The sequence below is a fragment of the Streptomyces sp. CAI-85 genome (assembly GCF_013363615.1).
GTDB lineage: Bacteria > Actinomycetota > Actinomycetes > Streptomycetales > Streptomycetaceae > Streptomyces > Streptomyces antibioticus_B.
On sequence record NZ_JAANNX010000001.1, the window covers coordinates 1 to 57,671 of the forward strand.

Sequence of the window (57,671 nt, forward strand, 5' to 3'; positions counted from 1 at the left end):
CGCTACGGCAGCCCCGTCGCCGCCTGGAACTTCTGGCAGACCCACGGCTGGTACTAAACCAACCCAGCCACACACGCTGACCACGGCGACCCCAACCCCCGGGGCCGCCGTTTCGGCGTTTCCGCACGTAGGCTCGCGCCTTGTGAATCATCTGGGTGAGGTTGGCAAGACGCGCCATCTGGTCCTGCACGACTACGGGATGGGGGGCCTGTGGTGGTGGGTGTGGGCCGAGTCCGCGGAAGAGATCGTCCTTGCCTGCGCCGAGGTCGAGGTGGTCACGACCCCGGAGACCGTCGAACGCGCCGAGACCTGGGCCTTGGAAGAGGTCCATCTCGACGCACCGGACCCCAACCCGCTGTCCGGTCTCCGTGCCCAGCGCGAGGCGCAGCGCGGCCAGCCCGGGTTCGGCGTCCTGGCGGGTCGGGACCGTGTGTACTTGCGCTGCCAGGAGGACGGCGACGAAACGGTGTATCTGATGGAGTTCGGTCCGGACGGACGGCGGTTGCGGCAGGTCGAAGTCGGTCCGGACGGCGGTGCCGTGAAGACGACCGAGGAGGACTGGCCGTTCAACCCGCCCTTCGACCTGTATGACCCGCAGTATGCGTCCCTGGAGATCGATTCCACCGACTTCGAGGACGCGTGGCACCGGGCTCGCCCTGAGTCTCAGGGTTGATCAGTGCCCCGAGCGCCGCGCCACGCGAGTAGGTGGAGGGCCGCGCCGATTCCTACCGGGTCGTCGGTCGTGGGGCGTGGGAGGAGTTCGTCGCAGCGGGTGAGGCGGCGTACCACGGTGTTGCGGTGGGTGTGGAGGCGTTCGGCTACGCGGGCGGCGTTGCACTGTTCGTCGAGGTAGGTGCGCAGGGTCAGGGCGAGGTCGGGGTCCGCGTGGACGAGGTCGCCCAGAGTGTCGTAGATGAAACGGTCGGCCTCGGCCACGTCGTGGCTGAGCAGGGCGACCAGTTGGGTGTCGGCGTAGGTGCCCGCGCGGCGGGCGGTGGCGAGCCGGGCCATCATGCGCTGGACGGTGGCGGCTTCGAGGTGTGTCTGCCGGAAGCCGTCGAGGCCGGGCCGGGGGTGTCCGACGGCGACATGGACCGAGGGCACGGAGGCGAAGGCGGCGTTGAGTTCGTCCGAGCGTGGCGCGGTGGGAACCGGGAGCCACAGCCAGAGGGAGGAGCCGGTGGCGAGGACGGTGAGACGGCCCGTCGCGCCGGTCGCCGTGAGGAGGAGTTCGGCCGCGTTCTCCAGCCGGTCCCCCGGCACGTCGTGTCCCCAGACGATCGCTCCGAGATGGTGCCCGGTCAGCCGGTAGCCGAGCCGGGTCTCCGCGGTCTCGCGCGGGACGGGCGCGCCTTCGAGGAGGAGGGAGACCGTCGCGAGGCGTTCGGAGTGGGTGCCGCGGGTGAGGTCGTGGCGTTCGGCGCGGATGATGTCGGCGACGGCGGCGACGGTGTCGTCGATGAAGGCCGAGATCGAACGTGACGTCACGGCCAGGACCTCGTGGAGGACGGCCTGGTCGTCCGTGAGGCCGAAGCAGATCTCCATCCAGCGGCGCCACGCCACGTTCTGGCCGCGGCGCCAGGTCTCCAGAGCGGTCTCGTCGAGGCCCCGGCGGACCATGTCGCGCTTGGCTTCGAGGAGGTCGGGGCTGCGGTTCGCGCTCACCCGCGCGCCGGGGTCGCGCACATTGGCGGCAGCCCAGTGGAGCAGGATGGACAGATTGGCCCGGCGCGCGCCTTCCTGGAGGACGGGGTCGGTGTACGCCGGCTCCGTGCGCTCGCTGTGCACGACCGCGTCGAACAACTCGGTGAGCCATTCCGGACGCGGATTGAGGGCCTGTTCGGCGCCGCGCCGGATCACCTCCCGTGCCGCCTCGGACGGCAGCGGCCAGCCATCGCGGTCGTGCTCCGAGTTTTCGCTCACAGGTCTATTTCACACCATCCGAGACCGCATCACGGTTGATTTTGAACCTCGATCGCCGTGCGTCCGTCTCGGACACTGGTGCCGACAACGGCCCCGAGCAGAACCAGGACCACCATGCCCCGTACGGACGTGTCCTTCCCCTCCGGCGGCGACTCCTGCGCCGCCTGGCTCTACACGCCGACGATCCCCCCGGAGGGCCCGGCACCGGCGACTCGTCCGGTCGTGGTGATGGCGCACGGGCTGGGCGGCGTCAAGGAGGAGCGTCTCGACGCCTTCGCCGACCGGTTCACCGCCGCCGGCTATCTCTGCCTGGTCTTCGACTACCGCCACTTCGGCGCCAGCGGGGGCGAGCCGCGCCGGCTGCTCGACATCGAGCGCCAGCGCGAGGACTGGAGGGCGGCCGTCGCCCACGCCCGCACGATCGAGGGGGCCGACCCCGGACGCGTGGTGGTGTGGGGGACGTCGTTCGGCGGCGGGCACGCGATCGTGACCGCCGCCGGGGACCCCCGGATCGCGGCCGCGATCTCGCAGTGTCCCTTCACCGACGGCCTCGCGTCCTCTCTGGCCGCCCCGCCGCTGACTTCGCTCAGACTCACCGCCCGCGCGATCGCTGACCTGGTCGGCTCACGTCTGGGGCGGCCCCCGGTCATGGTCCCCAGCTACGGCGAGCCCGGCTCGACCGCGTTCATGACGGCTCCCGACGTCGTCCCCGGCATCAGGAAACTCCTGCCTCCCGGCGCGGACATTCCGAAGGACATCGCGGCCCGCTTCGCGCTCCACATCGTCCGCGACTTCCCGGGCCGTCAGGCCAGGAACGTCACCTGCCCGATCTTCTTCGCCGTCTGCGAACGCGACTCCCTGGCGCCACCCGGGCCCACACAGAAGTGGGCGGCCCAGGCTCCCCGGGGCGAGGTCAGGCTTTACGACGCCGGCCACTTCGACATCTACGTGGGCGAGGACTTCGAGCGCAACGTCGCCGACCAACTGGCCTTCCTCACACGGCACGTGCCCATCGCCTGAGCACACGACCGACGCCCCCGCCCCCACCGAAACCGACACAGACACCGACGCCGACACCGACGCCGAACGGACCGGTCATGCCTCGCTACGACCTCGCCGGACGCACCGTGCTGATCACCGGCTCGACCGGCGGCCTCGGCACGGCCCTCGCACGCGCCCTGCGCGACCGCGGCGCCCGTCTCGCCCTGCTCGACCTCGACGGCGACCTCGCGCAGCGACAGGCCACCGACCTCGGACCGGAGACGACCGCTCGGGGCTGGGCCGCCGACGTGCGTGACCTGGCCGGCCTCCGGTCGGCGACCGATGCCGCCGCCGCTCACTTCGGGCGCCTCGACGTCGTCGTCGCGGGTGCCGGCGTCGGATCCATGGCTCCCCTCGAAACCCTCGACCCCGAGGCATGGGAGCGGGTCGTCGACATCAACCTCTCCGGCGTCTGGCGCACGTTCCGCGCCGCGCTCCCGCACGTCAAACGGCACCGGGGCTATCTGCTCGCCGTCTCGTCCATGGCCGCCTTCGTGCATTCGCCGCTCAACGGCCCCTACGTCGCGAGCAAGGCCGGGGTCTGGGCGCTGTGCGACGCCACCCGGCTCGAACTGCGGCACGAGGGCGTGGGCGTGGGCAGCGCGCATCCAACGTTCTTCAAGACCCCGATGCTGGACGACGTCCACGCCGACCCCGCCGGCGCCGCTCTGGGGCGGCAACGAGAGCGGTTTGTGGAGGACGGTTCCCCTCGACAAGGTTGTGGACGTCGTCGTGACCGGATTCGAGCGCCGGTCCCCCATGATCGTCGCCCCGCGCCGCCTGGGCCTGGCCGCCCGAACTCCGGGGCTCGTGCGCCCGCTTGTCGACCGGTCGGGTTCCGCGGCACCACGATCCCGGATGCCATCGCCCGGTCCACCCCGGCCGGTTGGATCAGCCGGGCTCGGTGAGGCGCGGCGGCTCTGCCCCTTCGAGGATTCGTCGGGGCGGTGCCGTCAGTCCTTACCGGCCCCCGTCCTCGTTCTCCAGGCGCATCGACGCCAGGCCCCTGCTCGGGGGACGGCGGCCGGTGCCCGCGCGTTTTCGGCGGCGGTCGATCGCGGACGGTTCGACGTTGTCGGGCGTCCGCAGCGCCTTGATCACCTGGGTCAGATGGTCGTACATCTCCGCCGCCGCGGCCTCGCCATCGCGGCGTGCGATGGCGTCCCGGATGATCTGGTGCGAGCGCCAGCCCTCCGGTTCCGCCACGATCACGATCGACACGAACGCCAGCATGGTGCGGTACTGGAGCGGCTCGAGGAGTTCGGTGAGGACCGAGTGCCCGGCCATCGCCAACAGCGTGCGCAGATAGTGGCCGTGGGCACGGTTGACGGCGCCCCGGTTCCGCTGGTCGAGCGCTTCGAAGCCCTGCCGCAGACACGCGTCCAGCCGGGCGAGCTGCTCGGCGTCGTGGCACTGGGCCGCGCGTTCCGCCGCCCACGGCTCCAGCCGGGCACGGGCCTCGAACACCTCGACGATCTCGTCCAGTTGCTCCACTCCGAGCCGGGGGATGAACGCGCCCCGGTGCGGCTGGAGTTCGACCAGTCCCCGCCCCGCGAGATTGCGCAGCGCCTCCCGGACCGGCAGCCGTGACACCCCGAGAGCTGCGGCGAGGGTGTCGGCCACGATGTGCTCGCCGGGGGCCAGCCGCAGATCCAGCACTTGCGAAGTGAGCAGGTCTGTCACGCGCTGTTCGAGCGTGCTGGCCTTCGGGGCGGGCCGGTCGAGGGTGCTCGCCTTCGGAGTGGGCTGCACGGAGTGGGGCGGGGTGGCTGCTGGGGAGGGAGCGGACGCCGCGGCTGCTCGGGAGGGCATCCGGCCAGTATCGCCGACGGGTTCGGGGATGGGGAGACCGGACGGCCCAGGTACGGCGGGGCCGACCGGCCCTTCTTCGGACGAGCCGGTGCCCGAGCCGGCGTTCGTGCCGGCGTTCGTGCCGGCGTTCGTGCCGGCGTTCGTGCCGGCGTTCGGACCGGCGTTCGGACCGGCGTTCGTGTCTGGCGGCGCGCTCACGGTCCGTCTTCCGCCGCCGAATCCCGCCCCGCAGCAGTGAGTTCACCGGCATCCGCCGACCGCTCTCCCGGCCCCACCGCGATCACCCGCGTCCCCAACCGCCGTATCCGCTCGGGCTGGTGGGCCGTCAGCAGGACGCCGGTGCCGGATTCCGCGGTGTCGGTCAGGAGCCGTTCCACCTCGTCGCTCCACGCCGGGTCGAGGTGGGCGAAGGGCTCGTCGGCCAGCAGGAGATCGGGCGCGGGAACCAAGGCGCGGACGAGCGCGGCCCGTCGCCGCATCCCCCCGGAGACCTCGCCGGGCCGGAGCGCGGCCGCGGCGGTGAGGCCGAGGCGGTCGAGCAGCCGGTCGGCACGCTCCACCTCCGCGTCGGTGGGGCGGCGGCCGAGGCCGTAGAGCACGTTCTGCCGTACGGTCCGCCAGGGCAGCAGCCGCGGGTCCTGGAACAGGGTCGTACAGACGGCGTCGGGGGCGCGGCGCACGCTGCCCGTAGCCGGGGCCAGCAGTCCGGCGGCCGCCCGCAGCACGGTCGTCTTGCCGGCGCCGGACGGGCCGTCGAGCGCGACGATCTCGCCCTGACGGACGGTCAGGGAGACGTTTCCGAACGGTCTCACCGCCCCGAAGCGCACCCCGACCCCCTCCATCACCAGCAGCGGATCCGTGACACACGTCTTCATCGAGATCGCCTTCCTGCCGTCCGTCCTTGACCGCCCTTGACGCCGGGTCGAGAAATCATATCCAATACAACTATGGTAAGCCTAACCTTCTTAGGGCTGCGGAGGCTCGCCCTGTCCTCCGTGCTCGTCGCAGCCGCCGCGACCGGCTGCTCCGCGTCGGCCGCCGACCAGGCCGACGACGGCTCGACGGCTCCCCGCCTCCGGGTCGCGGCGGCGGCCAGCCTCGCCCTGGCGGCACCCCTGTCCGGGCTGAACGACTCCCCCGCCCTCTCCGGCGAGATCTCCGGCGTCACCACGACCCCGGTCGCCACGCCCGACGAGTTCAAGTCCCTGCTGACCTCGTCCCGGGTCGATCTGGCCGCACTGCCGACGATCACCGCGGCCAACCTCCACAACCGGGGCGTCGGCATCTCCCTGGTCGGCGTGGTGGACGCCGATCTGCTCAAGGTGCTCGCACCGAAGGGCAGTTCGGGCTGGAAGGCGCTGCGCGGCCGGACGGTGTACGTGCCCTTCCAGGGCGACGCCGGTGACGTGACGTTCCGGAAACTGGCCGAGGAGAACGGCCTCACGCCGGGCGAGGACTTCCAACTCGCCTACACCCGCAGCATTCCCGAGCTGATGAGCGCCGTGGCCACCGGCAAGGCGCGGTACGCGCTGCTCCCCGAGCACTTCGCCACCCTGGCCCTGCGCCAGGCACCGGCCGAGCAGGCCGGCCTCGCCGTACTGCTCGACCTACAGCGGGAGTGGCGGAAGGCGACCGGGGCCGGGTCGCTGCCGCAGTCGGCGATCGTGGTGCGCTCCGAATTCGCCGAGGACCACCCCGAGTTGGTCGCCAAACTGCGCTCCTACTTCACCTCCAACACCGAGGACATGGCCGCCGGAGACCTCGACCGGACCAGGGCGACGGAACTGGCCAAGGCCACCGGCATCACCGCCGACCTGGTCTCCACGCTCCTGCCGACGCTGCACCTGAGCTTCACCGAGCCCCGCGCGGCCCGCTCCGACATCACCACCCTCCTCACCGAGGCCGCCGACCTCTCGCCCCGATCCGTGGGCGGCAAGCTGCCGGACGGGGCCTTCTACGGTGAGTGAGACGGCGGTTGACGGAGAGGCGGACTGTCCGGCGGGTGAGCCCCCGGACGCACCGGCACCCAAGCCCACGCCCATGCCCGAGTCCACGCCCAAGCCCGAACCCATGCCCAAGCCCGAACCCATGCCCACGCCCGTGCTCGCACGCACTCGCTCCACGCCACGCGAGCAGCGCGGCGATCCGACCCGCCGCCGTCGCACCGCCGCCGCTGCGGCCAGCACCCTCGCCCTGGCCGGCACATGGGCCTGGGCCGCGCGAGGGCTGCCCGAGGTCGTGCTGCCGTCCCCGTGGGACACCCTCCGGGTCATGGGCCAACTCGCCGCCGACGGAACGCTGTTCACCGAACTCGGCACCACCCTGCTGCGCGTGCTGACCGGGGCGGCCCTCGGCGTCCTGGCCGGCGTGACCGCCGGAACGCTCTCGGCCCTGTCCCCGGTCGCGGCCGGTGCACTCGATCCGATACGGGTGCTACTGACCGGCGTACCGCCCGTCGTTGTCGTGATGATGGCGATGATCTGGCTCGGCCCCGGAGGCACGGTGGTCGTCCTCGCCGTGGTCGCTGTCCTGCTTCCACAGGCCCTCGTCGCGACCGAGGACGCCGTACGCCGGGTCGATCCGGAACTGACCGAGATGAGCCGCGCCTTCCGGGTGCCCTGGCACTGGCTGGTACGGCACGTCGGGCTGCCGTCCGTGGCGCCTCCGGTGATCGCCGCGGTGGCGGTGTCGCTCTCGGGAGGGCTGCGGCTCGGCCTGATGGCCGAGGTGCTGGCCGCGCCCGACGGGGTCGGCGCCGCGGTGTCCACCGCGCGCGGCTACCTGGAGACCGCCCGTGTCTTCGCCTGGGCCGGGGTCGCCGTGCTGTTCGCCGTCGTCGTGGACGCCCTCGTGCTGCGCCCGGTGCGCCGCCGCACCTCCGCGTGGCTGGAGTCGGCCTGACCTCGCGCATCTCCCACCGCTCCTCCTCATCCCACCCCGGGCCACGCCAGCCATGCGCACCGACGCCCCTCCGCCCACCGATCCGGCCCCCGACCGTCCCCACGACGCCCTGTCGCGGACGGAAGCCACCGAGGCCGTCGAACGGCTCCTGCGCGCCACGGCACGATTACGCCGCCTCGCCGCCGACCGCTACCCCTTGTACGCCGTCGACGGCAACTGGACCTTCTCCCGGCGCGGTTCCTGGACGCCCGGCTTCTGGGCCGGGCTGCTGCGGCTGACCGCGCGGATCACCGGTGACCGCACGGACCGGCGGCACGCCGCCGAGGTCGGCGCGCGGCTGGCCGAACGGCTCGACGACGACACCGTGACCCGGTCCATGACCTTCTGGTACGGCGCCGGCGCGGACCGTCCCGACCTGGCCCGGGAAGCCGCCCGACGGCTGCTCGCCACCGCTCTGCCGAACGGGGGCCCGATCCCGGTGGGCACCGCCTGGGGCCGGGCCGCGTCCGGACGACGGGAGGTCGAGGTCGACTGCTGGGGGCCGCTGGTCCGCCTACTGGCGTGGTCGGCACCGGAGTTGGGATCGGTGGCGCAGCAGGCGGTCGTCGCGCAGACGCGGTCCTGTCTCGACGAATGCCTCACCGCGACCGGTCCAAGGATCGTGGAACGCCTCATCGTCATCGACGGGACACCGGCGCCCGCGTCCCCGCCCACCTCCGAGGCCCGCCCCGCCGCCTGGGCGCTCCTGGGCCTCGCCGAGTCGGCCGACGCGCTCGCCGGCAGCGCCCCCGGCCTCGCCGCGGACTGCGTCCGGGCCGCCGTACGGCTGAGTCGTCCGCCCCTGCACGACGGCTCCTCCGCCGAGGACACCTCCGCCGACGCCATCACCGCCGTGGCCCTTCACAAACTCCCCCGAGTCCCCCGACTTCCCGCGCACACCGCCACCGCCCGCGCCGTCACCGCCCGGCTGGTGCGTGAACGACTGTGCCCCGACGGGGCGTTCCCCGGCACGCACTACCGCGTGTCCGGCCCGACCGGCGGTCCCGCACCGGAGCCCGCACGCGTCGAATCCGTGTGGGCCCTGTTCTTCCTTCTCCTCGCGCTCGCCATCGACGTCGAGCTGATCACTCCCGACGAGTTCTGACCCATCCCCCCCACAGAGTCCAGTCCAGCTTCGGAGGCACTTCCATGAGCGAGACCCTCCAGCACAGCACCGCACCCCCGCGCCGCCCCGCTCCCCCACCGGCGTCCCTGCCCTTACGCGGACACGTCCTGCGCCTTCCCGCCGGGCCGCCGCCCGGGCTGGCGCCCGCCCTCGCCGTCGTACGCGACCATGTCGCGCGGCTCGGCGCGCGGACGGTGACCGCCGGGTCGGACGGCGACGAGGACTCCGTACGGCTGCGGCTCGGCGGCCGGGGTGAGGGGCTCTCCCTGCGGCTGAGCGGCTGGGGCGGGCTGCTGGCCGGGCACGAGACGTGGGGGTCGTTCCAGGAGACCACCGGGCAGGCGGCGACCGGGCTGATGGCCGTGCACGGCCGGGCGTGCGGCGGTCCGCGGCCGCTCGGCGTCGACTATCTGGGCACGGTGGGCGGGGTGGCCGCCACGACCGCGCTGCTCGCCACGGCGCTCGGTCAGGCACGTGGCATCGATGTCCGGCGGGCCGAACTGGCGCTCGCGCACACCGCGTTGTTCACCCTGGGGCAGTATCTGGCCGCCGCCACCGCCGACGAGGAACCGGAGGACGACGACGAACCCACCCGTCCCTGGACCCCCGGCGAGCAGCCGCCCTTCGTCTCGGCCGACGGCATCCGTTTCGAGGTGGAGGCGCTGGAGGCCGGTCCCTGGCAGGCGTTCTGGCACCAACTCGGTGTCCCCGCACGGCAGATCGCCGAGAGCTGGGGTCCCTATCTGGGCCGGTACGCACGAGCGACCTGTCCCGTCTCCCCCGCCCTGGCCGAGGCCGCCGCCCTCCACCCCTACTGCGAGGTGCTGCGGATCGCGGAGATCACGGGCATGAGTGTCAGCCCGGTCCGCGGTCTGGGGCACCGGTCGGCCGACGAGGACGTCGTCCACGACCACGCGCCCTGGACCGTGACCCACGAGGGCACGACCAGCCCGACCGCCACCGACGCGCCGTCCGGAACCGGCCTCCCGCTGGCGGGACTTCGGGTCGTGGAGTCCACCCGCCGTATTCAAGGCCCCTTGGCCGGGCTGCTGTTGGGTGCGCTGGGCGCCGAGGTGATACGAATCGAGCCGCCGGGCGGCGATCCCCTGCGCGGGGTGCCGCCGATGGCGGGCGACGCCTCGGCCCGGTTCGTCATGCTCAACCGGGGCAAGGAGATCCACGAGATCGACTTCCGCACCTCGAAGGGGCGCCGCCACTTGCTCGATCTCGTCGGCGGCGCGGACGTCTTCCTGCACAACTGGGCGCCGGGCAAGGCCGCCCAACTCGGCCTCGAACGGCCCGACCTGGCCGCCGTGAGCCCCGGGATCGTCTACGCCTGGGCCTCCGCGTGGGGCCGTGACGCGCCCGCCGCCCGGCTGCCGCTCGGCACCGACTTCATGGTGCAGGCATGGTCCGGCGTGGCCGACGCGGTCCGCACCAGCGGCCGGCCGCCCGCGCCGTCCCTGGTCACCCTGCTCGACCTCCTCGGCGGGTACGTCGCGGCCGAGGCCGTCGTCGCCGGTCTGCTGGCCCGGCAGCGCGGGGCCGCCGGAGTCCGCGTGGACAGCTCCCTGCTCGGCGCCTCCCGCGTCCTGCTCGGCCCCCGGCTGCGCTGCGCCGCCCCCGCGCACCCCACCGGCTTCACGGCCGCCACGGCCGACGGACTCCTCGCGGTCGCCGCCGACCATACGACCGTCAAGGCGGCGGGCGTCCCCCTCGACACGAACACGAGCACAAACACCAACACCGACACGGACACGCACGCGGACAGCACGGCCCACCTCCACGCCCGCCTCGCCGCCGCCGGCGTCCCGTCCGCCCCCGTCCGTACCGACCTGCGTTCCCTCCCGGCCGATCCCACGCTCGGCCAGGTGTTCACGCACCGGGGATGTGCCCTGGTGACTCCGCCCTGGAGGTTCTCGTGACCCGGCCCGCCCCCACCGCCGTAGAAGCGCCCGCCCAGCCGCCGACGTACCCCGACCTCGTCCCGGCCGCCCTGCGCGCCGAGTGGCGTGCGCGGGGACTGTACCCGGACGTGCCGGTCTTCGAACTGTTCCGCGGGCAGGCCGCCGCGCAGCCCGACACGGTCGCCGTGTTCGACGACAGCGGGGAGACGACGTACGCCGAACTCCTGGACGCGAGCCTGCGGTTGGCCGCCGGACTGCGCGGGCTCGGCATCCGCGCCGGGCAGACCGTCGCCTGCCAACTCCCCAACTCCTGGCAGGCGGTGGCCGTCGACCTGGCCGTGGCCGCGCTCGGCGCGATCGTGCTGCCGTTCCCGGCCGGGCGCGGCGACCAGGACATCCGGGCGCTGCTGACCCGTTCCCGGGCCGTCGCGCTGATCGTCCCGGCCCGGCACCAGGACGTCGACATGGTGTCCGTGGCGGCCGCGCTCGCCCCCGGCCTGCCCGCCTTCACCCACCTGATCGCGCACGGCGGGGAGGCGGGAGACGGACGGATCGCCGCCCGTCTGGAGGCCCTCCTCGCCCACGAGCCGCTGCCGGTGGCCGAGTTGCCGCAGGTCTCGGCCGACGCCGTCGTACGGCTGCTGGTCTCGTCCGGCACCGAGTCGGACCCGAAGCTGGTGGCGTACTCGCACAACGCGCTGGTCGGCGGCCGCGGGCGCTTCCTGGCCCGGCTCCAGGTCGACGGGCGGCCGATGCGCGCGATGTATCTGATGCCGCTGGGTTCGTCCTTCGGCTCCGGTGCCGTCTTCTGCGTGCTGGCCCACCTCGGGGGATCCCTGGTGCTGCGGCGCCGCTTCGATCCGGGAGAGGCGCTGTCCGCGCTGCACCGATGTCGTCCCACTCATCTGCTGGGCGTGCCGACGATGTTCCAGCACATGGTGGCCCATCCGGCTCTCGCCGCGTCCGACACCTCGTCCGTCGAATGCGTGGTCACCGGTGGCGCGTTGATCGACGCGGCGACCGCCCGGCGCTGCACCGAGCATCTCGGACGGCGGCTGATCAGCCTGTACGGCTCCGCCGACGGCGTGAACTGCCATACGGGAGTGGACGATTCACTCGAAGTGTCGCGGGAGACCCTGGGCCGGCCCGACCCGGACGTGTGCGCCATCCGCATCCTCGACGACAAGGACCGCGAGCTGCCGCCGGGCGAGCCCGGGGAGATCGTGGCGCTCGGTCCGATGACCCCGCTCTGCTATGTCGACGCGCCCGAGCTGAACGAGCGGTACCGCATGCCCGGCGGATGGGTGCGCACCGGCGACCGCGGCTGGATCGGCGCCGACGGGCGGCTGCGGATGGCCGGCCGGAAGAAGGACGTGATCATCCGCGGCGGTGGCAACATCAGCCCCGCACAGCTCGAAGGACTGATCGCCGGCCACCCGGACGTGCTCGGCGTTGCCTGTGTGGCGGTGGCCGACCGGGTCATGGGCCAGCGGGTGTGCGCCTGTCTGGTACCGGCCGGGGGCCGGGCGCCGACGCTGGGTGAGGTGACCGGGTTCCTGCGCGCGGGCGGTCTGGAGCCGCACAAGCTGCCCGAGTACCTGCTGATCCTGGACGAACTCCCCTTGGGCGCCGCGGGAAAGGTCGACAAGCGGCGGCTCGCCGCGCTGGCGGAACGGCACTACGCCCACCTCGGCGGACCGGGACGCCCGCACGGCATCGTGCCGGGCTGTGAGCGGGACCTGCGCGAGAAGGCCGCGCCCCGGCACCGTCCGGTGGCCGAACTCGTCGCACTGGTACGGGACTTCGTGGAGCAGGAGATCATCCCGGCCGAACCCGTCCTCCAGAGCGACGGCCCAGAGGCCCGGCGGCGACTGCTGGAACTGCGCGCCCGCGCCCGGGAGTCCGGGCTGTGGGGGCTCGGCTTCCCCGAGTCCGTCGGCGGACCCGGACTGCCCCTCGCCGACTACCTCTTGATCGCCGAGCAGGAGGGCCGCTCGGAGTTCGGCCCGTCCGTCCTGGGCGGCGAGACCGTCGTCGACGTACGGATGCTCCTCGCCCACGGCGGCCCGCGTCTGCTCGACGCCTACCTCCAGCCGTTGGTGGACGGCGAGTTGTCGGTCAGCTTCGGCATGACCGAGCCCGGCCGCCCCGGATCGCAACCCCAGGCCGTGTCCACGCACGCGGCCCGCGAGGGCGACGGCTGGTCCGTCATCGGCCGCAAGTGGTTCATCTCCAACGCCGGTTTCGCCGACTGCACCGTCACCATGGCCCGGACGGAGTCCGGCCTGTCCGCCCTGCTGATCCCCACCTCCACCCCCGGCTACCGCAAGGTGCGTTCCCTGAAGGTGTACGGCCGCGACACCGGCCAGTGGGAGATCGAGCTGGACCATGTGCACGTACCCGGCCACCTGTTGCTCGGCCGGGAAGGGGACGGGCTCGCGGTCGCCGGGGAGCGGATGACACTCGGCCGTACGCTGCGGTCCATGCACTGGCTGGGCGCGGCCCAGCGCGCCTTCGACCTGATGTGCCGGCGCCTGCGCGAACGTGAGGTGCATGGCGGGCTGCTGAGTGAGCGTCAGCTCATGCGGGAGCATGTCTTCCTCTCCTACAGCGCGATCAGCGCGGCCCGCGAGCTGACCTTGCGCGCGGCCGGCGTCCTGGACCGGGGGCTCGACGGGCGCGTGGAGGTCGCCGCCGCCAAGGTGGCCGCCTCCCGGACCGCGAGCGACGTCGCCGAACGGGCCGTGCAGGTGTTCGGCGCCGAGGGGCTCTCCGACGACCAGCCGCTGTCCGCGATGGCCCGCCGTCTGCGCACCACCCGCATCCTCGACGGGCCCGACGAGGTCCACATCACCAGCGCCGCCGGCCGGTTGCTCCAGACCTTCGCGACCGCCACCACCTTCGACTTCACCCGCTCCGGCACCGACCGCGACCACGCACTGGAGGCGACCGCCCCGTGACCCCCACGCCCGTCCCGACCACCACCCCCATCCCGGTCGCCCCGACCACGCCGGCCGCCTCGATCGCCGCCGCCCGCGCCCTCGTCCCCGCCCTGCTGGAGCGGGCCCCGGCCGCGGACGCCGAGCGGACCGTCGCCGCCGAGACCGTCGCCCTGGTCGAGGAGGCCGGCCTGTTCCACGTCCTCACCCCGGTCGAACTCGGCGGCCAGGGAATGGACTTCGAGACCGCGCTGCTCACCACCGCCGAACTCTCCCGGGGTTGCGCCTCCACCGGCTGGCTGCGAGCCGTCATGGGCGGCAACACCTGGGCCGTGGCCCAGATGGACGAGGCCGCGCAGAAAGAGGTGCTGCGTGAACCCGGGCATCGGATCGCCCTCCAGCTCCGGGCGGGCGGCCCGGCGGCCGAGCGGGTGCCCGGCGGCTACCGGCTGCGCGGGGTGCGCGGACGGTTCTGTAGCGGCATCGACCACGCCCGCTGGATCCTGGCCGGCCTCGACGTCGAGCCCGCCGAGGAGGGCCGGGCGACGATCCCGCACCTGCTGCTGATCCCCGTCGAGGACGTCACCGTCGTCGACGACTGGTACACCCTCGGACTGCGCGGCACCGGCAGCCGCTCCTTCGTGATCGAAGGGGCGTTCGTCCCCGAGCACCGGGCGTTGCCACAGGCCGAGTTGGACCCGCTGACCGCGACCCGGCCCCGCCCGGACGGGCCGGTCTTCCGGATGGCGTTCACCGCGACCGGCACGGTCGCCCTGGCCGGCGTCCTCCTCGGCACGGCCCGCGCCGCCCTCGACCTGTACGCCGGCACCGGCCGCCACGTTCCCGCCGTGGACCTGCCCGCCCTCACCGCCACCGTCGACGCGGCCGAGGCGCTCCTGCGCACCGACCTAGCCCTCCTCACCCACTCGGCCGTCCCCGGCGGCAGCCGCGCCGAACAGGCCCGGATGCGGCGCGACATCGCCTACGCGGGCGTGCGCTGCCGGGACGTCATCGACACCGTCTTCCGGAACGCCGGCTCGGGCGGCGTCTACGACAGCTCCCCGCTGCAACGCCTGTGGCGGGACGCCAACACCGCCGCCCTCCACCCCACCTTCGACCTCACGCGGTGGGGCGGCCACTACGCGGCGGTCACCGCGGCGCCCGCAGCTCCCGTAGCACCCACCGCGGAGCCGACGTCATGACCACCACCGACACCTCCCGAGGAGCAGCAGCGATGACCACGACCCCCGTCGCCCCGCGCACCCTGGACGAACTGAGCGACCTCGTCACGCCGTACGCCGTCCGGATCGCCGCCACCCTGCGCCTCGCCGACCACATGGCGGCCGGTCACACCAAGGTCGAGGCCCTGGCCGAGGCGTCCGGCTGCCGGCTGCGGCCGCTCGCGGCGATCCTGGAGTATCTGAGCCGCCGGGGTGTCTTCACCCGTGTCTCCGCCCAGCAGTACGGCCTGAACGCCGAGGCGGAGCGGCTGCGCGACGACCACCCCGGCGGGCTGAGGTTCCGGCTCGACCTCACCGAGGTCGGCAGCCATGTCGAGACCGCGCACCTCGGCTACGTCGGTTTCGCCCGCCGCGACGCGACGGCCGGCTCCGCCTACGAGGCCCACTACGGCACGGACCTGTGGACCGCCCTCGCCGGCGACCCCGTCCTCGCCGCGTCCTGGGACCGCTTCATGAGCGGGGTCACCCGGATCGCCGCCGACCAGGTGGTGACCCGCTTCGACTGGACGCGCCGCGCGCACCTGCTCGACGTGGGCGGCGGCAGCGGCACCCTGCTGCGGGCCGTCCTCACCGCCCACCCGCATCTGACCGGCACCCTCGTGGAGATCGACCCGGCGGCGACGGCGGCCCGGGACGCCCTGCGCGAGAACGGTCTCGACGCGCGCGGGAACGTGGCCGAGCAGAGCTTCTTCGACGCCCTACCGGACCACGGCGACGTCTGCCTCCTCGCCCAGGTCCTGCACGACTGGGACGACGCCGACGCCGTACGCATCCTGCGCCGCTGCGCGGAGGCCGCGGGCCCCGACGGCCGCGTCCTCGTCGTCGAGCGCCTGCCCCACCTCGACGCCGGCCGTCTCCAGGCCAGTTGGATGGACCTGCGGATGCTGATGCTGTTCGGCGGCGGGGAACGTACGGAGGAGCAGTACCGCGCGCTGATCACCGAGGCCGGTATGGCGCTGCATCTGACCCAGGTGGTGTCGGCGGGGGCGCTGGGCGGGGACATGGTGCTGCTGGAGTGCTCGGTACGCGCGTGACCCGCGCGCCCGGCCCGTTCCCTTCGGCCGGGCCCCGACCCGGGGTCCGGCCGTGTCCCGCAGGTGAGGAGACAGCCGTTCCGATGCACCCGGATCCGCACGTCCTGGTCCTGGTCGCCCACCCCGACCTCGGCCGCTCCCGCGTCAACGCGGCCCTCGCCGACGCCGTACGCGGGCTGCGGCACGTCACCGTGCACGATCTGTACGGCAGTTACCCGGACCACCGCGTCGACGTGCCCCGCGAGCGGGCGCTGCTCCACGCCCACCGCACGGTCGTCCTCCAGTTCCCCTTCTACTGGTACTCGACGCCCCCGCTCCTCAAGCAGTGGCTGGACCAGGTCATGCCGTACGGTCCCGCCCTCACCGGGAAGACGCTGCGCCTGGCCGTCTCCACCGGCAGCGCGGCGCACACCTACACCCCCGAGGGCCGCACCGGTTACACGATGGCGGAACTCCTGCGCCCGCTGGAGGCCACGGCCCGTCTGACCGGCATGGACCTGGCCGAACCGCTCCTCGTGCACGGCGCCCGTAACCTCACCGACGAGGAACTGAAGCGGACGGCGGAGCGATATCAGGAGCTGCTGTGCGCAGCCGGGGCCGTACAACGAACGTCATAGGAGCGGCTGTTGAGAGGGAGGCGACGCGCCCTTGACGGCCCGTCGCCCGGAGATGAAGGATGGGCGGCGCTTCTATGACAACGTTGTCCAAGAGAGGTGGCTGACGCCCATGAGATGGACTCGGCGCATGCGCGGGGCGGTGGTGGCGCTGGCGGTCCTCGGAGCCGCGTTCGTCGCACCCACCCCATCCCCCGCGGCGGCTGCGGCGGACGGTGGCGGTCAACTCACCGATCTGGTCAACCCGTTCATCGGAACCGAGAACGAGGGCAACACCTATCCGGGCGCGGCGGTGCCGTTCGGGATGGTGCAGTTCTCGCCGGACACCGGGCACAACACCGGCTACGACTACTCCCACAACCGTATCCGGGGCTTCTCCCTCGTCCATCTCTCCGGTGTCGGCTGCGGGCTCGGCGGCGATCTGCCGGTGCTGCCCACCACCGGTGACGTCACCGAGACGGACTACGCCCGCTACGCCGCCGAGTTCGGCCATGACACCGAGAAGGCGAGCCCCGGCTACTACAAGGCCGCGCTGAAGACCGGCATCACCACGGAACTGACCGCCACCGAGCGCACCGGCGTGCAGCGGTACACCTTCCCGGCCACCGACAAGGCCAACGTCCTGCTGAACGCGGGCCAGTCGCTGCATCGCACCGTGTCCACGAAGGTCGAGGTGCTGGACAACCGCACCGTGCGCACCGCGATCACCGGCAGCGGCTTCTGCCAGGACACCAAGCCGTACACGGTCTACACGATCACCCGGTTCGACCGCCCGTTCACCGCGTACGGCACCTGGGACGGCTCCACGGTCACCGACGGCTCGCGCAGCGGCCGGGACGGCGCCTATGTCCGCTTCGACACGAGCAAGGACCGTACCGTCGAGGCGACGACGGCACTGTCGTACGTCGACGCGCGCGGCGCGGCCGTCAACCTCCGTGCGGAGGGCGGCCGTTCCTTCGACCGGGTCCGCGACGCGGCGCGGCGTGTCTGGGAGGACCGGCTCGACGACGTGCGGGTGCGAGGGGGCGGTGACACGCTGCGCCGTACCTTCTACTCGTCGCTGTACCGGTCGTTCCTGGCGCCGAACATCGGCAGTGACGCCGACGGCCGGTACACCGGCTGGGACCAGCGCATCCACCGCGCCCGGGGCTTCACGTACTACCAGAACTGGTCCCTGTGGGACACCTACCGCACCCAGTCCCAGCTCCTGTCGCTGCTCGCGCCGCGCGAGGCCCGGGACATGGCGATCTCCGTCATCAGGATCGACGAGGAGAGCGGCTGGCTGCCGAAGTGGGGCTACGGCACGGTCGAGACGAACATCATGACGGGTGACCCGGTCACCCCGTACCTCACCAACGCCTACCAGCAGGGCCTGCTCAAGGGGTACGAGGAACGGGCGTACCGCGCGCTGAGGAAGAACGCCGACGGCGTGCCGCCCGCGGACTCGCCGGCCGTGGGCCGCGAGGCCAACGCGGAGTATCTGGCGGGAGGTTTCGCGCCGTACGTGAAGGGCCGGCCGCATGCGAAGCCCGGTGACTCCGACTACGACCACGGGGCGTCCGCGACACTGGAGTACGCGCTGTCGGACGCGATGCTCGCCGCGATGGCCCGGGACCTCGGACACACCGCCGACGCGGCCCGCTACGCCGCGCGGGCCCAGAACTACCGTAGGATCCACGACCCTTCGACCGGCTTCTTCCGGGCGCGTGACGCCTCCGGTGCGTTCACCGGGCCCGCGGACCCGGCGCGCGGCGAGGGCTTCCACGAGGGCACGTCGTGGCAGTACCAGTGGCTCGTCCCGCAGGACCTGCCCGGGATGGTCGACCTGATCGGTGGCCGGCAGGCGGCCAACGAGCGGCTGGACTCCTTCTTCGCCTACGACGAGTTGGTGCGCGACCCGGCGCGAACGGCGCGCGAGGTGTGGGTGAACGGGCCGTACGACTACTACAACGCGGACAAGTACAACCCGCAGAACGAGCCCGACCTGATCGCCCCGTACACCTATCTCTCGACCGGCCAGCCGTGGAAGACCACCGATGTCGTGCACGCCGCGCTGACCCTGTTCACGGACGCCCCGACCGGTATGACCGGCAACGACGACCTGGGCACGATGTCCGCGTGGAACGTGCTGTCGTCGATCGGCATCTTCCCGGTGCAGCCCGGCTACGACACCTGGGGCCTGTCCACGCCCGTCTTCGAACGGGTCGACCTGCGCCTCGACCGCCGCTACTACCCGCGCGGGAAGCTCACCGTGACGGCGCCCGGCACCTCGGACGACCGCCGCTACATCGGTTCGGCGCGGGTCGACGGCGCGCCGTACGGGCGGACGTATCTGACGACCGACACGCTGCGCCACCTGCGGTCCCTCGATTTCACGGTCGGCACCGCGCCGTCCGCGTGGGGGACCTCTCCCGAGGACGCGCCGCCGCCGCTGAACTGACCCGGGACGCCGTCTGTCGGCCGTCATGGTGAACGGACGGGCCGCGTCGGGCCCGGAGGCGCTCCGCGTCGCGGTCCGGTCGATGGATTCCGACCGACCGGACCGCGACGCGGGGCCGTCCGGGGCCGGTGCGTGGGCCCGGCCGAGTCGCGTCCGGCTGAGTCCTGCGGGTGCCCTGCGTGTTCTCTCCGCCGGGCGCTCGCCGGTGCGCGACGATACGGACACCGAAGGGAAAACCAGACAAAAGCAGCACAGAGGCAGGGAGACGAGGCGGACGTGTCCGGCAGCGAGAGCGAGAACCCAGCAATCCCCTCCCCGACGCCCAGGGCGACCCGGCCCTGGTCGAACCAGGACTGGTGGCCGCAGCAACTGGACCTCCAGGTCCTCCATCAGCACGCGCCCCAGGCCGATCCGATGGACGCGGACTTCGACTACGCGAAGGAGTTCGCGACCCTCGATCTCGACGCCCTGAAGCGGGACGTGTTCGAGGTGATGACGGCGTCCCAGGACTGGTGGCCCGCCGACTACGGCCACTACGGGCCGCTGTTCATCCGGATGAGCTGGCACGCCGCCGGGACGTACCGCATCGCCGACGGGCGGGGCGGCGGCGGTTCCGGCGCGCAGCGCTTCGCGCCCCTCAACAGTTGGCCGGACAACGCGAGCCTCGACAAGGCCCGCCGGCTGCTCTGGCCGGTCAAACAGAAGTACGGCCGGAAGATCTCCTGGGCCGACCTGCTGGTGTTCGCCGGGAACTGCGCCATGGAGTCGATGGGCTTCGAGACGTTCGGGTTCGGCTTCGGACGGCAGGACATCTGGGAGCCCGAGGAGATCTTCTGGGGGCCCGAGGACACCTGGCTCGGGGACGAGCGCTACAGCGGTGACCGGGAACTCTCCGGCGCGCTGGGCGCCGTACAGATGGGTCTGATCTACGTCAACCCGGAGGGGCCGAACGGCAATCCGGATCCGCTGGCGGCCGCGCGGGACATCCGCGAGACGTTCGGGCGGATGGCGATGAACGACGAGGAGACGGTCGCGCTCATCGTCGGCGGTCACACGTTCGGCAAGTGCCACGGCGCGGTCGATCCCTCGTACCTGGGCCCGGAGCCCGAGGCCGCGCCCCTGGAGCAGCAGGGTCTCGGCTGGCGCAACACCCATGGCAGCGGGGCGGGTTCGGACACGCTGACCAGCGGTCTCGAGGGTGCCTGGACGAACGAGCCGACGCGGTGGGACAACGGCTATCTGGACAATCTGTTCCGCTACGACTGGGAGTTGACGACCAGTCCGGCGGGGGCGAAGCAGTGGACTCCGACGGACGCCTCGGCGCAGGGCACCGTGCCGGACGCGCACGATCCGTCGAAGCGGCACGCCCCGATGATGCTGACGACGGACCTGGCGCTGAAGGTGGACCCGGTCTACGGGCCGATCGCCAAGCGCTTCCACGAGAACCCGGACGCCATGGCCCTCGCGTTCGCGAAAGCCTGGTACAAGCTGCTGCACCGTGACATGGGTCCGCTGTCGCGCTATCTCGGCCCGTGGGTCCCCGAGCCGCAGGTGTGGCAGGACCCGGTGCCGGCCGTCGACCACGACCTGCTCACGGACGCGGACGTGGCCGCGCTGAAGGGCGTGATCCTCGCGTCGGGTCTTTCGCTCCCCCAGTTGGTGACCACGGCCTGGGCCGCGGCGGCGAGCTTCCGCGGCACCGACAAGCGGGGCGGCGCCAACGGCGCCCGGATCCGGCTCGCGCCGCAGAGGGACTGGGAGGTCAACGACCTGCCCGAGGTGACCGAGGTCCTGGAGACCCTGGAGCGGATCCAGCGGGACTTCAACGGTTCACAGACCGGCGGCACGAAGGTCTCGCTGGCCGACCTGATCGTGCTGGGCGGCTGCGCGGCCGTCGAACGGGCCGCGAAGAACGCCGGGTTCGACATCACCGTCCCCTTCGCGCCGGGCCGTACGGACGCCTCGCAGGAGCAGACCGACGCGGAGTCGTTCGCCGTGCTCGAACCCCGGGCGGACGGCTTCCGCAACTACGTCCGGGCAGGCGAGAAGCTGTCCCCGGAGACCCTCCTGCTGGACCGCGCCAGCCTGCTGACGCTGACCGCCCCGGAGATGACGGTCCTGGTCGGCGGCATGCGGGTCCTGAACACCGGCTTCGCGGGATCCTCGCACGGCGTGCTCACCCACCGGCCGGAGTCGCTGACCACCGACTTCTTCGTCCATCTCCTCGACATGGGCACCGAGTGGAAGCCGTCGGCCACGGACGAGAACGTCTTCGAGGGCCGCGACCGCGTCACCGGCGAACTCCGGTGGACCGCCACCGCCGCGGACATCGTCTTCGGCGCCCACTCCCAGCTCCGCGCCCTCTCCGAGGTCTACGCCTCCCAGGACGCGGGCGGGAAGTTCGTACGGGACTTCGTGGCGGCCTGGGACAAGGTGATGAACCTGGACCGGTTCGACCTGCGCTGAGTCCACGGCCGCGGGTGGCCGGACCGTGCGGTCCGGCCACCCGCGGTGCGGGCGGTATGGCTACTGCGGCATCTCGTAGGCACCGGACAGGGCCTCGACGCGCTGCCACACCCGCTCGGTGCGGGACGCGTCGATCGCCGGACGCCGTATCGCGCCGAGCGCCCACTCCTGCTGGCGTTCGGTCGCGGAGTCCTTGCCGTGGAGTTCGACGGCGTGCGTGGAGAAGTCCCGGACCAGGACGGCGAAGAGTTCGTCGAGGACGTCCTCGTCGAGTCCGCTGAGCGCGGCCTGCTCCAGGACCAACTGGCCGTGCACGACGAGGGCGAAGAGCTGGCCGACCGCGAGGAGGAGGTCGAGGTCGCGGCTCTGCTCGGCGTCGGGGGCGGCCGTGGTGACGAACTCGCAGAGCGCGTCGGCCTGTTCGCGGAAGCGGGCCACGTTGGGCAGGTGGGCGTAGGCGTCGAAGGCGGGCCGCCAGTCGTGGAAGCGCACCGAGCCCAGACCGCGGGCCGGACCCTGCCGGAACAGGAAGTCGTCGTCGGCCGCGTCGAGTCGCGTGGCTACGGCGGGGTAGTCCGCCGGGTCGAGGAGGTGGCTGCGCATGAACTTGAGGATCAGCGCCAGGTTGACGTGGACCGTGCCTTCGAGCTTGGGCAGACCGCGGATCTCCACGGCCGCCTGGCCGAAGTAGGTGTCCTTCTCGAAGCCCTTGGCCGCGATGACGTCCCACAGCAGGTCGATGACCTTCTCGCCCTCCGTGGTCACCTTCATCTTCGTCATCGGGTTGAACAGCAGATAGCGGCGGTCCTCGGGACCGGCGGTGCGGAAGTAGTCGACGGCGCGGTCGCTGAAGTGCTTCATGCCGACGAGCCGCACGTACGCGTCGGTCAACTCCCGCCGCACATGCGGGAAGGCGGTGACGGGACGGCCGTAGAGGACGCGGTTGTGAGCGTGGGTGACGGCCTCGTACATCGCGTGCTCGCAGATGCCGATGGAGGCGGTGCACAGGTTGAACTTGCCGACGTTGACGGTGTTGAGGGCGGCGTCGAAGGCGGCACGGCCGGTGTGCAGGACGTCCTCGGCGGCCACGGGGTAGTTCTCGAGGCGGAACTCGCTGACGAACTTCGAGGAGTCGACGACGTTCTTGACCAGGTGGTAGTCCGGGTGCCTGCTGTCCGCGGCGAAGAACACATAGCCGTCGGGGCCCTCGACGTCGGTGCGGCGGCCGAAGACGGAGACGAGCCCCGCGGCGTTGCCGTTGCCGATGTAGTACTTGGAGCCGGTGGCGCGGAAGCCGCCGTCGCCGTCGGGCTCCAGCAGCATGTCGGTGGAGTAGATGTCGGCGCCGTGGGTCTTCTCCGACAGTCCGAACGCGAACACCTCGCCCTGCGCGAGGAGTTGTGCGGCGCGGGCGCGGGCGGCGGCGTTGTCGCTCTGCCACACCGGGCCCAGGCCGAGGATGGTGACCTGCCAGGCGTACCAGTAGTCGAGGCCATAGAAGCCCAGGATCTCGTTGAGCGCGGCGATGCGGGCGGTGTCCCACCGCTTGTCCGCCTCCGACTCGCCCGCCTCGGACGCCGGTGTCAGGAAGGTGGCGAAGAGGTTCTCCTTCGCGGCGAAGGCGAGGAAGTCACCGAGCCAGGCGCGGGTGCGGTAGTCCTCCATGAGCTGCCGCTTCCCGCGCGCCTCGAACCAGTCGACGGTGGCGCGCAGCAGACGGCGCGTCTCGGGGTCGAAGTGCGCGGGGTCGTACGTACGCGGGTTGAACAGCAGGCGGTCGGCCATGTCAGGGACACCTTTCGGCAGGGGGATTCGGGTGCGAGGTGGCGACGGTCAGCGGTCCGGCGCGAATCCGGCCAGCGTGGCGAGGACGTCGTCCAGCCAGCCGATCATCATGCGCTCGTAGGCGATGCCGCCGCGCAGGACGACGTGCTGGAGTTCTCGTTCCGGGTCGAGGGGTGCCGCCTTCGGTCCCGGGAAGTCGCGGGTCTCCCCCGCCAGGTAGTGCGCCAGGCGGTCCCGGTGCACCTGGCGGTGCCGCTCCACCTCGCTGATCAGGGCGGCGGGGTCGTCGAAGGCGGCGCCCCTGATCTTCACGGCGAGATCGTGGCGGACGCTCTCCGGTTCGATCGGATCGCCCAGCCAGGAGGACAGCGCGGCCCGGCCCAGGTCGGCGACGCGGTACTCCCGTTTGTCCGGCCGTCCCTGCTGCGGGACGTCCTGGGCGTCGACCCAGCCGTCGACCTCCATGCGCTTGAGCACGCGGTAGATCTGCTGGTGCGTGGCGGTCCAGAAGTAGCCGATCGACCGGTCGAAACGCCGGGCCAGCTCATAGCCGGAGCCCGGCTTCTCCAGGAGCGACACCAGGATCGCGTGTTCGAGCGCCATGCCCGTGATCCTTCTATGCAACTCGTTGCATAGCAAGCGGGGCCGGGCCCGATGCGACGCGTTTCACGCCGCACCGGGCCCTGGGGCGTTGCGTGGCCTGGCCACTACCGGCATCGGACGGTCACCGGCTCACGGACGCTGTGCGCGGGCAGGGTGACCCGGAGGGTGTGGGTGTCGGCGTCCCATTTCCAGGCCGACGCGGACAGTCGGGCGCCCTGCACGGTCATCTGGCGCGGCGCCTGTTCCAGGCCGGTGAAGGACACGGTCCACCGGCGACGGCTCACCTGGCCCTTGAAGGTGCCCTCGGCCGGTCCGATGGCCAGCAGGTGGGAGTCGCCGTGCTCGGCATACCGGATCCGCGTGGTGGCCGCGCGCCGGGAGGGGGCGCTGTGGCCGTCGTCCTCGTAGAGGGAGAAGGTGCCGGAGTCCCCGGCGGCGACCGTGAGGCTGACCTTGTCCAGCGGGCTGTGCGCGTCATGGGGCACGTTGTCGGTCCGCGTCGCGAGGACCGCGCCCGCGCGGACGAAGACCGGCATGGTGTCCAGGGTCGTCGTGACGTCGTACGTCGCTCCGCCCGCGGGCGCGGTGTAGGCGCGGCCGGTGAAGTAGTCCGTCCACCGGCCCGGCGGGAACCACACGGAGGTGGTGGCCGTGGTGCCGGGCGTGGTCACCGGGGCGACCAGGAGATCGGGCCCGTAGAGGTACTCGCCGCCCGCCCTGTCGTAGGCGGCCGCCTCCTCCGGGTAGTGCAGGTAGAGCGGCCGCACGATGGGCACCCCGGTGGCGTTGGCCTCCTGTGCGAGCGTGTACGTGTAGGGGACCAGCGCCTCGCGCAGCCTGAGGAACTTCTCCGACGACGCGCGCGCCTCGGGGCCGTACTGCCAGGGCAGGCGGTCGCTGTGGTTGCTGTGCAGGCGGTCGATCGGCTGGAAGGTGCCGAACTGCACCCAGCGCGCGTACAGGTCGTCGGGCAGCTTGGTGGTCCGGCGGGTCGTGCCGTCCACGACGTAGGTCTCGGCTCCGGGGATGCCGTAACCGTCGTTGTGGCCGCCTATGTCGTGGCTGACGGCGGGCAGGCCCGTGGCGACGGACTCCCCCGGTGTATAGCCGACTTCGGCGCGCAGCGTGCCCCAGTTCGACGTCGTGTCGCCGGAGAAGTGCAGGGTGCTGCGCTTGTCGGCCCAGGGTCCGGTGGGCAGGCCCACACCGCCGCTGTAGCCGCCGGCCTGCAACGACCCGTACGCGCGGGAGACGACGAAGCCGCGGTCGCCGGTCTCGGAGGTCAGGTCGGCGTACTTCTGGTTGATCCAGGCGTCCGGGGTGACTCCGGACTGCGAGGAGCGGGAGGCGTCGCAGCACCAGTCCAGCCACCACACGTCGTGGCCGGCCCGGTCCATCGGCCGGTGCAGATCGAGGTAGGCCGTGAGCTGGTCGGGGTCGCCGAAGTCGAAGACGTAGCAGTCCGACCCGGCGGCGGGCGCGCAACCGCCCTTGCGGAGCTTGCCCTTGGCCGTGGCCTGCGCCTTCGCGAACTGCGGGTCGGATCCGAGGATGCTCGGGTGCACGTTGAGGGAGTTGGCGAGCCCTTGATCCTCCGACCAGTCGAAGAACCCTTCCGGATCGGGGAACTTGACCGGATCGAAGTTCCAACCGCTCCAGGTGTTGGGCCACTTGAAGTCGGTGTCCGTGACGAGTACGTCCAGCGGCACGCCTGCGGCGCGGAACGCGGGGAGGATCGTGTCGCGGTAGTCGGACTCGGTGCGGTCGATGTACTCGGAGTACCAGACACCGTAGGCCCAGCGGGGCAGCAGTTGCGGCGGGCCGGTGAGCGTCGCCAGGTCGCTCAGTCCCTGCCGGTAGTCGTGGCCGAAGCCGAAGAGATAGCCGTCCTGGTAGGGCAGACCGGCGTGCGCGGGACGGGGGGTGGCGGTGCCGGTGCCGGTCCCGGCGGTGCCGGTGCTCGTGCTGGTGCTGGTGCTGGTGCTGGTGCTGGTCGGGGCGTCGTAGACCGCGGAGGACGTGTCGTCGAGCAGATACCAGCCGTCGCGGTGGAGCAGCCCGGGTGTGGTCCAGGGGGTCGGGTCGGCGTCGCCGTCGAGTCCGTCGAGGCTGCGCCGGTATCCGCCGAGAGCGAGGTGCGGGGCGGGGGCAGGGTCCGTGGCGCGGGCGAGCGCGAGCGTATCGACGTTGACGTGACAGCCGTCGGTGTCAGGGCAGTTGAGGGTGACGCTGTCGGTCCCCGCCTTCAACTCGACGGGGATCGAGGCCGACCGCCAGGTGTCCCAGTCGTCCGTGACGGGAAGGGCGGTGCTGTGCGGGGCGCCGGTGGCGGTGACGACCTCGATCTTCCGTGGCTGGTGCAGGCCGTCGCCTCCCCTGCCGTTGGCGTAACGCAGGTGGAGCTGGTAGGTGCCGTCCGCGGGCACGCCCGCGATCGGGACCGAGAGGGCGGCGCCCTTGGTGAGTTCGGCGACGAACCCGTACCCGGCGTGTCCCTCGTGATCGGTGGCGACGCCCGCGGAACCTGCCAGGAGCCCGTCCTCCGCCTCACAACTCGTACCGAACCGGCAGCCCGGTACGGCACTCACGGCCCGGGAGGGATACCCCGCCCCGGACGGAAGCAGGGACACGCTGTCGACATTCACATTCCCCGAGTCGTCCGACGCGCGGTGCAGCCGCACCGAGTGGTGACCGGCGCCGAGCGACAGCGGCAGGCGTGCCACGCCCCAGGTGTTCCAGTCACGCGTCTCCGGAAGGCTGATGGTGCGGTCGGCGCCGCCGTCCACACTGACGCTGAGCGTCCGGTTCTCGTGACGGCCGTCGCCCCCGACGGAGTTGGCGTACCGCACGGCGAACTCGTACGCACCGGCCTCGGGTGCCCGTACGTCGGCTGCGAGGGAGTGACGGTCGACCTCGAAGCCGGCCAGGAATCCCTTGCCGGTGAACTGCGCGTGATTCGAGGCGAGTCCGGGACCGTCGTACACCTGATCCTCCGCCTCGCAGAGGGCGCCCACCACGCACACCCGGTGCTGCCACGGCGCGGCCAGCACGGGGTCCGGTCCCGCCTTGAGCCGTACGGTCAGGTTGTCGGCGGTGAACGGCCCGGAGCCGACTCGATAGCGCAGGGTCAGGGCGCTGGTGGTGATGGTGAGGAGCCCGTCCTTGACGGAGGACGTGTAGCGCGCTGGGGTTGAAAAGGCGTTCCGTCCAACGGCGTTGAAGGTGGCACGGTTCTCGAACTTGTCGTCGCCCGCGTACTCGGTACGGATGAGCGTCGGCGACAGTACCTGGAATCGGGCGTGGGGGACGGTGACGGTCGGGGGTGGGGTGGTGCTGGTAGCTGGCCGGGTTGTGGTGCCCGCGGCGGCGGCATCGACACCGACCAGCCCGAACACGACCGCCAGACAGACGGCGAAGCGGCTGCCGGCCTTGGGCACACGCGAGGAACGGAAGAATCCGGAGTTCGACGGTCGCACGGGCACGCTCCCATTCCCGACGGACAAGCGGCAACGACTCCACAGACGCACGTGTTGCAACGATGTAAAAGCGGCTCTCAGGCATGAGAGCACGTCGCTCGTCTCGGTGTCCACACTCGAATCAGGACATCGCCGAGCGTGGAGGGGGCTGGCGGCTTGGAGTTGGCCGTTACGGTGTCTGGGGCAGGCCCGGTGGGAGGTAGCAGTGGCAGATCATGGCAGGTCCTGCGACGATGCCCGCCTGGCTGCCCACGGCGCCGTATCCACGTCGTTGGCGCTTCAGAGTGACCGCGAGCTGCGTGATCTCGTGGACGCCGGCGCGCCGCTCGGCTCGGGCATCGGCGGGCAGACGGTCCTGCTGGAGGTCGAGGGCACCCCGGTCTTCGTCAAGCAGGTACGGCTGACCGATCTGGAACGGCAGCCGGAGCATGCGCACTCCACCGCGAACCTCTTCGGCCTCCCGACCTTCTGCCACTACGGCGTCGGTGCCATCGGCGGTCCGGGGTTCGGGGCGTGGCGGGAGTTGGCCGTGCACACCATGACGACGGAGTGCGTTCTCGCCGGGGACTATGCGGGCTTCCCGTTGATGTATCACTGGCGGGTGCTACGGGACTCGGGCCGACCGCTCCCCGAGGAACTGGCCGACGTGGACCGAGCCGTCGCCTACTGGGGAGGCGGTGCGGAGGTACGACGCCGGATCGAGGCCCTCCAGCGGTCGACGGCGAGTCTCGTGCTGTTCCTGGAGTACATCCCGCAGAACCTGCACGACTGGCTGGGCGTGCAGGTCGGGGCGGGTGACGAGATGGCGGAGCGGGGCTGCGGCATGGTGGACGACGAGCTGAGAGCCGGGATCTCATTCATGAACGCCCGCGGACTGCTGCACTTCGACGCCCACTTCGAGAACATCCTCACCGACGGCCGCCGGCTCTACTTCACCGACTTCGGCCTCGCGATCTCCTCCCGCTTCGACCTCACCCAGGCCGAGGCGGACTTCTTCGACGAACACCGCGCGTACGACGAGTGCTACGCGGTGACACACCTCGTGAACTGGCTGTCCGTAGCCCTGCACGGCCACAGCCCGGAGGAGCGCCGAGCCTTTGTCCACTCCTGTGCTGAAGGGGTGCCTCCGGAGGGGGTTCCGGAGTCGATCGCAACGCTGCTTGTTCGATACGGGGCGGTCGCTGCGGAGATGGGAAACTTCTATCGCACGTTTCGGGAGGGGAGCCGGACTGCTCCGCATCCGTTGGCGGGGATCCGGCGGGGGCCAGGGCTCGAAAGGGGCTCCGGAAGCCGCTGAACGTGTGGGCGTCGTCCGATCGACCGAGTCGTGGTGTCGTGCCCTGGCTGCCCCTGGGGTGTGGCCGGTGAGTCGGTGTCCTCGCGCAGGCCGTTACTGTCAGGCGTCATGCGAATCCTCGTACTTGGCGGCACCTCGTTCGTGGGCCGAGCCATCGTGGACGATGCTCTCCACACGGGCGCGGAGGTGACCCTGTTCGGTCGGGGCCGAACGGGATCGGAGCTGTTTGTGAGGACGACGTGTCGGCCCGATACGGCTCACGGGCGACGATCGTGCGGCCTGGGAAGGTAGTCGGCCCTTACGACGTGCAGGCCAGGCTTACGTACTGGGTGCGGCGGGCCGCGCGTGGCGGCCGGGTGGCCCTGCCGGGACGTCCCGAGCAGCCGGTTCAGGTCATCGACTCGCGAGACCTGGCCCGCCTCGTGGTGCAGTTGCTCGTGGACGACAGACCTGGTGCGTTCCATGCCGTCGGCCCGGCCGAGCCGACCACAATCGCCGATCTGATCCACACCTGCGCGCGGGCCGCGAGCAGCAAGGTCGACCTCGTTCCGGTGCCCGCCGAACGGGTGCCGCGCTCCCTCCCACTGATCCGCCCCGAATCGACGTGGTCGACTCAGCGGCGCAGCCCGGCTCGCGCCCACGCCGCCGGAATGCCGGCGACTCCGTTGGCGGTGACCGTCGCGGACGTGCTGGCGTGGGACCGCGGTCGGGGCGAGCCACCGCTGGGGCACGGCTTGTCTCCAGAGGAGGAGGCAAGGCTGCTCTCTGGGGCCTGATCGCCGGTGCGGGCAAGGGCATCCAGCGACACCACGGTTTGCGGCTGGCGTTAGAGCCAGCGTTGAACGGGCCTTCGTGCGAAGGTGGTGGCCATGCTGCAACTCGCCTCCTGGCTAAGGTCCTTCAGGTACGTGTCCGGGCTCTCGGTGACGCCCTTCGCTGCGTGTCGAGAGACAGGCGTCCCGGGGCCGGAACATGCCCTGGCGGAGGGCGCGACGCTCTGTCGCATTCCTCAGAGCCGCGTGACCGTCTATCGGCATCGGTTCGTCGCGAGGAGATCCGGTAGGTGCCCGGGGTGCCGAACAGAGGCGGTCAGGGTCATGTCCGGGCGGGCTCGGGTGTCGACGGATGGTGAGAGTCGGTGAGGGTCAGGCTGCCTTGTTGCCGTCCTCAAGGTCTCCTCGTTCGCTGGCCTGAACGACACGCCCCCCCAGACGGGCGAGCGGCGATAGGGCCATCAGCACCGGGGACAGCAACATCCCGACGGCCGTCATCAGGAGGCTGCCACGCACACCCCACTCCTCCGCCAGGAATCCGCCGAACAGGGCGCCGAGTGGGGCCAGTCCCATGCCGACGAATGTGATCGTCGCGGCCGCGCGGCCTTGCATGTGGTGCGGCGTGACGGACTGCCGGACGGTCATCACCGTGACGTTCACCAACTGGCCGCCGGTCCCGAACACGAAGCTGACCGCGATGAGTGCGAGGACCGTCACCGCGGACGAGCCGTGCAGCGCGGGTACGGCCAGGAACGCGCCGTCGCCGATCGCCGCCGCCACCACGAGTACCGCGCCGTACCCGAACCGACGCGGCAGGCGGGCCGCCAGCAGTGAGCCGAGGAGCGTGCCCGGACCGGTCGCCGCGAGCGCCAGTCCGACGGCGGTGCCCGACAGGTGCAACTCCCTTGGCAGAAAGAGCAGGTAGACGGTCATCGTCGCCGCGAAGAAGAACTGGAAGGCAGCCGAGGCGAGGCACACGGCTCGCAACAGGCGTTCACCGATGACGAATCGCAGTCCCTCACAGACTTGCCGCCATGTGCGCGGAGCCCGCTCCGAGGTCTCCGGGATCGATTCAACTTGGCGGATGCGGCGAATCGACAGGGACGACAGCGCGAAGAACAGTCCACCGGTGGCCGCGGCGATCGGCGCCGAGAGCAGGGAGACGAGCGCCCCTCCGAGAGCAGGACCACCGATCTGCGCCGCCGACCTGCTCCCCTCCAGCGCACTGTTGCCCCGCACCAACTGATCGTGCGTCACCATCCTGACGAGGGATGTCTGATAAGCCACGTCGAAGAACACGGACAAGGCTCCGACCGTGAAGGCGACCACAAACAGCGCGGGCAGGCCGAGCCAGCCGAAGAGGCCAGCCACGGCGGCGGCGCCCAGGGCCAGGGTCCGACCGACGTCCGTCAGCACCATGACCGTTCGGGTCCGCCACCTGTCCACCCACGCCCCGACGAAGAGTGAGAGCAGCAGAACGGGCGCCTGCCCCACCGCGCGCAGGACTCCCAACTGGCCGGCGCTCGCGTTGAGGGTCAGCACGGCGAAGAGCGGCAGGATCACCAGAGTCGTGTGTTCGCCGAGTTGTGAGGCGGTCTGCCCTGTCCACAGTCTGCGGAAGTCGCTGTTCCGCCAGAGGCTGGACGACGCGGGTCGGCCGGAATCGGATCCGGCGGAGGAAGCAAGCGGCACGGGGGGAGTTCCTTGTGTTGCCGACAACGAGGCCCCGCCGCCGGGCACATGAACGGTGCTCGACGGTTCAGGGAGGGAAAGGCTCGCTGTGCCGCGACAACAAGGGCAGCACGCGATGACCGGCCGTCACGGCCTACGACGTCAACGCGCGCTCGGAAGACCGGGCATGTCTGTCAGCTCCTCGGAGATTGCTTGCCGCCCGCACGGTAGCTCTTGGTGTCCGGGCGGCGAAAGGTGTTTTCCTCGCAGCCAATCGCCAACCCATGCCGCGCGAACATTTTCAGGCAAGGAGGGCCCGTAGGCGGCTGCCGAACGTCTCAGGCAGGTTGGACTGGGCTTCGAGCCCGTCGAGGAAGGTCGTGTCCGTGCTCGCGGTGAGGGCGTCGAGCGTGAGTGGGTCCAGGGACGAGACCACCAGTCGCCCTCCGGCGATGGTCGGTCCGCTCGGTATTCGGGTGCGGGTGTGGAGCAGTGGGAGTCGCGGGCGTAGTTCACTGCCGGTGGGTGCGATCTCGTCGAGGGCGAGGCGCCACACCGGCGCGTCGTCGATCAGCCGATCCATACGCAGTTTCTCCACCCGTGAGGCGAGGAGAGGGAGTTCGGCGAGGACGTCGGTGAGGTGTGCTGTCGCCTCGGCGAGGGTCAGGTCGCCCACGAGGGGATCAGCGGAGGGGTGGTGGAGGTGGAGGGAGCGATCAGCGAGGGCGTGGACGGGCAACTGCTCCAGTAGTGACGTGTCCGGGGTGAGCGGTTCCATCAACTCCGTCATGCCGTAACGAGCGACGCCGTTGATGAGCACCAAGGTGATGTCCCTGTCGCGGGCGTTGACCAAGGACGTGTACGGGTCATCGTCCTGCCCGCGTATCACCACGATGTCGGCATGACGCCCGGGGGTCAGGGACCCGACCGCCTCGTGCCAGCGCAGCATTCTCGCGGCATCCCGCGTGGCCATGGCGACCAGTTCGCGATCAGTGAAGACCGCACCGGCGGCGCCCGACGCGAGCTGCGCGGCCTTCAGTTCACCCAGCAGGCCCTTGCTTCCCGACACCGACCAGTCCGAACCCAGGCCGATGAGGATGCCTGCCGCCTTCGCCGCAGCGACGTCGGCTGTCTTGCCGTAGAGCAGAAGGTTGGAGAGCGGCGACCACACCATGGAGCCGCCGTGTTCGGCCATGATCTGGAAGTCGTCGCCGGTGAGTGGCGTGCAGTGGATGCCGACGAGATTCTCGGTGATCGCCCAGTGGCCGGGCTCGAATTCGAGGGCCTGGAAGTGCGCCCGCGCGCGGTGGTCGACGCCTTCCGCCAGGTGGAGGAGCAGGCGGTTGGGCTGTTGCAGTCGTGCCAGGAATCGGCGGGCGTCCTCGGCCTCCACGTCGGCGATACGCGTCCTGGCCTCGGGGAGTGCCGGGTCGTCGGTGGCTTCGATGTTGCGGACCGTGCCGCGGTACATGCGCCGCGAACCGGAGTTGCTGAAGAGGGCGATGCCCTGACTGGTGGTGGTGCCGTTGATCAGCGCTTTCGCCTCTACGTAGCGGACGATGGCCGGCATGGACTCCGGGTCCTCCCCCAGGACCCGCATGGGGCCGGTCACCAAGCGCCGGTAGTCAGGGTTCGAACTGCCGCCCCACTGCGACCGGTTGGTGAAGAGACGCGGCACCTGCCACAACTGGAGGATGTCGTACGGGAGATGGTTGTGCAGCTCGATCAGCCCGGGGTAGGCCGTGCCGGCCGTGTCGATGGGTGGCACGTCGAGGAAGTCCGCGGGCGGAGGGGCGGTGGCCGGGAGCACCTGGTCGATGAGGCCGCGGTTGATGTAGAGGACGCCGTCCTCGACGACGGTGTCCTGGCGGTCCATGGTCACGATGCGTCCACGCAGGGCGAGGCGGCCACCCTCCGCCGCATCCACCGGGGGCATGATGGGCCCCTCTCCGCGCACACGGTGCGCTTTCCCCTACGCACTTCCCTATCAATTGGACGACGGGAGAGCTGTCACCGCCATGGGACGCATGGGGTGGCCCGGGTGCACCGTGACCTCGGCGGGGTTTCAATGAAGGTGTACGCATACGCAACCGGTGTCGATCTCAGAGGGCGCGCCATGCACGAGATCACGCGGAAAGAGCAGGATCAGCTCCTCAAGATCATGCGTCGGCACAAGAAGCGCTTGATGCAATACCCGAATGTTCGTTCAGTCGATGTCGGTTTCAAGTTCAGGCGCAAGCGTCCCTCCGACCGTCTCGCGATCCGCGTGCACGTCGAACGCAAAGTGCCGAAGTCGAAGCTCGACAAAGCCGACCTGTTGCCCGACGAGATCGACGGAATTCCGCTGGACGTCATCCAGAGCAATCCCGAACTCCTGGCCGACTTCCGGAACTCACGTCAGGATCCCGTCGTGGGCGGAATCAATGTGGGGAACGTCAAGCTGACCGGCCCCGGAACCCTCGGATCCATCGTGTTCGAACGGGGCACGCTGCGCCCGCTGGCCCTCACCGCTTGGCACGTGATCGTCGCCGAACCGGCCGTGAGCATGGATCCGGTCATCCAGCCCGACCCCAAACCGCCCGACACTCCCCTGCCGAACGCCTTCCTCGGCCGCCTCCTCCGGTGGGACGAGCCTCTGGACGCCGCCGTCTGCTCCATCGGCCAGCAGGACGGGACCCAGGCGCGCAAGATCTCCACCTCCCTTGTCGGACTGCCGCAGCCCGCGGCCGGGAGCAAAGCCCCTGTCGTCGGCCTCAAGGTGATCAAATCCGGACTGAGGACCGCCGTCACGCGCGGAATCATCGACGGAACCGACGGCGTGGAATTCTCCGTCATCGAGGACAGCGACGCGCCGCCGTCCGACGGTGTCCTCGGTGGTCCTGGGGATTCCGGCTCACTGTGGCTTGACCGGCAGACGCATTCGGCGGTGGGGGTGCTGTTCAAGGGGGAGGCGAATCCCGAGTTCCGTATCTGGGCGCACTCGGTGCCGAGAATCTGCGACAAGTTGAACATCTTCGTCCTCGATACCGCGGCCATAGGAACTGCGTGGATCGGCGGCCACTGCCGCGTACTCGCCAGCACGCGCCCACTCGCTCCATGCGCCCTCAAAGTCGTCTACCCCAGCGGCCGCACGAGCCACGCGAGCGGTCTGGGGCCGGCCCAGGCCAATGCGCAAGGAATTGTCGAATGGCGCTGGAGAATAGGAACCAGCACGCAACGCCGTCCCGGCGTGAAACTGAGCGCGCAGGTGACTCTGGACGGGGTGCAGCATCTCCTCACGGCGGAACTTGAGGGTGCTACGGATCTCACGCACTGACGTTGGCTGCCGCTCAGGCGGAAGCTGTGTGACGCAGCACCGCGCACCCATCCCTCCGACCAGGACCAGGCTTGCGCAGCCTCGTCTCCACGTCCGGCGGTCTACGACTTGGGCCGCCTTTCGTCGGCTGTGAGACCGCGGAGTGTCCAGAGTCCGTACAGGGCGAGCAGGGGTTTGGCGAGCGTCCACTCGCCGGGGCGGTAATCGTCGGCACGTACGAGTCTGTCCGCGAGATCGGGGCGCTGCCGACGCAAGTACGCGCGGGCCTTGAGGGCGTGTGCCGGCTGGGAGACGATCTTGATGCGGTCGACGTCTTCGAGCAGCGGGATCACGTGGGTGATGTTCTCCCATGTCGTGCGGCTTTGGTCTTCGAGGATCACCGTGCCGTCGAACCCGAGCACCGACTTCGCGTAGTCGGCCATCAACTGCGCCTCCGCGATGTCCCCGTTGGGCGAACCGCCGCTGAAGATCAGTCGCGCGCCTTGTGCAGCGTCAACGCTGATGGAACGGATTCCTGCCCGAACCCGCCAACGGTTGATGAAGTTCGCCGTCGCTTGGGGGTTCTGGAATCCCAGCACGACCACAGCCTCGACGGGGCCCTCTCTGTTGGCCACGAGGGCGCGAGACCAGCGCCTGTTCAACCACTCGCCCCATGCCAGGGCTGCCGCCCCGGCCCCGACAACCGCCATGCCTGCTCGTCGTCGCATGTGGCGACTCTAGGTGAGGTGGGTGGCGACCTCGCCGGAATCGGGATGCGAGGAGTTCCCGGTGCTGACCCTGGCCTTCCGAGGCGATCATGCCATCGTCCATCTGATGAGTGACCCCGAGCGGACGTTTCTACTCGTAGGAGACGGCACCGTGCCCTCCGGCGCCGAGGTCGAAGCTCCCATCGGGGACGACCTCGCTGTTTTCACTGGAGTGGTGTGAGTTGTAGTCACGAGCGTGTCCCCAGCCAGCGCAGCGCAGCACCCAGCGTCACTTCGATGTCCTCGCTCCATGAGCACACTTCCAGCCACGACAGGTAGCCGTTCTGGGTGAAGACCAGCACCTCACCGGGGCACTCCCCGGCCTCGGTGACGAGTTGCGCTTCGGCCGCGACGACCGTGCCGGGGCCCGTGGGCGCGGGCGCCACCTTGCTGGTGTCGAGTTCGAAGTAGGCCGTACCGCACCCGCATGTACAGCGTTCTCGCACGCTGAGGTGTGGGACCTGCTCGCGGAGCGCGGCATGAAGCGGGCCTTCGGCGTTCAGGACTGCCGCGAGTACGTCGGAGACGTCGGCAGGCAGGCTTGCGGTCATCCCGTCACCGTATCTGACCAGCCGCTTTCGACGATCCGATCACCGACCGGGCTCAGCGGACCGGGAAGCCGAAAGCGTAGCCCTGGTCCTTCAGCCACGGCAGGATCCGGCGCAGCGCCTCGACGGTCTGGGAGCGGTCGCCTCCCGCGTCGTGGAAAAGGAGTGTCGGGCCGTTGGGCAGCTCCCGTTCGACCGTGGCGACGATGGCGTCCGTGCCGGGGCGTTCGAAGTCCTTGGTGTCGACGTTCCAGCCGAGCGGCCGCATGCCCCGGGAGGCGGCGAGGGAGCGGCTGTAGGGGGTGAAGGCGCCTCCGGGGGCGCGGTAGTACATCGGCCGTACGCCCCCGGACGCCTCGGTGATCATGCGTTCGGCGTCGAGTATCTGCTTCGACTGGTACGACTGGGATTCCTTGTCCATGGCCGTGTCGTGCGACACCGAGTGGTCGCACAGCCGGTGTCCGGCCGCGACGACCTTCTTCACGAGGTCCGGGTGGGCCTGCGCCTGCGTTCCCACCATGCAGAACGTGGCCTTCACCCCGTACTCCCGCAGCACATCCAGGACTTGAGGGGTCCACACGGGGTCGGGGCCGTCGTCGATGGTGATGTTGACTCCGCGCTCGCCCTTGTCCGAGGCGTGTGCGATGGTCACGTCGACCGGCTTGACGTCACCGGCCGGCTTGGCCGACGCGGCCGACTCGGGAGACGTGCCGCCGACGGCACCGGCCTGCGCGGTCCACACCGAGGCGCCGGCCGCCAGTACCGTCACGCCGAGCGCCGCCCCGACCATCTTGCCGTACCAGCCACGTCCGCCGCCGTGCCGCGCCATGTCCGCCCCGCCTTCGCGTAGTTCCTCGCCGATCCCCGGTCACCTTGCGACCACCAGGCAGGACGAGGGCCGGCGACGAGAGGATCCGCCCGTTACAGATCACGGACAATTCCGGGGGAGTTCGCGGACAACTCGGCAGGTGGCGGTCGGTGCTCCCCTGCCGTGACTCAGGGTGGCGTGCCTGCCAGCCACGTCCTCTCCCGTCAGAATCCCGGCGTCGGCAGCAAGCTCGGCCACCACGGAGGTGTGCCGTTCGGGCAGGCCGGGGTGGGGTCGCCCCAGAAGGTTGATGTGGCGCACCAGAGCACCGTCAGGAGCGTTGCCGTGAGGGCGACGGCGTGGATGAGGCGGGGGCGGGTTCTGAGCAGGGCGCCTGTCGCCAGCCAGGTCAGGAGGAGGATCGTCCAGAGGGCCGGGATGAAGAGGAGGGTCAGGAAGGAGCCGTTGGCCGCGTTGTTCACGCCCACGTCGCAGGTGGTCCAGGATCTGCCCAGGAGGAGGGCGGTGAGCAGCGAGAGGGTCAGGGACACCGCCGCGCCCAGACCGCCGTGGAGTCTGCGCCGGTCGTCGCTCTCCGTCGTCATCTCTGCACCGCCTCCGCGATCTGCTCTGCGGCCTCGGCCGGCGTGAGGTGTGTCGTGTCGATGACCTCGGCCTCCTTGTGCAGCCAGGTGCGGGACGCCTCCGCGTACGGCTCGAGGTGGTTGAGGCGGAAGCGGGACGGGCCCATGACGGTGTCTCCCTCGATGCGGGCCCGGAGGGTCTGTTGGTCGGCGTGGAGGACGAAGTGGTGGATCGGGATGGCGTGTTGGGCCAGGCCCGTGCTGATCTCGCGCCAGTACTGCTCCACCAGGACCGTCATGGGCATCACCAGGGTGCCGCCCGTGTACTCGAGGACGCAGCGGGCGGTTTCCACGACGAGGGGGCGCCAGGGCGGCCAGTGCTGGAAGTTGTCCGTCTGCGGCAGGCCCGGCTCGATGTCCATCAGGGTCTCGCCGACCTTCTCGGCGTCGAAGACACGTGAGTCCGGGAGCAACTGCTGCACGAGCTTGCTGGTGGTCGTCTTGCCTGCGCCGTGGGTGCCGTTGAGCCATACGATCATGGATCAAGACCTTAGACGTCGTTGCTCGTGGTGCGGGGTCGCTGCGCGTGCGGGAAGGCTGTTGCGGACAGCGTCTTCGCGGCGCGGCGTACGGCGTTCTCCCAGGCCCGGACCTCTTCGGGGGACATGAAGTCGAGCTGGTACTCCAGGCCCACGGCCGCCACGAACGTCCGCTCAGGGTCTGTCACCGCCTCGATCCCCTGCCAGACCCGGGCCGCGGCCTCCTTCGGCGACAGGACACCGGCGGACAACTGTGTCGCCATGTGGTGCAGGAGGCAGCGTTCAGCGGTCTCGTAGTCCGGGATCTGGATCCCGAGTTCTTCCATGGTGTGCCCGAAGAGCTCGCGGATGTCTGCCGGGTGCTCGTGCCGTGAACGTCCGGCCAGGCCACGCAGTGAAGGGGAGTCGTGGCCGGCAGCCAGGAGGTGGGCTGCCACCATGGGCAGGTCTTCCACGCGGATGAGGCTCGCCGCGTACTTCCAGGCGAGGGTGGCGGGCTGGTCCATGAGCGAATCCTGACCGAGGGGAACGCCTCTGACCAGTGAGTTATTCGATGCGTGGTCAGCGCAAGGGCGGCAGGTCGGCTCGTACGCGGTGCGGGCCGATCAGGTACGCGGCGTGCGGGCCCACGTAGAAGCGGTCGTGGCGGCCGTGGAGGATGTCGTCGGAGGTGACCAGTACGGCGCCCGCGTCGTCGGGGTCGGCGGCGAGGGTGAGGAGGGCGTCGCGCAGGGCGGTCGCCTCCGGGGTGTCGAGGTGGAGGTCGAACACGTCGAAGAAGCGGATCTGGCGGAAGGCGCGGCCCGGGACCTTCAACGGCCCTTCCAGGACGTGCCGTACGTGGGCGAAGCGCAGGTGTGCGATGTCCGTGGTCAGTTCGGGGTGGCCGATCTCGGTGAGTTCCTCGGCCAGTTCGCGGCGCATCGCCTCCAGGGCGGTCTCGCGGTCGCGTTCCGCGTCGAGCCAGCGTGCGAAGCGCGGGAGTGCCCGGGCGGGCAGGAAGCCGCGCAGGTCGCTGCGCATCCGCTGGTCCACGCGGCCGTCCTCGCGGAAGCCGAGCCGGTCCAGGTCGGGGCGGGCCGTGGGGTGGTACTTGAGCACGCCGCCGAGCGGGCCGTAGGAGTCGGGGCGGTAGGGCGAGTGGACGAGGAGGTGACGGTCGTCGTCCTGGATCCGCAGCAACGAGGCGACGGAGACGCGGACTTCGCGGCGGGGCCGCAGGGCGACCGCGAGGAGGGACAGGCGGCGTCGGTTGCGCCACAGGGTGGCGGCGAGCCAGCTCAGCAGTGCGACGAGCAGGCCCGTCCAGATCGCTTCCAGCATGCGTGTACCCGCCCCCCACGAGTGCTTTCGATGCGAGACTACCGGCACGCGAGCGTGCTGGGGGGCGAGTGGTGGAAGTGCGCTTCATGCCCGGCTGCGGGGTCGACGACGGCGAACGGGCCGAGATCGAGTGGGTCCTCAGCCGGATCGCCGTGGGCGAGGGCCCGGGGCGCCTGGTGCCGCCCGTGCACCGGGTGGAGGTCGTCCGGCTGATCACCGGCGGCCGTAGCGGGGCGCAGGTCCTGGAGGTCCGCGTCCAGCGCGGGGCGCCGGAGGTCACGGAGTGGCACGTCGCGAAACTCCAGGACGCCTCGGCCGCCCGCGCCGAATGGACGGCGTACCAGGCGTACATGGCACCGCTGGAGACCCCCTATCGCACGTCCGTCAGCGCGGTGAGCGAGACCGTGCTCGGCGCGGGCGCACCACTGCCGGGCGATCGTGAGGTCGTCGTCTACCAGCACGTCAGCCAGCGGATCGGGGAGCCCGGCCGGCCCTTGGTGACGCTGGAGCAGCTCGCCGAGCAGGCCCTGGACGGCTCCGGCACCGGCCTGCACAGCGCCCGGACGGCCGTACGACGGCTGCTGCGGCAGCTCGGCGGCACCCTCTACCTCTCCGCCGCCCCCGACTCCCGGATCTCCCTGCGCTGGCTCAACCCCACCCTCGGACCTGACCTGTTGGTGGAAGCCGAGGAGGAGGGCGGAGCGCGAGCGGTGCGCGTCTATCCCGCCGATCTGCTCGCCGCCTCCTGCGCTGCGGACGACGACACGCGCGATCCGCGGTTCCGTGCCGGGGAACGGATCGCCGTGGAGGTGTCCTCGATCGCGGCGGACGACGACGGTGTGCTGCTGGCCCGTCCCTCGTCGGACACCCGTATCGAGGTGTGCGCCGGGCCCCGGGGCGAACTGCCGCACCACGCGGGCGCGGCGAACGGCGGTCGGCTGTTGCACGCCACGGTGGTGGCCACCCGCACCGAACGGTACGGGCGGCTCTGCCACGACCTGCTCGGGGACGCGCTCGTCCTGGAGAACTCCGTTGCCAGACTGGACGGTTGCGCGTTCGGGCATCCGTTCGCCCGGTTGCGGTCCCTTCTCGGTGATCCGGTGGAGGGCTGGGTCTCGTCGCCCGCTCACGGCGATCTCAACCCCCGCAATGTGCTGGTGGCCGACGATCAGCCCTATCTGATCGACCACGCGCGTGCCGCCGACCGGCAGCCGCACATGGGCGATCCGGCCTGGCTGGAGATGAACCTGCTGCGCAATGTCGTCGCCCCGCGACTCGGTTGGGGTGAACTCGTGCGGCTCCAGAGGGCGTTGGCGGTCCACTGTCGGCTCGGGCCCTCGACGGACGATCCGCTCGCGGTGAGCGGCGCCGATGCGTGGCCGCTGGACGGCGAGTCCGCGCAATTCGTCGCCGCCTTCCGGCTGTTGTGGCAGGTGCGGGCCACCGCCCGTGGCATCTACCCGGAGCAGGGGCGCCGTCCCTGGTGGCGGGAGTACCTGGCCCAGCTCACCCTGGCGGCCTGCCGGACCCTGAAGTGGCCCGCCGAGGCCCACGACCGGTTCAGCGCGGGCGCGGCACTGGTGGCCGCGGGCGTGGCCGGTGAGTTCCTCGCCGATGACCGGGAGAGCGGGAAGCGGGCCGCCTTCGGCTTATGGCCGGCCGTCGAACTGCGGTCGGTGGCAGCGTGGTTGCTCCCGCGGCTCGATCCGGGCCTGGGCGACGAACTGGCGCTGCTGCTCGATCTGGTCGCGGCCCTCGCCGCGCTCCCGGCGCTCGCCGACAGCGGCACCGGCACCGCCGACCCGCTCGCCACCGTCATCGAACAGGCCCGGGAGAAGGCCGTGCGCGCGCTGTGCGACACCGCCGTCGAACGGCGGCTGCGCACCCTGCGGCGCGGGCGGTCGCCGTACATCGCCCTGCGGGCCTCCACGGGCGACGGCACCCGGGAGGGCAGCGCGCTGCGGCTGCTGGCCGAGGAGCAGGCGGCCGTCCTCGTGGGCAGCGCGGGCGCCGGCAAGTCGACCGTGCTGCGCGAGCTGGAGTACGGCTACGCCTTGGCCGTCACCCATGAGTCCACGCCGCTCGAACTGGCCGTACGCATGCCGCTGTTGCTCTCCGCGGCCGACATCGCCCGCGCCTGGCGCCCCACCCTGCGGCACGACGAGTTGCTGGCCCTGACCTGTCCCGGCGCGGAACCGGGGGACGCGGCCACCTACGGGGCGCTCCTCGCCCTCGACGGCGTCCATGTGCTGGTCGACGGGCTGGACGAGGTCTCCGAGCAGGCCAGGACGACCGTGTCCCTGTGGCTGGAGCGGCTCCGCGCCGACCATCCCGCCGTCCGGTTGAGCGTCTGTCATCGCACCTCGGCCTACCACGCGGCGCCCGCCGAGATTCTGCGTCTGCCGACGGTGGTTCTGCATCCGGTCACCCGTGAACAGGCCCGCCTCTACACGGGCGGACGGCTCGCGGGCCTGCTGTTCGACGACGAGGGCGACGCCGACACGGACGGCGGAGCGGGTGCTCCGGCAGGCCTGCGCCGGCTGATGGGCACTCCCCTGTTCCTGTGGATGGCCGTCGAGGCGCAGACGTCCCTGGACCCGCCGCCGCGGTCCGTCGGCGAGTTGTTCGCCGCCTTCACCACCTGGTACCTCACCGAACGGCATCACGAGGACGACGACACCGCTGACAGCCGCTTCCGGTACGGCCTAAGGGACAAGCTGCCGCTGCTGGAAGCCGTCGGCGAGCATCTGACGGAGAGCGGCAACCTCGCCCGCGTCCCGCTGAGCGTGCTCGGCCCTCGTCTGGAACAGGTGCGCCCGGACTGGCGGGAGGTGCTCGACGAGGTGATCGCCTCCGAGTTCCTCACCGAGGAGCATGGATCGGTGGGCTTCTTCCACGAGTTGTTCCGGAGCTACTTCGCGGCGCGGGTGCTCGCCCGGTCGGCGGCCACAGACCCGGACGGGCTGGTGCGCAGGACCCTGCGCTTCGAGTGGCAGGAGGCGGCCCGCATGCTGGTCGGCCTCCCGACGGACGACCGGAGCGGCGTCAACCGTCTTCTGGAGACGGCGGCTTCGGCGGATCCGCGCTACGGCGCCTGGCTGCTGCGTCACTGTCTGGCCCCGCCGCCCGGCCTGATCCGGGAGTTCGTCGCACGCCGGAAGGAGACGCTGGAGGCTCCCGGCGCGGGGCGCACGGCCTGGCAGCGGGCGGCCACCGCGCTGGCCGTGCTGCGCAGGGAGCCCGCCTGGTCGGTCCTGGCCGACATCGCCGCGGGGCCCGACCACCCGGACGGCGCCCGGGTCGCCGCCCTGCGCGCCATGACCGATCCGCTGAGCCGTGACAGCGCCGCCGCCCGCCGCGACGGCGACCGCGGTCCCGCCGATCTCGTCGCGCTGCGGCAGGCCGTGGACGCCGTCCTCGGCGCACCGGATCCCGCGCCGACCGAGGTGGAGGTGGCCGCGCTGCGGGCGATCGGGCGGGCGAGGCTCATGTCCCTCAGCGGGTACGCGGGCGAGCGCGTCGAGGCCGACGCGCCCTGGTCACTCGTCCGGGAGGCGTGCGCGGCCCTGGCCGCCCTGGACATCGTCCTGACACCACGTCAGCAGACCAGCCGTGAAGCCGCCTGCGCAAAGCGGCTGCGCGCGGCCGACGCCGAGGCGGACGGCACCTCGGTCGCCGCCGAGAGCACCGCGCTGGTGCGGGAGCGGGCCGAACTGCTCGCCGTACTCGGGCAGTCACGTCGTCCGTCGATGCTGGACCTGCTGCTGGAGCACCGATTCATGCCCGGCCTCGCCGATCTCCCCGGCTGGTCCGGGCTGTTGAACGGTCCCGCGCGCGCCCGGCTCGCCGCCGACCCCGAGGATCCCGCGGCCTCCCTTCTCCTCTCGGAGGACGGGAACCGGTCGGAGGCGCTGCGGGTCTTCGCCGAGGGCGACGAACTGTCGGCGGTGGCCGCCGCGCACCGGATGCTGTCCGATCCGTCGGGGCCGCCCTGGGATCTGCTGGAGCTGATCTCGGCCGAATCGTCCGACCGGCGGCTGCTGGCGGCCGCCACCGCCATGGGCGGCCTCGGCCCGGGGTCTCTCGTCCTGGCACGGCGGATCATCCGCAGGATCACCGCCGCGCCGGGGCCCGACCGGCTGGACGTGCTGGCCGCCCTGGTCACCGCGGTCGGCCGCCATTCACGGCACGGGCGGATCCGACTGGCCCACACGACCGCCCAAGCGCTGGAACGGCACGGGGTGCGGCAGGCCATGCACGGCTCCTGGGCCCGGACCTTCTACGAGTCCGAGATCGACGACGACGTCCTCACCCAGTTGCTGGAGCGACCCGAGGACGACTTCCTGGAGGAAGCCCTCCGCTTCATGGGCGCGATCGACTTCCTGCTCACGGCCGGCGGCCGCCCGGACGGTCTGACGCTCTCGCCCGGCGCACGTCGACGACTGCTGAGCCGACTCCCCCACGACGCCGAGGAGTTCGGCGCGCCTGAGGACGTGCTGCGGCGGGTGCTGGCCGTGTCGTACGCGGGGCTGCGGGGAGCCTCGGGGTTCGTCGAGGCCGTCGCGGGTTCGCCGGTGGCGGCCGCGACGCCGGTGCGCTACGTGCACTCCGGGCACGGCGTTCTCGAGGTGGCGCTGTCCGCCCATGCCATCACCGCCGTGGGCTGGTTCGGGCGGCTGGCGGCCGAGCGGCAGGACCAGCGGGCCATGCGGGAGGCACAGACATGGCTTCAGCACCTGGACGTCGTGGACGGTCATCCCAGCCTGGAGCGGGCGCGGTTGGTGGGGCTCGGGCTGCTGGGCGTCTGGCGGCCACTGCTGCTCGGGCTCGTACCGGGCGACCCGGTGCTGCACGAGGCCGCCGCGAACGTCGTACTGGACTGGCTGCCGGCGCCGTACCCCACCGACACGCCGACCGATCACGCGAGCGTGGCCCGGTGGATCGGGCAGCGCCTGACGGCGGGGAGGGTGACCGATCCGGAGGTGCGGGAGGTACTGTCCACCCTCGTGACCGCGCTGGGGCAGCGCCTGGGGAGCTACGTCCACGATCCGATGCCTGACCTCGGGGGGCCGCAATGAGCGAACTGCCCGGCTTCCCCCGGCAAGGTGACGTCCCTCGGCGGGACGGGCCGACGCGGCCGCCCCTGTCCGACACCGCGCGGGTGCGTGCGGCGCTGCTCAAGCTGCTGGCGGACGATCCGTCCGTCGTGCGCACCACGCACGTCTGGCTGGACGACCTGGAGCAGGTACTGCAACGGCCCCTGCCGGTCGGCGGGGACGTGTCGGGGCCCGAGGCGCTGCGGACCGTCGTCGACACCTGTCTGACCGAGCCGTTCGGCCTGCGCACGCTGGAGCAGGCGGTGACCGCCACGGCGGGAAGCCCCGAGACGGCACGCGCACTGGCACAACTCGCCGACGAATGGCAGGCGTTGGAGCTGCTTCCCGCTGCCGACTGGAGTGCCCTGCGCGCCCTCCTCGGCGACCTGGAGTCCCCCGCGCTCCCGGCTCTGGGCCGACAGGCCGCAGGGGGCCGTATCGACGGACTGCCCGGTCACTGCACCACGGCATGGTCGGCGTTCCTGTATCTGCTGGGCCTCAACGTGCCGGCGTCCGGTCTGCCGCCCGCCGCCGAGTTCCTGCTCCTGCTCGCCGGGGACGACCGGTTCCTTCGCGCGCACGGCGCACAGGGGACCCGTGTCCTCGGTTCCTGGCTGGACAGTTGGGCGCGGGCCTGGTCGCTGGAGGAGGAGCTGGAGCGCGCCAGGCACTCGGCACACCAGGTGGACGGGGCACGCTCGGAACGGCTGCTGATGGTGCAACTGGCCCCCGATATGCTGGAGTCCGACAGGTACACGCTGTCGCGATGGGTGGGATCGGGGCACGACCTGGTGCCGGGCGACGAGCAGTCGGTCACCGCCGACGAGGTCGCGTCCACGGTGGCGGACGTGATCGCGGACGAGGTGCGGGCGGCCGCCTCGCCGGAGGCTTTCACCGCCGTCGAACTCATCCTTCCGCTCGCGCTGCTCAATCTTCCGGCCGACCTGATGCGGCGGGACGACATCGCCGGGATCGGTATGCGCGACCGGCCGGTGGTCGTCCGGAGCCTGGAACGGCTGCGTAACCGCGCGTCGCACCGGCTATGGATGGAGCGTTGGAATCGGCTCAGCGCCTCCGAAGCCACCTCGTCGGTGCGCTGGAACCGCCTGGACGAGGGCGTCGAGAGCTACCAGCTCTACGGGGCGCTGATGTCGGACGCCGGGCTGGTGGGATGCGTGCTGAGCACGCCGCCGGGCGCCGGAAGCCCGCGCGGCCAGCGGGAGGCCCGGGCCGCCCTGCAACTCGGCTTCCCCATCCTGCTCTGGGACATCGAGGACTGTTCACGTCCCGACTTCCGTGCCGCGGCCGAGGAGTTGCTGTCGCCGGGCCGGCTCGCCGACCTGCCCGACCGGCTTCTCGATCTGCGCCGACGGTCCCCGGCGGGCGCACGACTGGTCCTGCTGTGGGACGACCCCTACCGGCAGCCGGTGTGGAGCGGGCTGTGAGCGGGGAGGCCGAGGCGGCACCTGCCGACACTGAGGGACCCGCCGACACGGAGGGACCCGCCGCCCGTTCCTGGGTGATGGTCCGCGCCCTGGAGCGCCCACCCTGGCCGCGCCCCAACGCAACCGCCGTGGGGCCGCTCAGCGAACGGCAGATCATGCGGGCCCTGCACGCGCTGCTGGACGGCACCCCCTCGGACACGGTCGAGGACCAGGCGTTCCTGGCCGAGGAGCGCCACCACCGGGGCACCGGACCGGCGGGCCGCTGGGAGATGACCGTCGCGGTCGACAACGCGCTGTCCATGGAGGTCTGGCAACCGGTCGTGCGGGGCCTGGTCGAGTTGCTGATCCGGCTGGGGCTGTGCCGTCAGGAACGGGTCGTCGAGTTCGACAGCGACGGACCGCAGCCCTCCGCGGTCGCTCCGGAGCGCGTCCCGCCCGGACCGCTCCTGGTCCTCACCGACGGCATCGCGTCCGCCTGGCAGCTCGGGGCCCTGGACGCTCCCCTGCACGCCCTCGGCCAGAGCCACTCCGTCGCGGTGATCCACCTCGTGCACGACCGGCTGTGGCCGAGCACGGGGATCCGGCCCGAGCCCCTCACCCTGCTGCCCACGGGCGCCGACGGGGCGCCGTCCCGTCTGACCGGCTGGGAGGACACGCGCCCCGGGGTGTTCCCGGTACCCGTTCTCGCTCTGCGGGAGGACCATCTCAAGCAGTGGGCCGACTTCCTGACCGGGGGTGCGAACGGCTGGATACGGCTGCCGGCGGTGCTGGTCCCCCGCGACCCGGCGGACATGGCTCCCGCCGCGCCTCAGGACGGCCCCGCGTCGGCCGCCGACCTGCTCGCGGTGTTCGAGAACGCGGGCACGGAGTGGGCGCTGCGACTGGCCCGCGCCCTGGCCGCCGTACCGCTGAACCTGCCGGTGATGCACCGCGTGCAGTCCCGGCTGATCCCCGGTTCCGCGCCGCATCTGCTGTCGGAACTGATCATCGCCGGGCTGCTGGTGCCGGTGGTGGACCGGGAGTCCATACGCCGGCACGACCGGGTCACCTTCGACTTCCCGGACGGTGTAAGGGAGTTGCTGCTCTCCTCGGCCACCCGCGCCGACACCGTACGGCTCTTCGAGGACGCCGTGCGTTTCCTGGACCGGGACCTCGGGGTCGTCGGTCTGCGGGGGTGGGACAACCTGACGACGGCTGTCCCTCGGGCCCCGGATCCTCCCACGCCGGAGTCGGCGGCGTTCCACCGGGTCCGCGCGGCGGTCCTGAGCGCCGTGTCGGGACCGTACCGTCCGCGGCCCGGCGAACCGGGGCGGTGAAGTCCACCGACGAATACCGCAGTTCCGCCGATCGTGGCGCGAATCTTCGCCAGGATGGGCACACGAGGTGAGTGCCACAGCGTACGTGCCACAGCACCGTCCGGCCGCAGCTCGGCCGGCGAGAGGGGGAACCGCGTGACCACTGATGTCTCCGACTACGGGCCCGCGAGTCCGTCCGACCCGGACTGGGGGATCTACCGGGGCACGGGGGTGCCCCGGCCGGACGGGATCGACGACCTCCCGCCCCCTCCCCCGTGGCGCACCTTCAACGGCGGTCCCGCGCACCCCGGCCCGCCCGAGGACGCGGACGAGATCCGGCGACGCCTCGGGACCTTCTCGCCGACGGCGCCGACCGACAAGGAGCAACTGGACGTCATCAACGCGGCGTTGTGTCTGCGCCGCCCGCTGCTGGTCACGGGACGGCCCGGTTCCGGCAAGTCCACACTGCCGTACCGGATCGCCCACGAGCTGGGCCTGGGACGGGTCCTGTACTGGCCCGTCACCAGCCGTACGACGCTCCAGGACGGGCTGTACTCCTACGACGCGATCGGCCGCGTGCAGGCCACGGCGACCTGGCGGGCCATGATCGGTGTGCCGGGCAGCACGATGACTTCCGAGGGTGCGGGAGAGGCCCCGTCGGTCGGTGACTTCCTCAGTCTCGGTCCGCTGGGCACCGCTCTCTTGCCGTACGAACGGCCTAGGGTCCTGCTCGTCGACGAGTTGGACAAGAGCGACATCGATCTGCCCAACGACCTGCTGAGCGTGCTGGAGGAGGGAACGTTCGAGATACCCGAACTGGTGCGGTCCGAGGCCAGGTCACCGTATGTGGAGGTGCACACCGACGACCCCGACATCAGGGTGTCCGTGCAGGGTGGGCGGGTGCGCTGCCGGGCCTTTCCGATCGTGGTCATCACGAGCAACGGGGAGCGGGAGTTCCCCGCGGCCTTCCTGCGCCGGTGTCTGCGTCTGGACATTCCGCAGCCCGGCGTCGAGGAGTTGGCGGCGATGGTGGCCGCGCACTTCTCGCCCGAGGTGGCGGAGAGAGCCCGTGACGTCATCGCGCAGTTCCACGAACGAAGCTCCAGGTCGGGCGGGTTGGCCGCCGATCAACTCCTCAACGCCGTCCATCTGATGACCTCCGGGGACCACCCCGCACAGGGCGAGCAGTGGGACCACCTGATGGCCGCCGTGTGGCGGCGCCTGTCCGACTACTGACCCGGGAACGGGGCTGTCGTCTCGGACCGTTCACCGTCGGCCGGGGTTCCGGTGGTGATGTGGGACGTGGCGATGCTCTTGGACGATCCGGATGGATCGAGCCGGGAAGAGACCGAAGACGGACGAGACCGAGGACGGGGGGACACGAGCGATGACGCGGCAACGGCCCGAGCCCTCCGGCGATCTGACGGCCATGGAGATCGCCGAGGCGATGTGGCTGGCGAGCGTGATCAGCCGGCGGGGCGGTGCGCTGGATGGCCCGCCCGACCCCGGTCCGCGCCCGACGGACGTTCCCCCCGACTCCCGGGAGTCCATGCCGTCGCCATCCGCCGACCCCGTCCCGGCGCCCCCGGACGCCGCCGAGGTGCGGCTGCCCGACCGTTCGGCGCCGGCTGTCGGCGCGCCCGACCGCGTCGGCACCGAAAGCGCCACGTCCCGGCAACCACGGCCGGCCGGGCACTCCTCGGAGGACGCCCCCGCGCCCGGCGGACGGTCCGGCCGCCTGCCCGCGCTGTCCAACCCCTTGGCCCTCGCCCGCGCCCTGCGGCCGCTGCGGACCCACACCGCCGAGAGCCGCACTCGTCTCTTCGACGAGGCCGCCACCGCCCGGCGGGCCGCCGAGGACGACTTCTGGCTGCCCGTGTTCCGGAGGGCCCGCAGCCGCCCCTGGGACGAGGCGACGCTGATCGTCGACGACAGCCCGACGATGAGCCTGTGGACCCGGACCGGCGCCGAGTTCGCCGAACTGCTGGCGCGTATCGACGCGTTCGCGACCGTACGGACGCTCAGGCTCGACACCACGAGCGGTGCCGACGATCGCCCGCCCGTGCTGCGCAACCGGGCCGACGAGGTCTCGCCCCGGTCCCTGGGCGGCCCGGGCCGGCGCAGTGTCGTCCTGGTCCTGACCGACGGCATCGGCGCGGCCTGGCGTACGGGGACGGCGCCGGCGCTGCTGCGCGATCTGGCCCGTACGCACACGACCGCGGTCGTGCAGGTGCTGCCCGAGCGAGCGTGGGCGTTGTCGGGGATCACGGCCCGGTCGGTACCGCTGCGCCTGGCGGCGGCCGGGCCCGGCAACACCGGACTTCTCGTGTCCCGGCCGTCGGACGAGGACGCGTTCGACGAATTGGCTTTTGAAGAGGAGGGATGGGGATGGGGCGCGGAGGGGCCGGCGGAGCCGCTGGTGCCCGTCCTGGGGCTTCGCCCCGGTTTCCTGGGTCAGTGGTCGCGGTTGGCGGTCGGGCGGCGCACGTCCGAGCCGTTGAAGCTGCCTGTGATGCTCGACGGCGACAGCGGCTCCGAGGGGTCCGGGGCGGCGGCAAGGGCAGCCGCCCCGAATGCCGAGGACATGGTTCGCCGAGCGCGTGCCCGTCTGTCGCGGACCGCGTTCGACGGTGCCGTCCGGCTGGCCGCGCTGCCGCTGTCCGAAGCCGTCGTGCACCGACTGCCGCCCCTGCTGGACCCGGGGTTCGAGCTGGAGCACCTCGGCGAGCTGCTCGCTTCCAAGCTGTTGCTCATGGAGCCCGCGGGCGTCGAGGGCGGCTTCGCCTTCGATCCCGGCGTCCGTGAGGAGTTGCTCGCGCACGGCAATCGCGCGGACACGTTCCGGGCTCTGCGCATGGCGCGCCCGATCGTCACCGACCAGGTGCAGCACGAGTTCCTGACATATCAACTGCGGGTGTTCCGGGGCGAGGACGCGACACCGCCGGTCGTGACCGAGGCCGATCGTGCGCACGTGATGCTGTCGACCTCGGTGCTGCGGGCTGTGTCGGGACCGCCCGCGGCTGCCGGGATTCGTGCGGTGCCTTACGACGAGGCGGTGGTCCAACAGCCGGTGCCTGTAGCGGCCGTGGCCACGGCGGAGGCCGTCACGCTGTCCACAGTCGGCCGGTCGCGCCGCCCCTCCAGCATCTGGTACGGCCTACCGCTGCGGAATGTGCACTTCTCCGGCCGCGAACATGAACTCGCAGCCCTGGAGCAGCGGTTGATGCCGGACGGCCCCATGTCGGCCGTCGACGCGTTGCTCGGCATGGGAGGCATCGGCAAATCTCAGCTCGCCATTGAGTACGTGTACCTGCACAGCCACGCCTACGACGTCGTCTGCTGGATACCCTCGGATCAACCGGCACGCATCAGGGCCGCCTTTCAGGAGATCGCCCAACTGCTCGGGCTCCCGCTCTCCTCCGACGCCCCCGCGAACGAGGCCGTGCCCGCCGTCCTGGAGGCTCTGCGCGCCGGGGACCTGTGGCAGCGGTGGCTGCTCGTCTTCGACAACGCCGAGTCGGTGGGGGAGGTACAGCCGTTCTTCCCGCTCAGTGGCCCGGGCCGGGTTCTCGTCACCTCCCGGAACAGCCAATGGGCGCATGTGGCACGGACGTTGGAAGTGGATGTGTTTTCCCGGCAGGAGAGCCGCAGCCTGCTGCGTCGACGCGGCGAGCACATCACTGACGACCACGCCGACCGCCTGGCGGAGGCCCTCGGGGACCTGCCGCTCGCGCTGGAGCAGGCGTCCGTCTGGCTGCTCGACACCGGTATGCCGGTGCCCGAGTACCTTCACCTGTTTCAGGAGAAGCACGACGAGTTGCTGTCCGTGAGCCCCATCCAGCACTACGACATGCCCGTGGCCGCCGCCTGGAACATCGCCCTGGACCGGCTTCGTGAGGAGTCGCCGCTCGCGCTGCGCATCCTTCAGGTCTGCTCCCAGCTCGCTTCGGCACCGGTGCCCCGGAGTCTGTTCCTGGCCGCCGGTGGGGAGCATGCGGGCCCGGACGCGCTTCCGGCGACCGACCCCATTCGGCTGGGCCGGGCGGTCAGGGCGCTCAACCGGTACAGCCTCGCCCGGATCGACCATCGCGCCGACTCCGTCCAGGTCCACCGTTTGGTGGGCATCGCGGTGACCCACCGCATGCCCCCGGCCGAGCGCCACGACATACGCCGTACCGCCTGGCGACTGCTGGCCGCCCAGCCGCCGGGCGCGCACCTGACCGACCATCTGATCGCCTCGGGAGCCGCGGCGGCCACCGAGGAGTCGGTACGGTCCGCCGTACGCGCCCAGTTGGAATGGCTCGCGTCCAACGGAGCGACGGAGGACGAGCGGCGGCTGTCCCGCGAGGTGTACGGCACCGGCGGCCCATAGGGACGCCGTTATTCCTCAGCGATAAGTCGTGGAACACGAGATCTTGGTTTCCATGACCGCAGAACCGTCGAACCCGGGAAGACCACACCACATGAACGCCTCGCCGTCCTCAGCAGTCCAGATCGGTGCCCTCGTTCCCCTCACCCGGCCCGGCTGGGTCGAGGCGGGACGGCATCTGCTCGCCGGACTGGAGTTGGCCGTCCGCGACGTCAACGACGGCGGAGGGATCGACGGAAGACCGCTCGAGTTGCTGGTCCGGGACACCGCCGCCGACCCGGGCAAGGCCGCGGCGGCCGTGACGGAGCTGGCCGGTCTGGGAGTTGTCGCGTTGGCCGGGGAGTATCACAGCGTCGTCGCTCGTGCCGCTGCCGCCGAGGCCGATGCGCTGGGGCTGCCGTTCCTGTGCTCGTCGGCGGTACTCGACGGGCTCACCGAGAAGCCGACCGGCTGGGTCGCGCGCCTGCCCCCGGCGCAGTCGCACGGCTGGCGGATCTACGCGGACTTCCTTCTCGGTGCGGGCCACCGCCACATCGCCGTCGTGACGCAACCCAGCGTGTACTGGGCGTCGGGGACCCGCATCCTTCGGGACCACCTCGTTCCCCACGGCGGCAGGGTGACCGAACTCGACGCGGGTGCCCTCGACCCCGCGGCCGTGTGCAACGCACTCGTCGACAGCGGCGCGACCGCGCTCCTCCTCCTGGTCGGCCTTCCGGAGCCGGCCGTGTCGATCGTCGAGGCCGTCCGTGGCGACCGGCGTCTCGCGGACGTGCTGATCGGTGCCCCGGCCGGGCAGCCGGAGTTCGCCGAGTGGGCGGCGGCGCTGGGTGACGACGGTGTTGGTGTGCCGTTCCTGCGCTATCTGCCGGAGGGTCTCGGTCCGCTCGGGACGCGAGTCGAGGCGGCTCTGCGCGAGCGACTCGCCGCAGCGCCCTCGTTCGTGGCGTTCGAGGGGTACGACACGGTCGCCGTCCTCGCCGACATCGTGCGCGCCCAAGGACCGGACCGGGCGCGCATCGCCGCATCCTGGCCGACCGTCTCCGTCGAGGGCACCCGGGGACGGATCCGGTTCTCCCGGCCGCCCGGCAGCAGCGTCTGGCAGTGGGCCTGGGCACCGACACAGGTCGTGGACCGCGACCCGGCCCACCCCGACCGCTTCCGCGTGCGCCACGCCACCTGAAAACGGGCTGCGACCTGGGCGGATCACGGCGACAATCGTCCGGTGAAACTCCCCCGGCGTCGTGACCGCACCCTTGAAGAACTCGAAGGCGACCGCTGGCCGGCTCCCCCGGCCGACACCACCCGGCTCATCGCCACCGCGCACGCCCTGCGCCAGCGGCCGGTCGGCGAACTGACCGCCGAGGATCTGCGCTTGCTGATCGGGCAGGACGTGGGGCTGCCGCACCTCCTGCCCCTCGCCGTGGACGTCCTTCGGGTCGACCCGATGGCCGAGGGGGACGTGTACGAGGGTGCTCTGCTGTGTGCGGTCCTCACCAGGGACCCGGCGGTCTGGGCCGATCTTCCCGAACTCCACGCGGAGTTGCGCTCCATCGTCGCCCACCTGGGCTACCTGCGCGCCGATGTCCAACAGAAGGTGCGCGACTTTCTGGCCGCGTAGGGCAGCATCGGCGCATGCTCATCGTCTTCGGCGGACTGCCCGGTACCGGTAAGACCACGCTGGCGCGGCTGCTGGCCGCGCGGGTGGGCGGTGTTCATCTGCGGATCGACACGATCGAGCAGGCGATCGTCCGTTCCGGGCCGGCGCGGCAGCCGCTCGGGCCGGTCGGATACGTGGTGGGGTACGCCCTGGCGGAGGAGCATCTCCGCCAGGGGCTCACCGTGATCGCGGAATCCGTCAACCCGTTGGCCGTCACCCGCGATGCCTGGCGGGACGTCGGCGTCGGGGCTGGCGTCCCCGTCGTCGAGGTCGAAGTGATCTGCTCGGATCCCGCCGAGCACCGGCGGCGCGTGACCTCGCGCTCCGTCGACATCCCCGGCCTGGTGCTGCCCGACTGGCAGCAGGTGCTCAGCCGCGACTACGCGTCCTGGGATCGCGAGCATGTCGTGGTCGACACGGCGGGGCAGAAGCCGGAGGAGTCCCTCGCCTCGCTGATGCGGCGTCTCGGTGAGGCAGAGGTCACCGGCCTTCCAGCCGGTTGTCCTCGATCTCCCCTCCCCTAGCCCGCAGCACCGTGTCGCCGTCCGCCATGTTCGCCCTGTTGCCGCTGATCGTGCCCCGGCGGGTGGCGCGGAGCCGGAAGCGTGCCGGGCGGCCGCCGGTCAGCCGGTTGCGGGCGACCCGGCCGCCGGATGCCGTCTCGATCTGAAACGTCGCATCCGCTCCCGCGTCGGATCCGGTGGCGCGGACCGTGACCGCCACTAGGCCGCCCACCAGCACGGCGAAGCCGATGCCGAGGCCCCAACTCCACTTCTCCGTGAGGAGGTTCGTCACGTAGCCCACGGCCACGCTCAGCAGGACCGTCAGCGCCGCCAACCACTTGGTGCTCATCTCAACCACCCGCTGATCTCTGTAGGAGCGTCTGGTACCGGTGCAGGTCGCCCCGGTGGTGGAGCAGGGAGACGTCGATCGACGCGGCGCAGGCGCGCGCCCGTGCCGTCCGTCCCATCTCCTCGTACGTCAGGGCCAGTTCGAGTCGCGCCACGGTGGCGAGGCCGAGCACCCCACCGCCCTCGGCCACGGCGCACGCCCGGGTCAGGAGGACCGTGCCCTCCTCGGCCGCCCCCATGCCCGTACGGGCGAGGCCGGTCACCAGGAGGGCGCGGGCCTCGGAGAACACGTCGCCGCATCCTTCGTCGGACAGGACGGCGCGTGCTTCCACCGCCAAGGCGTACGACTCCTCGAAGCGCTCCCGTTCCCGCGCCACGTCGGCCAGGCACAACAGGGTGTCGACGCGCAGGAGTTCGACGTTCTCCAGCGCGTCCAGGCCGCCCCGTACCTCGGTGGCGAGGATGGCGGCGCGATCGTGGTCGCCGGTGAGTGCGGCGGTCTCGGCGAGACCGAGCAGGGCGCGCAGCCTGTGCTCCTCGCCGACGTCACGGCCCAGCGCCAGCATGCGCCGGTACGCCGATTCGGCGGCGGTCGTGTCTCCCCGAATCTGCGCGAGGTGTCCGAGGGAGCCGAGGGCGTCGATCTGCCCCATCACGAAGTCGGCCTCGTCGCAGAGGCGCAGCGCCGAGAGCAACTGGGTCTCGCCCGTCTCCAGGTCCCAGGCGAGCACCGCGTCGCGGCCCAGGCCGATGCGTCCCAGCAGCTCCCCGGTGAGGTACTCGGTCTCGCTGCCGAGTTTCACGGCGCGCGCGTGCGCCTCCCGGGCCCGCTCCAGGGAGGTCCGCGCCCACATGTCCCCCAGGACGGTCCACACGTCGCACTGCCAGGCGGGGACGCCCGCCGCCTCGAACAGGTCCAGGGCCGCCCGGTAGTGCGCCTCGGCGTCGGTGTCGTGGCCGTGGGCGCGGGCCACGTGTCCCAGCCCGTACCGCACCTCCGCGAGGCCCTCCAGGTCGCCGCAGGGCTCGGCCGCCTCCAGCGCGCGCCGGTAGGCCCGTTCCGCCTCGCCCCAGCGGCTCAGGTCGGAGACAGCCCTGGCCAGGGCGCAGCAGGCGGCGGCCACACCGCGCCGGTCCGCGACCCGCTCGTACAGCTCCAGTGCCCGGCGCAGGGGGTCCTCGGCCTCGGCGGGGTTGCTGCGCTCGCGCAGGGTGGTGCCGATGCCGCACCACGCCTCCGCCTCGCCGTGCGGGTCGCCGAGGCCGCGGGACAGGTCGAGGGCGGTGCGGTGGGCGTCGAGCGCGGTGTCGAACTCGCCCCGGTCGAAGGCCACATGGCCGACGCCGTTCCACGCCTCGGCCCGCAGACCCGCGTCCTCCGCCGCGAGCGCCGTACGGAAGTGTTCCTCGGCGCGGGTGACCCTGCCCGCGGCGTGGTGGATCCTGGCCAGGCCGCAGTGGGCCCCGGCGATGCCCCCGGGTATGCCCAGCGTCTCGCTCAGCCGCAGTGCCGTGCGATGGGCGTGCTCCGCCTCCGGCGCGGACCCCGTGTCGAGCAGGACGCGCCCCAGGCCGTTCCACACGTCCGCCTGCGCGCCGGGACCGCCGACGTGCTCGATCACCGGGGTGAGCCGCCGGTACGTCTCCAGGGCCAGGGGCAGGTCCCCGCCGCACTCGGCCGTCGCGGCGAGGCGGGCCAGCGACGGGGCCACGCTGTCGTCGTCCGGCCGGTCGGCCAGTGCCTCGGCGTACGTCTCCGCCGCCTCGTCGAAGTACTGGAGGACGTCGGCTGTTTCGGCCAGAGGAAGCAGCAGCCGGCCCCGGGCCGTGGCCTCGCAGACGCGCAGCGCCCGCCGGAGCAGAGGGTGCGCTCGGACGTATCGCTGCTGCCGCCAGGCGATGAGACCGGCGACCGACGCGGCGGCGGCCGTCACGGACGGCAGGGACCGCTCCACCTGGTCCGCCACGTCGTCCGTCAGGGCCACCTCGGCGAGTTGGAGCGCCGGTCCCCACTCCCCCGCCTCGTACGCCGCGTCGAGCCGGGCACGCCACTCCTCCTCGGTGCGGCGGTCGCCCGTGGCGAACCGGTGGTGGCTCTCCTCGAGGAGGTCCCCGGCCTGCGCGTAGTACGCGGCCGCCCGCTCGTGGCAGGCGAGCAGACCGGCGGGATCCTCCTCCCGGAACGCGGTGAGCAGTGCGGTGCGCACCAGGGGGTGCAGGACCCAGTGCGTGCCGCCGCCCGCGCGTCGGTAGCGGCGGACGAAGGAGTGGCGGGGAAACCGGCGGTCCCAGCCGCGGGGCGGCCGCCGCGGGCCCAGGACCGCGCGTACGGCGCCGGTGCGGACGTTCCTGAGCACGGCGGCGGCCCGCAGGACCGTGCGGTAGCCGTCCGGGAGGCTCGCCTCGAAGGCGCGCGGGAGCCACTGTTCCACGGGGGCGGTGCGGGCCCGCTCCAGGATCCAGGCGGTGGTCACGTCGGCCGTCGCGCCTCTGCGGTTCGCCGCGTCGGCGACCGCGGCGACCCAGACGGGGACACCCCGGCAGGAGCGGTGCACGGCCTCGGCCACCTTCGGGGAGTCGATCCCGCACGACGCCAGGAACGCAGCGGTCTCGCGTAAGTGCCAGGAGCGCAGGGTCACTTCGCGTACGGCGGTGGTGTCGTCCAGGGGCAGTTCCTCCCGGGTGGCCAGCACGAAGCGGAGCCCGGGTGCGGCGCGGAGGAGGCCGGGGAGGAGCACGGTGCCGAACCAGTTGGCGGCGCCTGCCTCGGCGGGGCGGTCCTCCGGGGCGGGTGTGTCGAGGAAGCGCAGCCACTCGCAGCCGTCGATCATCACGATCCGGACGTCCTGCCCCACACCTCTCCGCCCCACGCGTCCCCGCGCCGCGCGGATCAGCGCCTCGGCCACCGCCGCGCGGTCCAGCGGCGGGCGCGAGGCGTCGACCGTGATGCGGTTGCCGGTCACGGATCCGCCGCGGGTCGCTCGCAGGACGATCCGCACCACGCTGTCCCTGGGCACCAGGCCGGCCGCGCGCCGGAAGCGCCGCAGCCTCCACCGGCCCGTCCGCCGCCCCGAGATGAGCGCTTTCGCGAGGCCGTCGGCGAGTTGCCGGTCGAGTTGGCTCGCCGGGAGCTGCGCGTCCATCGCCCCGGCCAGGTCGATCGACGTCACCGGACACGTCAACTCGCCGCTCATGTGCCGCAGCAGCCGGGACTTGCCGAGTCCCGAGACCCCCCGGACCACGACCACGGCGGGCCCCGCGCCCGGCAACTGAAGGGCGCGTACGGCCTCTTCCGCCTCCCGTCGGTGCCGATATCGTCCTACGTCGCCATACAGCACGGCTCACCCCCGTCCGCCCGTCTCGCGACGGAGCGTACCCACTGGTGGCCCCGACCGTGCCGTCAAGACCGAAACACCCGGCGCGCGGGCCGCGTTCAGTCCGCGAGCAGCAGGTGGTACGTGTCGCCCGGTGCGACGCACACCACCCGGTCGGGCAGGCGGATGTCGATCGGTTCGCGGTCGGACTGCGGCACCGTAACGCCCAGTCGGCCGCGTTCCAAACGGAGTTCGACGCCCCAGTGGCCCTGGTAGTGGAGGGAGAAGCCGTAGGAGGACAGTTCCGGCAGCGGTACCGGGTCGAGCCAGAGGGCGCCTTCGCGGGTCTCCAGTCCGGGCAGTCCCCGCTGGACGAGGTCGAGGGTGCCGGCCATGGCGCCCAGGTGGATGCCCTCGCCGGTGGTGCCGCCCTGGAGGTCGGCGATGTCGCCGCGCAGGGCCTCCAGGCAGTACGTCCAGGCCGCGGCGCGGCGGGCGCGGGCCAGGACCCAGCCGTGGACCAGGCCGCTGAGCGTGGAGCCGTGGCTGGTGCGGTGCAGGTAGTGGTCGACCGTCCGGTGCCAGGTCTCGTCGTCCAGCCGGTATCCCAACCGCTCGAAGAGGCCGCGGAGTTCACGCGGTGAGAAGAGGTAGCCGAGCATCAGGACGTCGGCCTGTTTGGACGCCTTGTA

The 57,671-nt window shown here is 71.6% G+C and carries 43 protein-coding genes (1 of these 43 running past the window's edge); 25 read left to right on the plus strand and 18 right to left on the minus strand.

Annotated elements, in window-relative coordinates; translation table 11 throughout:
* Positions 1-142 precede the first annotated feature (142 nt).
* Positions 143-673, plus strand: a complete 531-nt coding sequence (locus G6W55_RS00005) for a hypothetical protein (RefSeq protein WP_309243576.1) — start codon at positions 143-145, stop codon at positions 671-673.
* On the opposite strand, the gene G6W55_RS00010 is transcribed toward G6W55_RS00005, so the two are convergent.
* A complete protein-coding gene (locus tag G6W55_RS00010) occupies positions 664-1,923 on the minus strand; it encodes a helix-turn-helix domain-containing protein (RefSeq protein ID WP_175518637.1) in 1,260 nt (419 codons plus the stop codon). The two genes, G6W55_RS00005 and G6W55_RS00010, sit on opposite strands and share 10 nt — an antisense overlap.
* Before the next feature lie 114 nt (positions 1,924-2,037).
* Between G6W55_RS00010 and G6W55_RS00015 the strand changes: the two genes are divergently transcribed.
* Together G6W55_RS00015 and G6W55_RS00020 are read left to right on the plus strand one after the other, a co-directional pair.
* The gene (locus G6W55_RS00015; RefSeq protein WP_175518638.1) at positions 2,038-2,943 is read left to right on the plus strand and encodes an alpha/beta hydrolase; all 906 of its coding nucleotides are present in this window, start codon (positions 2,038-2,040) and stop codon (positions 2,941-2,943) included.
* 77 nt (positions 2,944-3,020) lie between these two features.
* Positions 3,021-3,872 carry an SDR family NAD(P)-dependent oxidoreductase gene (locus tag G6W55_RS00020; protein ID WP_254876036.1) on the plus strand — a complete coding sequence of 284 codons (852 nt, stop codon included), beginning with the start codon at positions 3,021-3,023 and terminating at the stop codon, positions 3,870-3,872.
* 52 nt (positions 3,873-3,924) lie between these two features.
* Here the strand turns inward: G6W55_RS00020 and G6W55_RS00025 are convergent, their stop codons facing one another.
* Entirely contained in the window at positions 3,925-4,776 is an 852-nt protein-coding gene (locus tag G6W55_RS00025; protein WP_175518639.1) for a GntR family transcriptional regulator, read from the minus strand.
* Between the two features lie 194 nt (positions 4,777-4,970).
* Positions 4,971-5,651 carry an ATP-binding cassette domain-containing protein gene (locus G6W55_RS00030; RefSeq protein ID WP_175518640.1) on the minus strand — a complete coding sequence of 227 codons (681 nt, stop codon included), beginning with the start codon at positions 5,649-5,651 and terminating at the stop codon, positions 4,971-4,973.
* Between the two features lie 120 nt (positions 5,652-5,771).
* Between G6W55_RS00030 and G6W55_RS00035 the strand changes: the two genes are divergently transcribed.
* From G6W55_RS00035 to katG, 10 genes are all read left to right on the plus strand, one after another.
* Positions 5,772-6,743 (plus strand): ABC transporter substrate-binding protein, encoded by a 972-nt coding sequence (locus G6W55_RS00035; protein ID WP_175518641.1) that lies wholly within the window; start codon positions 5,772-5,774, stop codon positions 6,741-6,743.
* 133 nt (positions 6,744-6,876) lie between these two features.
* On the plus strand, positions 6,877-7,677 hold the full coding sequence (locus G6W55_RS00040) for an ABC transporter permease (RefSeq protein ID WP_175518642.1): 801 nt from the start codon (positions 6,877-6,879) through the stop codon (positions 7,675-7,677).
* Between the two features lie 52 nt (positions 7,678-7,729).
* Positions 7,730-8,821 carry a glucuronyl hydrolase gene (locus G6W55_RS00045; protein WP_175518643.1) on the plus strand — a complete coding sequence of 364 codons (1,092 nt, stop codon included), beginning with the start codon at positions 7,730-7,732 and terminating at the stop codon, positions 8,819-8,821.
* Between the two features lie 44 nt (positions 8,822-8,865).
* Positions 8,866-10,767 carry a CoA transferase gene (locus G6W55_RS00050; protein WP_175518644.1) on the plus strand — a complete coding sequence of 634 codons (1,902 nt, stop codon included), beginning with the start codon at positions 8,866-8,868 and terminating at the stop codon, positions 10,765-10,767.
* Positions 10,764-13,709: an AMP-binding protein gene (locus tag G6W55_RS38270; RefSeq protein WP_309243577.1), complete on the plus strand. Its 2,946-nt coding sequence runs from the start codon at positions 10,764-10,766 to the stop codon at positions 13,707-13,709. The genes G6W55_RS00050 and G6W55_RS38270 overlap by 4 nt, the downstream gene beginning before the upstream one ends.
* Positions 13,706-14,890, plus strand: coding sequence for an acyl-CoA dehydrogenase family protein (locus tag G6W55_RS39360; protein WP_175518645.1), 1,185 nt, complete (start codon positions 13,706-13,708; stop codon positions 14,888-14,890). The genes G6W55_RS38270 and G6W55_RS39360 overlap by 4 nt, the downstream gene beginning before the upstream one ends.
* 32 nt (positions 14,891-14,922) lie before the next feature.
* A complete protein-coding gene (locus tag G6W55_RS00070; protein ID WP_175518646.1) occupies positions 14,923-15,963 on the plus strand; it encodes a methyltransferase in 1,041 nt (346 codons plus the stop codon).
* Between the two features lie 83 nt (positions 15,964-16,046).
* Positions 16,047-16,580, plus strand: coding sequence for an NAD(P)H-dependent oxidoreductase (locus G6W55_RS00075; protein WP_175518647.1), 534 nt, complete (start codon positions 16,047-16,049; stop codon positions 16,578-16,580).
* A gap of 109 nt (positions 16,581-16,689) precedes the next feature.
* On the plus strand, positions 16,690-19,017 hold the full coding sequence (locus G6W55_RS00080) for a GH92 family glycosyl hydrolase (RefSeq protein WP_175518648.1): 2,328 nt from the start codon (positions 16,690-16,692) through the stop codon (positions 19,015-19,017).
* A gap of 276 nt (positions 19,018-19,293) precedes the next feature.
* Positions 19,294-21,483: a catalase/peroxidase HPI gene (gene katG, locus G6W55_RS00085; protein ID WP_175518649.1), complete on the plus strand. Its 2,190-nt coding sequence runs from the start codon at positions 19,294-19,296 to the stop codon at positions 21,481-21,483.
* 60 nt (positions 21,484-21,543) lie between these two features.
* On the opposite strand, the gene G6W55_RS00090 is transcribed toward katG, so the two are convergent.
* From G6W55_RS00090 to G6W55_RS00100, 3 genes are all read right to left on the minus strand, one after another.
* Positions 21,544-23,268: an acyl-CoA dehydrogenase family protein gene (locus G6W55_RS00090; RefSeq protein ID WP_175518650.1), complete on the minus strand. Its 1,725-nt coding sequence runs from the start codon at positions 23,266-23,268 to the stop codon at positions 21,544-21,546.
* A gap of 48 nt (positions 23,269-23,316) precedes the next feature.
* Positions 23,317-23,871 (minus strand): PadR family transcriptional regulator, encoded by a 555-nt coding sequence (locus G6W55_RS00095; protein WP_175518651.1) that lies wholly within the window; start codon positions 23,869-23,871, stop codon positions 23,317-23,319.
* Positions 23,872-23,975: 104 nt separating this feature from the next.
* A complete protein-coding gene (locus tag G6W55_RS00100; RefSeq protein WP_175519133.1) occupies positions 23,976-27,257 on the minus strand; it encodes a TIM-barrel domain-containing protein in 3,282 nt (1,093 codons plus the stop codon).
* A 295-nt stretch (positions 27,258-27,552) separates the two neighbouring features.
* On the opposite strand from G6W55_RS00100, the gene G6W55_RS00105 reads away from it, so the two are divergent.
* A complete protein-coding gene (locus G6W55_RS00105; RefSeq protein ID WP_175518652.1) occupies positions 27,553-28,644 on the plus strand; it encodes a protein kinase family protein in 1,092 nt (363 codons plus the stop codon).
* Positions 28,645-28,916: 272 nt separating this feature from the next.
* Entirely contained in the window at positions 28,917-29,420 is a 504-nt protein-coding gene (locus G6W55_RS00110) for a hypothetical protein (RefSeq protein ID WP_309243611.1), read from the plus strand.
* A 369-nt stretch (positions 29,421-29,789) separates the two neighbouring features.
* Here the strand turns inward: G6W55_RS00110 and G6W55_RS00115 are convergent, their stop codons facing one another.
* Positions 29,790-31,109, minus strand: a complete 1,320-nt coding sequence (locus G6W55_RS00115) for an MFS transporter (protein WP_175518653.1) — start codon at positions 31,107-31,109, stop codon at positions 29,790-29,792.
* Between the two features lie 280 nt (positions 31,110-31,389).
* The gene (locus G6W55_RS00120) at positions 31,390-33,024 is read right to left on the minus strand and encodes an amidohydrolase family protein (protein WP_175518654.1); all 1,635 of its coding nucleotides are present in this window, start codon (positions 33,022-33,024) and stop codon (positions 31,390-31,392) included.
* Between the two features lie 180 nt (positions 33,025-33,204).
* On the opposite strand from G6W55_RS00120, the gene G6W55_RS00125 reads away from it, so the two are divergent.
* Positions 33,205-34,404 (plus strand): hypothetical protein, encoded by a 1,200-nt coding sequence (locus tag G6W55_RS00125; protein ID WP_175518655.1) that lies wholly within the window; start codon positions 33,205-33,207, stop codon positions 34,402-34,404.
* Between the two features lie 101 nt (positions 34,405-34,505).
* Here G6W55_RS00125 and G6W55_RS00130 read toward each other — a convergent pair whose 3' ends face one another.
* Entirely contained in the window at positions 34,506-35,111 is a 606-nt protein-coding gene (locus G6W55_RS00130; protein WP_175518656.1) for a YdcF family protein, read from the minus strand.
* A gap of 61 nt (positions 35,112-35,172) precedes the next feature.
* Between G6W55_RS00130 and G6W55_RS00135 the strand changes: the two genes are divergently transcribed.
* Entirely contained in the window at positions 35,173-35,331 is a 159-nt protein-coding gene (locus G6W55_RS00135; protein WP_175518636.1) for a hypothetical protein, read from the plus strand.
* A 7-nt stretch (positions 35,332-35,338) separates the two neighbouring features.
* On the opposite strand, the gene G6W55_RS00140 is transcribed toward G6W55_RS00135, so the two are convergent.
* From G6W55_RS00140 to G6W55_RS00165, 6 genes are all read right to left on the minus strand, one after another.
* Positions 35,339-35,701 carry a hypothetical protein gene (locus G6W55_RS00140; RefSeq protein ID WP_175518657.1) on the minus strand — a complete coding sequence of 121 codons (363 nt, stop codon included), beginning with the start codon at positions 35,699-35,701 and terminating at the stop codon, positions 35,339-35,341.
* Between the two features lie 52 nt (positions 35,702-35,753).
* On the minus strand, positions 35,754-36,527 hold the full coding sequence (locus G6W55_RS00145) for a polysaccharide deacetylase family protein (protein ID WP_175518658.1): 774 nt from the start codon (positions 36,525-36,527) through the stop codon (positions 35,754-35,756).
* A gap of 203 nt (positions 36,528-36,730) precedes the next feature.
* The gene (locus tag G6W55_RS00150) at positions 36,731-37,111 is read right to left on the minus strand and encodes a hypothetical protein (RefSeq protein WP_175518659.1); all 381 of its coding nucleotides are present in this window, start codon (positions 37,109-37,111) and stop codon (positions 36,731-36,733) included.
* The gene (locus G6W55_RS00155) at positions 37,108-37,629 is read right to left on the minus strand and encodes an AAA family ATPase (RefSeq protein WP_175518660.1); all 522 of its coding nucleotides are present in this window, start codon (positions 37,627-37,629) and stop codon (positions 37,108-37,110) included. The genes G6W55_RS00150 and G6W55_RS00155 overlap by 4 nt, the downstream gene beginning before the upstream one ends.
* A gap of 11 nt (positions 37,630-37,640) precedes the next feature.
* Positions 37,641-38,135, minus strand: coding sequence for a hypothetical protein (locus G6W55_RS00160; protein WP_175518661.1), 495 nt, complete (start codon positions 38,133-38,135; stop codon positions 37,641-37,643).
* 55 nt (positions 38,136-38,190) lie between these two features.
* On the minus strand, positions 38,191-38,952 hold the full coding sequence (locus G6W55_RS00165; protein ID WP_175518662.1) for a hypothetical protein: 762 nt from the start codon (positions 38,950-38,952) through the stop codon (positions 38,191-38,193).
* Between the two features lie 71 nt (positions 38,953-39,023).
* On the opposite strand from G6W55_RS00165, the gene G6W55_RS00170 reads away from it, so the two are divergent.
* From G6W55_RS00170 to G6W55_RS00205, 8 genes are all read left to right on the plus strand, one after another.
* Positions 39,024-44,030 (plus strand): hypothetical protein, encoded by a 5,007-nt coding sequence (locus G6W55_RS00170; protein WP_175518663.1) that lies wholly within the window; start codon positions 39,024-39,026, stop codon positions 44,028-44,030.
* Positions 44,027-45,493, plus strand: coding sequence for a hypothetical protein (locus G6W55_RS00175; RefSeq protein ID WP_175518664.1), 1,467 nt, complete (start codon positions 44,027-44,029; stop codon positions 45,491-45,493). Before G6W55_RS00170 ends, G6W55_RS00175 begins: the two co-directional genes overlap by 4 nt.
* Complete coding sequence (locus tag G6W55_RS00180) at positions 45,451-46,809, plus strand: SAV_2336 N-terminal domain-related protein (protein ID WP_309243578.1); 1,359 nt, start codon at positions 45,451-45,453, stop codon at positions 46,807-46,809. The genes G6W55_RS00175 and G6W55_RS00180 overlap by 43 nt, the downstream gene beginning before the upstream one ends.
* Positions 46,810-46,944: 135 nt before the next feature.
* Complete coding sequence (locus tag G6W55_RS00185; RefSeq protein ID WP_309243579.1) at positions 46,945-48,024, plus strand: MoxR family ATPase; 1,080 nt, start codon at positions 46,945-46,947, stop codon at positions 48,022-48,024.
* 151 nt (positions 48,025-48,175) lie between these two features.
* On the plus strand, positions 48,176-51,160 hold the full coding sequence (fxsT, locus tag G6W55_RS00190) for an FxSxx-COOH system tetratricopeptide repeat protein (RefSeq protein WP_175518667.1): 2,985 nt from the start codon (positions 48,176-48,178) through the stop codon (positions 51,158-51,160).
* Positions 51,161-51,212: 52 nt separating this feature from the next.
* Positions 51,213-52,337, plus strand: a complete 1,125-nt coding sequence (locus G6W55_RS00195) for an ABC transporter substrate-binding protein (protein ID WP_375372409.1) — start codon at positions 51,213-51,215, stop codon at positions 52,335-52,337.
* A gap of 42 nt (positions 52,338-52,379) precedes the next feature.
* A complete protein-coding gene (locus tag G6W55_RS00200) occupies positions 52,380-52,775 on the plus strand; it encodes a contact-dependent growth inhibition system immunity protein (protein WP_175518668.1) in 396 nt (131 codons plus the stop codon).
* Positions 52,776-52,789: 14 nt separating this feature from the next.
* The gene (locus tag G6W55_RS00205) at positions 52,790-53,338 is read left to right on the plus strand and encodes an AAA family ATPase (protein ID WP_175518669.1); all 549 of its coding nucleotides are present in this window, start codon (positions 52,790-52,792) and stop codon (positions 53,336-53,338) included.
* Here G6W55_RS00205 and G6W55_RS00210 read toward each other — a convergent pair.
* The 3 genes from G6W55_RS00210 to G6W55_RS00220 form a co-directional block, all read right to left on the minus strand.
* Positions 53,295-53,666, minus strand: a complete 372-nt coding sequence (locus G6W55_RS00210) for a hypothetical protein (protein WP_175518670.1) — start codon at positions 53,664-53,666, stop codon at positions 53,295-53,297. The two genes, G6W55_RS00205 and G6W55_RS00210, sit on opposite strands and share 44 nt — an antisense overlap.
* 1 nt (position 53,667) lies before the next feature.
* Positions 53,668-56,913 (minus strand): tetratricopeptide repeat protein, encoded by a 3,246-nt coding sequence (locus tag G6W55_RS00215; protein WP_175518671.1) that lies wholly within the window; start codon positions 56,911-56,913, stop codon positions 53,668-53,670.
* A 185-nt stretch (positions 56,914-57,098) separates the two neighbouring features.
* Positions 57,099-57,671, minus strand: the 3' end of a protein-coding gene (locus G6W55_RS00220) for a glycoside hydrolase family 65 protein (protein WP_175518672.1). 1,797 nt of this gene lie beyond the right edge of the window; only the last 573 of its 2,370 coding nucleotides appear in the window; its start codon lies beyond the right edge, outside the window — the gene reads right to left on this strand; its stop codon occupies positions 57,099-57,101.

Excerpts from the sequence above, each read along its gene's own strand:
- G6W55_RS00140 (WP_175518657.1), bottom strand. The coding sequence starts at position 35,701 with ATGACCGCAAGCCTGCCTGCCGACGTCTCCGACGTACTCGCGGCAGTC.
- G6W55_RS00130 (WP_175518656.1), bottom strand. The coding sequence starts at position 35,111 with ATGCGACGACGAGCAGGCATGGCGGTTGTCGGGGCCGGGGCGGCAGCC.
- G6W55_RS00120 (WP_175518654.1), bottom strand. The coding sequence starts at position 33,024 with ATGCCCCCGGTGGATGCGGCGGAGGGTGGCCGCCTCGCCCTGCGTGGA.
- G6W55_RS00150 (WP_175518659.1), bottom strand. The coding sequence starts at position 37,111 with ATGACGACGGAGAGCGACGACCGGCGCAGACTCCACGGCGGTCTGGGC.
- G6W55_RS00080 (WP_175518648.1), top strand. The coding sequence starts at position 16,690 with ATGAGATGGACTCGGCGCATGCGCGGGGCGGTGGTGGCGCTGGCGGTC.
- G6W55_RS00210 (WP_175518670.1), bottom strand. The coding sequence starts at position 53,666 with ATGAGCACCAAGTGGTTGGCGGCGCTGACGGTCCTGCTGAGCGTGGCC.
- G6W55_RS00125 (WP_175518655.1), top strand. The coding sequence starts at position 33,205 with ATGCACGAGATCACGCGGAAAGAGCAGGATCAGCTCCTCAAGATCATG.
- G6W55_RS00025 (WP_175518639.1), bottom strand. The coding sequence starts at position 4,776 with ATGCCCTCCCGAGCAGCCGCGGCGTCCGCTCCCTCCCCAGCAGCCACC.
- G6W55_RS00195 (WP_375372409.1), top strand. The coding sequence starts at position 51,213 with ATGACCGCAGAACCGTCGAACCCGGGAAGACCACACCACATGAACGCC.
- G6W55_RS00015 (WP_175518638.1), top strand. The coding sequence starts at position 2,038 with ATGCCCCGTACGGACGTGTCCTTCCCCTCCGGCGGCGACTCCTGCGCC.
- G6W55_RS00175 (WP_175518664.1), top strand. The coding sequence starts at position 44,027 with ATGAGCGAACTGCCCGGCTTCCCCCGGCAAGGTGACGTCCCTCGGCGG.
- G6W55_RS00045 (WP_175518643.1), top strand. The coding sequence starts at position 7,730 with ATGCGCACCGACGCCCCTCCGCCCACCGATCCGGCCCCCGACCGTCCC.
- G6W55_RS00075 (WP_175518647.1), top strand. The coding sequence starts at position 16,047 with ATGCACCCGGATCCGCACGTCCTGGTCCTGGTCGCCCACCCCGACCTC.
- G6W55_RS00070 (WP_175518646.1), top strand. The coding sequence starts at position 14,923 with ATGACCACGACCCCCGTCGCCCCGCGCACCCTGGACGAACTGAGCGAC.
- G6W55_RS00030 (WP_175518640.1), bottom strand. The coding sequence starts at position 5,651 with ATGAAGACGTGTGTCACGGATCCGCTGCTGGTGATGGAGGGGGTCGGG.
- G6W55_RS00050 (WP_175518644.1), top strand. The coding sequence starts at position 8,866 with ATGAGCGAGACCCTCCAGCACAGCACCGCACCCCCGCGCCGCCCCGCT.
- G6W55_RS00205 (WP_175518669.1), top strand. The coding sequence starts at position 52,790 with ATGCTCATCGTCTTCGGCGGACTGCCCGGTACCGGTAAGACCACGCTG.
- fxsT (WP_175518667.1), top strand. The coding sequence starts at position 48,176 with ATGACGCGGCAACGGCCCGAGCCCTCCGGCGATCTGACGGCCATGGAG.
- G6W55_RS00155 (WP_175518660.1), bottom strand. The coding sequence starts at position 37,629 with ATGATCGTATGGCTCAACGGCACCCACGGCGCAGGCAAGACGACCACC.
- G6W55_RS00165 (WP_175518662.1), bottom strand. The coding sequence starts at position 38,952 with ATGCTGGAAGCGATCTGGACGGGCCTGCTCGTCGCACTGCTGAGCTGG.
- G6W55_RS00020 (WP_254876036.1), top strand. The coding sequence starts at position 3,021 with ATGCCTCGCTACGACCTCGCCGGACGCACCGTGCTGATCACCGGCTCG.
- G6W55_RS00145 (WP_175518658.1), bottom strand. The coding sequence starts at position 36,527 with ATGGCGCGGCACGGCGGCGGACGTGGCTGGTACGGCAAGATGGTCGGG.
- G6W55_RS00090 (WP_175518650.1), bottom strand. The coding sequence starts at position 23,268 with ATGGCCGACCGCCTGCTGTTCAACCCGCGTACGTACGACCCCGCGCAC.
- G6W55_RS00160 (WP_175518661.1), bottom strand. The coding sequence starts at position 38,135 with ATGGACCAGCCCGCCACCCTCGCCTGGAAGTACGCGGCGAGCCTCATC.
- G6W55_RS00095 (WP_175518651.1), bottom strand. The coding sequence starts at position 23,871 with ATGGCGCTCGAACACGCGATCCTGGTGTCGCTCCTGGAGAAGCCGGGC.